Raw genomic sequence first — 42158 nt, 5'->3', positions numbered from 1 at the left:
CTAACTTCTTTGCTTCCGCTGAATTTTGATGTAGGGGTCTTACTGCCCGTTAATGCGGGATAAAGAAACACGACTACTGATGATAGTCGTGTTTCTTTATAGATGGTAATGAAATTATAAAGCAAGACCCGTGATCAACTTCGCTCGTTACAGCAATATTCCCGCCGTGTAGTTCTACAATTTCTTTTACGATAGATAGTCCTAAACCAGTTCCACCTGTAGCTCGTGATCTTGCTTTATCAACTCGATAAAAGCGGTCGAAGATGTGAGGGAGGTCTTCAGGAGGAATGCCTTCGCCTTCATCTTCAATTGTAATAGAGATATTTTTATGTTCTTCTGTAACAGAAATGTTTATATGAGAATGTTCTTTTGAATGTCTATAAGCGTTATTTAAAATGTTTATTATAACTTGTTCAAATCGCTGGTCATCTAAATTTACTAGCAGTGTAGGAGGACAAGAGAAAGAAACTGTAATGTATCTTTCTTTATACATGGCATTTACTTTTTCGGCTATGCGAGTAAGGCGGGTGTGTAAATGTACTTCCTTTACTCGAATAGAAAAGTTATGTTGTTCCATTCGTGCAAGTGAAAATAAATCTTGAACTAAGTTCGTAATATAATCAGACTCATCTTTTATAATAGATAAATATCGCAAACGTTGCTCAGGAGATGTGGTTTCTTTTAAAGCAATGTCAGCATAGCCTCTTACGTATGTTAACGGTGTTCGTAATTCATGAGCAACACTTGCTAGAAATTCACTTCGCTCTGTTTTCATATAATGTAAATCATTAGCAAGCGTTTGAATAGATGATGCTAGTTCACCAATTTCATCATTTCGAGTAGTCGTTAACGAAACGGACAAATCGCCTTTACTCATTTTTTCAGTTGCATGTTTCATGTGTAACAATGGTTTTGTTAACAAACGTGATAATAGAAAGATGGTGATGGCTGTTAGTAGAAACGTAATGACTCCGGCAATAATGAATTGTCTTGTTAGCCCGTTAACCATTTCCTCGATTGATTCCGTCCCGAGAAACATATATACGTAGCCTTCCGTTTTTCCAGCCACTACAATGGGGCTAACTGTACATATATAATTAGATGTTTTCCAATGATTCTCTATAATTGCTCCGTCATGATCTGTCCGTGTTTGCATCTTTTCAATATGCTTTTTTATAGTAGTATTTATTTCATTGGATTTAGCTAGTACCTCCTTATTTGCATTTGTAATAACAACAGTAGTTTCGGCTTCGGATTCCATTAGTGCAACATGGGAGATTGTTTGCTTATCAAAATACTTTTCAAGGACATCTCTGTGACTATTTCCGCGCTTTAATAAAGCTGTCATTTCTTCATTTACTCTATTGTTGACAAGGCTATAATAAAGCGAGACAAATAGAACACTTTCGATTAAAAGTGTAACAATCAAAAAATAAAATCCGAGCTGAATAGAAATTCGCTTCATTGCTTTGCTCCTTAATCTAGAGTATCAACCCATCGATATCCGACTCCGTAAACAGTTTTTAAATGGTGATCAATAGGGAAATTTGCTTTTCGCAATTTATCACGTAAATTACGAATATGTGAATCGACTGTGCGATCTTCTGTATTTGTGTTTAACCCCCAAATTCGTTCGATGAGCTGATCACGGCTTAATACGTAGTTCACATGGCGTAAAAATAATCCGAGTAAAGAAAATTCAATTGGTGTGAGAAGGAGTTCTTCATTATGGACAGAAACGAAGTGTTTTGTTTCATCCCATACAATACCGTGATATTGGATTTGTTTATGTTCATTTGTACGTCTTAAAACGGCTTCAATTCTTGCGAAAAGTTCTTCTTCATGGAAAGGTTTCGTTACGTAATCATCGGCTCCAAGTTTTAATCCTTGAACGACATCTACTGTTTGATCACGAGCTGTAACCATAATAATAGGAATGTTACTAAAAGATCGGATTTTTTTGCACGTTTCCCATCCGTCCATCTTTGGCATCATAATATCGAGTAAAACAAATTTAAAGTTTCGATTTTCTATATGTAAAATAGCTTCTTCTCCTGAAGTCGCACATACGCAGTTATATCCAATTGGGGTAAGATAAAGCGTTAATAATTCAAGCATTCTCGGTTCATCGTCTACGAGCAGTATATCAATCATAGAGAGCCCTCCATATTTATAATCGTTACTTAAAGTGTAATGCAAAATCATGAAGAAATGGTGCAGATTATGATGTGTCTGCATAATTTCTTCAGAATTGCTTGTTATTGTGGATTTGAAATTACATTTTAGGTAATCATATTGGCTCAAAAATGATTAATACGGAGGCGGTATAATGAAAAAAATGACCCGAATTTTTGGGATAACAATAATTACAGCAGTTGGTCTTGCTGCATGTGGACAAACGAATACAGACCATAAAAACCATGAATCTACAAAAGAGAAGAAAACAGAGCAAAAGGAAATGAAAATGAATCAGGAGGTAACGGCGCCAAAAGAAATGAACGAAGGGGCATCGAATGATTTATTAACGACAAGTTTAAAAAATGTAACAAGGTTAAATACAAATGATCCCCTGCAAATGGCAGTGTTAACTTCGCAAACAATATGGCCAGCAACCCATAAAGAGAACCAGCCGGGTGCTGTTATTTTAGTACCAGCAAGCGAGTGGCAATTAGGTATTGCGAGTGCAGACCTTATTCATCATCCGAATAACGGGCCGATTTTATTTATAGAAAAAGAAAAGATACCGGAAATGACGTTAAAAGAAATAAAACGATTAAATCCAATCGGAACGAAAGATGGAACACAAATTATGGTGATGGGAGATGTAGGTACTAGCGCGCTTGAACAATTGAAAGGTTATAAAGTAAAACAAATAAAAGAAACGGACCCAGCTATATTTGCGAATCATGTTGATAAGGAGTATGCCGATATAACAGGAAGCTACCCAAATAGTGTTATTATCGGTTCGTCTGCAGAAGAAGGACGTTTATATACAACACCCGCTGTAAACTGGATTTCTCATATGCCGGAACCACTACTCTATACAGAAAAGGATAAAGTGCCAGAAGCGACAATAGAGGCATTAAAAATGAGAAAAGATAAAGCAAATATATATGTATTAGGGCCAGAAAAAATTGTTTCAAAAGAAGTAGAAAAAGAGTTAAGCAAATACGGGAAAGTAACGCGTATTAGTGGAGAGACCCCTACAGAAAACTCGATTGCGTTCGCTAAATTTAAAGATGAAAAAACAAAATTTGGCTGGGGATTCACAAAACCTGGTCACGGTTTATCATTTGTTTCAAGCAAAACACCAGATTTAGCAGTTGCTGGGGCACCTTTTTCACATATGGGTAAACACGCACCTGTTGTCTTGTTAGAAGAAGGGAAAGATTCACAACCAGTGTATGACTTCCTTGCTACTATTCAGCCGAAGTTTAAAGATGATCCAACACTTGGACCATATAATCATGGCTTCTTATTAGGAAGTACGAGTGATATTTCATTTGAAACACAAGGAATACTAGATGAGAGGTTAGAAATTGTTCAGGAAAGTGGTCAAGGACACGGTGGACATTAATGAAATGAGAAAAGATGCTACTGATATAGCGTCTTTTTTTATTTTCCTCGACAAAATATGACAAAAAAGTTGTAACTGTTTCTGTTATGATAGTTTCGGAAATCTTACATTTTACATAATCGGAGGAAAAGAAATGTATAAAAAATTGGGTACTATTGCTTTAACAGGTGCACTTGCTTTTAGTTTAGCTGCTTGTGGTGAAACTGAAGTTAAAGAAGTGAGTAAAAACGATGCTCCTAAACAGGCTGAAAAGAAAGATAAAAAGGAAAAAGCTGAAAGCAAGATTTATAAAATTGGAGATACGGTAGAAGTTAATGGCCTACAACTTACTTTCAGTTCAGCTAAATTCGTTGAGCCTAACGAATACGTAAAAGCTGAAAAAGGGAAAGTACTAGAAATCGCTTTTAATGCTAAAAATAATGGGAAAAAAGATATATATTTTGGAACTTCTGAATTAAAAATTGCTGATACTAACGGCAACCAATTCAAAGAGTACTTTGGTGGGGAAAATACGTTTATAAACGAAAATATTGCGCCAGGTAACCAAATTACAAACAAAATGTTATTTGATGTACCAGAAGGCGATAAGTTTGTTGGTACATTTAAACCTACATTTACATTTGACGAGAAATCAGTGAAATTTGAATTTGAAGTTGCTAAATAAGGAGAGATTAAGATGAAAAGAACAGCTGAATTTGTATTAGGTCTTATTGGAGGTATTTTTGGTATTATTTGTGCATTTGTTGCTTTATTAATCGGCGGTATGGGAGCTGCTTTTGAAGCTGATGGAGCAAATACTGTTATTGGCTTAGGTTGGGGAGCTGTGGCTCTATCAATCTTAGGAATTGTTGGATCTGTTATGGTAAGAAGTAAAGCGAAGGTTGGCGGTATTATGATGACTGTGGCTGCTATCGGTGGATTTATTTGTATTTCTATAATTTACTTATTACCAGGCGTATTATTATTAATCGGTGGATTAATGGGCATATTCCGTAAGGATAAAGCAACTGTATCTGCATAAAATGAGCACTCGAAAGAGTGCTTTTACTAATTTCATTAAATTAGCATAAACTCCTCTAATCCTAAACCCTCCAAACTAAACTTCACATATGAAGTGGAAATATCTATAGAAATGTAAATGAATTCCTTTGGTAGCTAATATCTTGATCCTTGGACTACTCAATTAAATGAGCTGAATTACATGTGCATTTTTCATCCATCCAAACAAAGTTCTCTTCATTTGACATACGGTAGAATCCGAAATCGTTGTACGTTAAATCAACAATAGGTGATAGTATATTTAAAGTCTTCCTGATATTCTAGGAAAAGAAGCTACGAAGGTAACATCTTTTTTAGGAAACTTTTACATAGCAAAAAATCTTCTACTCGTTATATAATAGCTTTCGTGCAGTCGGCTAGATTTTCTTATGGAGAAAATCAAATTATAAAGGAGTAGAGGAGTGGTATTTTGTTTCAAACGATAAAAAATGACTGGTTTTCTAATGTGAGAGGGGACGTGTTATCAGGAATTGTCGTTGCTTTAGCATTAATCCCTGAAGCGATAGCCTTCTCTGTTATTGCAGGCGTGGATCCGACAGTTGGACTATACGCAGCCTTTTGTATTGCGGTTACCATTTCATTTGTTGGCGGAAGAACTGGAATGATTTCAGCTGCAACAGGTGCAATGGCATTATTAATGGTAACGCTTGTTAAAGATCATGGTTTGCAATATTTATTTGCTACAACAATATTAACAGGTATCGTCCAAATTATTTTTGGCGTGTTCAAACTGAGCTCATTTATGAAGTTTGTTCCGAAATCTGTTATGAGTGGTTTTTTAAATTCACTTGGAATTTTAGTTTTTACAGCGCAATTACCGCATTTTAAAAATGCAACTTGGCAAATGTATGCACTCGTTGTATTAGGACTTGCAATTATATATTTATTTCCACGTATTACAACGGTTGTACCTTCTACGCTTATTTCAATTATTATTGTGACGAGTATTGCACTTATGAGCGGATTACAGTTGAAAACAGTAGGGGATATGGGAAGCCTGCCGAAAGAATTACCGTTCTTTAGTATTCCTGATGTGCCATTTACATTAGAAACATTAGGGATTATTTTACCTTATGCAGTTATGCTTGCAATCATTGGTTTACTAGAGTCTTTATTAACAGCTTCAGTTTTAGATGATATGACGCATACAGAAAGTAATAAGCATAAAGAGGCACGCGGACAAGGGATCGCAAACATCGTTGCTGGATTTTTCGGAGGAATGGCAGGATGTGCAATGATTGGACAATCTGTTATTAATATTAAATCAGGTGGACGAGGTCGCCTATCAACATTTGTAGCGGGTGGATTTTTAATCGTATTACTATTCGTTTTAGGAGATTATGTCGTTCATATTCCAATGGCAGCTTTAGTTGCGGTTATGATTATGGTTTCAATCGGAACGTTTGATTGGAACTCTGTAACAACGATTCATAAAGTACCAAAAGGAAACGTATTTGTTATGATCGTAACAGTTGTGATTGTCCTAATTACACATAATTTAGCATTAGGTGTAATTATCGGAACAGTAATTAGTGCGGTGTTATTTGCATTCAATATGGCAAAGATTCACGTGAAACATTTATATATTGAAAATAAGAAAATATACGAAATTCACGGTCAACTTTTCTTTGCATCTACAGCCGATTTCATAAATAATTTTTCATTTAATGAAGATGTAAAAGAAATTGAAATGAATTTTACTCATGCACACGTATGGGATGATTCAGCAGTGGCATCAATTGATAAAGTTATCATGAAGTATGAGCAAAGTGGTGTGAAAGTAAGTATAACAGGATTAAATGAACGTAGCTCAAAACTTGTTGCAAATTTGGCTACTTATAATAAAAGAATTGCTAGTTAAAAGCCTCCTTTTTAGGGGGCTTTATTATATAATACGAGTAGGATAACGAAAAGGGGATTCAGCATATGTACAAACAAATTATATTAGCGTGTGACGGTTCTGAACATGCACTTCGAGCAGCGGAACATGCAACATATATTGCGAAATGTAGCGAAGAAACAAATGTTGAAGTTGTGTACGTAGTAGATAATAGAACGGCAAAATCAGATATTATACAAGGTCAAACAGACTTAGAAACAATATCAGCTAGTCGAAAAGATAAATTAAAAGAGATTGAAGGTTTATTAAAGAAAGAGAACATTTCTTATACAATTACGATATTACATGGTGATCCTGGAGATACAATTGTTCAATATGTAAATACAGGAGATATAGATCTTGTTATCGCTGGAAGCAGAGGGCTAAACACACTGCAAGAAATGGTGCTTGGTAGTGTCAGTCATAAAATAGCAAAACGAGTGAAATGTCCGGTGATGATTATAAAATGAAATAGAATGTAACTAAAGACCTTAGTATAACTGAGGTCTTTTTTATGTATAAATGACTCTTATTTGTGGAAATACTAGATATATAAGTTGAAAAGATGTTAACTTACAAATTTGTAAGTTAGTTGTTAGAGAAATCGATGTTATGAAATTTTTCCCATTGGTAAAATAAAAGTATCAAAGGGGAGATAGGGAGGATGGAAGCAATGAAATCATTTCAAAATTTGTCATATAGTCAAGGGGTAAGCTTAATTTGTCTAGGAGGATTTGCTGCATCTGTTACGTTAGCTGTTTTAATAAAGGTATTTCATCAAATCTTTTAATATTAGAGTAGGGAAGGAATTGGTTGTTATAAATAGTAAGAAAAGGATTGTAAATAAAAAATAGCTCTTAGCATGTATATGGATGCTAAGAGCTATTTTTATGATTACTTTTCTACTTCTGGCTTTTCGCTTGTTACAGTAACGTCTTTCCATTTTGAAGTAATTTGATTCACTTCAGTGTTGACATTAAAATCTTTCACGCGCTTATTAACACCTGTTAAATCGAATGTGTAATGAATTGGAATCATCGGTGCTTCGTCATGAATTAATTTTTGCCATTTATCGTATACTTCTTTACGATATTTTTCATCAGTAGCTTTTTCTGATAATCCTGCGTCTAATAACTTCGTATTTTCATCATTTACCCAGCGTTGGTAGTTGAATCCGGCATTTTTGCCCCATAGGCCAGAAAGATCAGGGTCAGAGCCAGTGTTCCAAGCACCAGAGAAAATATCAACCTTCGGATCATCTTTTTTAATCATATCACGCATAGCATTAAATTCGTGTAAGCGTCCATCAACAAGTTCTACTTTTAAGCCGATATCTTTCCAAGATTGAATATAGAATTTTGCGAGTGGTTCACTTGTTTCACTACCGTTACTAGCTAGGAAGTTAATTTTAAGTTCATTACCTTTTGGATCCTCACGGAATCCATCACCATTCTTGTCTTTATAGCCAGCTTCATCTAATAGTTGTTTCGCTTTATCTACATCTAAGTTATATGCGCCAACATTGTTATTATGGTACTTTGGCATAGATGGTGGAATTGGAGAGTTAGCTGGAACACGAAGTCCGTGATATACTTTTTCTCCTAATTTTTCTCTATCAATTGCATATGCCATCGCTTGACGTAAACGAACGTCTTTGAATTTATCGTTATCCATTACAGCTTCATTCTTTGCTTTGTCCATATGTCCGAACTTAAATCCGATATAAGTGTAAGCAAGGTCAGTTTTACCAATTAGTTGTGTGTTTTTTAATTTACTTACGTTCGGATATTGGTCAGCAGTAATTGATGCAATATCAATATCACCTTTTTTCAGAGATGCACTAACAATAGATGGATTTACAACTTTTAATGTTACATTTTTCAGCTTAGGTTTGCCACCCCAGTAATCATCAAAGCGCTCATACTCAACTGATTCACCAGGAACGATTTTCTTCACTTTAAATGGACCGAACCCGATTGGATTTTGACGGATTTTATCAGATTCAGCTAGTTTTTCAATTGGTACATCGCCTAAATATTTTTTAGGTGTAGGATATGTCCAAATACCAGTTTTCAATGAAGGGTTTACTTCTTTATAAGTAATGGAAATTGTTTTTGGATCGACTACTTTAATACCGGAAATTTTGTCAGCTTTTCCAGTGTGATATTCTTCCATACCTTCAATCATTTGCATTTGTGTATCGTAACGGATACCTGTATATTTACTATTACCAATAATTAAGTAAGAATATTCTAAATCCTCAGCGGTTAAAGGGTTACCATCGTGCCATTTTACATTATCTTTAATCTTAATTGTAATTGTTTTTTTATCTTCAGAAATTGTATAAGTTGCAGCACCGTCATTTGTAATTTCCCAGTTTTTATCTGTAGCTAATAATTGTTCATCAAAGAAATCCATAATCTCTGAATCTGGAGCAACTTCATACAATACTCTACTTAAAACACCAGCGAAAGGTGAATTTGAAACGAGTCCATAAGTTAATGATCCGTCTTTAATTTCTTTACTGTCATTTTTTACAGTAGCACTAAATTTATTTGTTTCTACTTTTTTTGTGTTTGCTTTTTTACTACTGCTATCAGCACCCCCACATGCAGATAGTAATAATGTTGAAGCAGCAAGTGTACTTAATACTTTGTAAAGTTTTGGTTTGTTCATAACTTCTCCACCCCTTATCCTTTTCTTTGTCTCGCATCAGCCGCACGCTTTAACGCTTGACCAATAAAATTTATACACAGCATCAGCACTAAAATCATGATTGATGCGGGTAACCAAATCCACCATTTTTCTTGCAATACATCTGGATTTGTTGCGTAACTTACAAGTGTACCAAGACTCGGTGTGCTTTCTGGTAGACCGAAGCCTAAGTAAGTTAAACTAGATTCGATCCCGATGTTACCAGCAAGATTTAATGTAATATTTACGATGATAATAGAACTTAAATTAGGTAATATTTGCTGGAAGATTATTTTCCAATTTGGTGTTCCTAACGTTTTTGATGCAGATACGTAATCAAGTTCTTTCTCAGTCAATACTTTAGAGCGTATAAGCCTTGCTTTTCCGACCCATAAGAAAGCCGTCATTATGAGAATAAAAGTTGTAATATTGAAAGTTGGAACGAGTGAGATAAACACGATAACAATCATTAAGAATGGTAAAATCATCATGAAGTCGATAAAACGCATAATGATGTTATCGACAACTCCGCCAAAATAGCCAGCAATTAGTCCCGTCGTAAGACCGATAAGGGTTGCTAAAAGAGTGATGGCTAAACCAACTGTAAAGGAGTTACGTGTACCAATAATTAATTGTCCGAAAATATCACGGCCTCCATAATCAGTTCCTAACCAATGTTCAGCAGAAGGAGGGTCATAAATAGCGAACAAATCGACTCGGACGATATCTTCTTGCTTCATAATAAATGAAGTTGCGTAAACGGCTATTAATATTAAAGCTAAAAAGAATAGAGAAAACATTGCTAGTTTATCTTTACGAAATTCTCGCCACATAATGGAGAAACCAGAGGGACTCTTTTCGTAATGAATGACTTCAGTTTGTTTTTCAGGATTTGCTAACATAACGTTTCTTCACCTCCATTAATCAATACGAATACGTGGATCAACGATGCTTAGAATAATATCGGAAAGAAGAGTCCCGAGTAGCGTTGCGAATCCAGTAAATAATACAAGAGCAGTTACGACACTGAAATCACGTTGAGTGATAGATTGGAAAAATAGTTGTCCAATTCCTGGATAGCCGAAAATATTTTCTAGAATAATAGATCCTCCAACTAAACCTGTAATTTCATATCCTAAAAATGCTGCAATTGGTAAAAATGAATTTCTTAAAATATGTCTGGAATATACTTTAGATTCTGGTACACCTTTTGCTTTTACTGTGCGTACAAAATCTTTATGTTTCGTATCGATAATTTCACTTCGTAAATATTGTACAGTTCCTACAGTTCCAATTAATGCCCCAGATAAAGCTGGTAAAATCATATGATTGAATTTACTTAAATAGTAATCAAATGATCCTGTTACAACTTGTGGATCAACGCTACCACTCGTAGGGAAAATTGGATATAAAAAGCCGAATAAGAATAACATTACTAATCCGAAAATAAATAGTGGTGTACCGAATCCTAAAAAGTTATAGAGCGTAATGATTCGATCAGCCCACGTATCATTCCAACGTCCACTTATAACTCCAAGTGGAATAGCAATTAAGTAAGTAAGAATAAGAATAAGAAGAGCTAACAGTATTGTATTGCCAAGACGTTCCCCGATAATATCTGTTACTTTTATTTTATGTGCGTAAGAAATACCGAAATCCCCTTGTACAGCATTTGAAATCCACCTTACATATTGAGTGGGAATAGGATCGTTTAAACCTAGTTTTTCACGTTGTTCTTCGAGCACTTTTGGATCGGCTTTTGGGTTTGCTAGTTCAGCGCCACTTAATGCATCACCTGGCATTGCCTTAGCCAGTGTAAAGACGAGTACGCTTAATATGAATAATTGCGGTATCATAACTAAAACCCGGCGTAATATAAATTTCCACATGTTTTATCACTCCCTTAAGGTAATGCCACCCGGTGTGTTGGCGAGATTGGTTTTAAATCGTAAGCACGACCATTTTCATTGAAATAATTTTCGTATGATTTCTCATACTCAACGCTTACCTCACGACGCAATTTACGTTGTTGCTCGCGGTTTTCTGGACGAATATCAGGAATAGCTGATATTAGGCGCTTCGTATAGATGTGCTGTGGATTATTATAAATTTCAGCACTAGTTGCTTCTTCCACAATGCGTCCGCGATACATAACACCGATACGGTCACACATATGGCGAATTACACCTAAATCATGACTAATAAATAGGTATGTTAGTCCGAGTTCAGATTGTAAATCTTGTAAGAAGTTTAAAACTTGAGCTTGTACCGACACGTCAAGTGCAGATACAGGTTCGTCCGCGATAATAAGCTTCGGTTTTAATGTAAGTGCGCGTGCAATACCAATCCGCTGTCTTTGTCCACCGGAAAATTCATGTGGGTATTTATACATAGACTCAGGATTTAAGCCAACTTTATCAAGATAATCTTGAACAGCTCTACGCTCTTCATCAGGTGAGAGTTTCTCAAAATTTCGAAGTGGTTCAGCGATAATATCCATAACACGTTTCTTCGGGTTTAAGGATGAATAAGGATCTTGAAAAATCATCTGAATATCTTTTCGTTGTTCTCTTAGTTCTGAGCGACTTAATTTTGTTAAATCTCTATTATTAAAATGAATACTACCGCCTGTCGCTTTTGTTAAGTGCATAATTGCTTTTCCAGTTGTTGATTTGCCGCTCCCAGATTCCCCAACGATTCCGTATGTTTCGCCAGGTTGTAGTTCGAAGCTTACGCCATCAACAGCGCGAACGTAATCTAATGTACGACCGAAAACACCACCTTTAATTGGAAAATGTACTTTTAAATCTTCTACTTTAAGCAGTGCCATGAGTTACGTCATCTCCTTTCTTATGTTGGAAGTTGAAGTGTTTGTAGCAAGTGCAACGTACCCAATGGTCTTGTTTTACTTCATGTAAAACGGGATTTTCTTCATGTTGATCAGGTCTAATCCATGGAATCCGTGCTTGGAATCGACAACCTGTGCGAGGTAACTTAGCTAATGTCGGTACAACGCCTTGAATAACATGTAATTTTTCTTTTTCAGCAGATGTAGACGGGATTGAATTTAATAAGGAACGAGTATATGGATGAAGAGGGTTATTAAAAATCTCTTCGACTGTTCCTGTTTCTACAACTTGTCCTGCATACATAACGACGATACGATCAGCGGTTTCGGCCACGACGCTTAAATCGTGTGTAATTAAGATGATGCCCATTTTCGTTTGTTCTTGAATGGAACGTAATAAATCTAAAATTTGCGCTTGAATGGTTACGTCAAGTGCAGTTGTTGGCTCATCTGCAATAATGAGCCCTGGCTTACAAGCAATTGCAATTGCGATAACAATTCTTTGTCTCATTCCGCCAGATAATTCGTGTGGGTATTGTTTATATGTAAGTTCTGGTTTTGGAATACCAACTTGATGGAGTAGTTCTAAAGTGCGTTCTTTCTTTTCTGCTTTCGAAAGACTTGTATGGTAGTCTAAGTTTTCTTCAATTTGTTTTCCAACTGTCATAAGAGGATCGAGTGCTGTAAGAGGTTCTTGGAAAATCATTCCGATATTTGAACCGCGTACTTTGTTTATTTCGGCGGTTGACATGCTTAGTAAGTCCTTATCTCTATAGTAAAGCTGCCCTTGTAATTTTGTATTTGCTTCATTATGCAGTCGCATAATAGAAAGGGCAAGTGCACTTTTTCCGCAACCTGATTCACCAACTATCGCGACAATCTCATTTTCATGGACAGTTAACGAAACGTTATCAACTGCTGCATGATATTGATCTTGTATGCGAAAGGAAGTTTGCAAGTTTTCAATACGAAGAAGTGGATTCTTCATGGCTATCCCTCCATCTTTTCTGAAAAGACTAAATATTTTGTATGTTGTTATTTTAATATAAATTGACAATGTTTGACAAGGATAAGTTGAAAAAATATTCAAAAATCTTTTTATATAAAAGTGGAATGCAGTTGTATTAGGTATTGAAGTGATTTGGAAGCGCTAACATATATATGAGAGGAAAATAAATCTTTTGTAAGAAAAAAGATTTATATGTAGAAAAAAGAGAGGCATTCTGGAAAGAATGGTCTCTCTTTTTTTGATAAGTATAATATTTGTACTTAAGCTTGCTTTTGTTTTGTTGACCCTGTATTTAAAGTAAGGGCAAGGAAGAACATTGCAAGTATGCAAGATGCAAGTAATAAGATGAATCCGCCATCCCATCCGAATGCATCTACGATAAAGCCCATAGCGGCACTAGCGAAAGCAGCTCCGCCTAAGTAACCGAAGAATCCAGTTAAGCCTGCTGCTGTTCCAGCAGCTTTCTTTGGTGCTAAGTCAAGAGCGTGTAGACCAATTAGCATAACCGGTCCGTAAATTAAAAATCCAATTGCGACAAGTGCGATACTATCAACCATTGGATTACCAGGAGGGTTTAACCAGTAAACAAGAACTGCGATAAATACACCAACCATAAATAAAATACCAGCAGGTGCACGACGTCCTTTAAATAGTTTATCACTCATCCATCCGCAAAGAAGTGTACCTGGAATACCAGCCCATTCATATAGAGCGTAAGCAGTACGTGAGCTACTATGAGTAAAGCTTTTTTCTTCTACTAAATAAGTAGGAGCCCAGTCTACAACGCCGTAACGTACGAAATATACGAAAACGTTCGCAATAGCGATGTACCATAAAAACTTATTGTTTAGTACGTATTTAAATAAAATTTCTTTTGCCGAAAGTTCGCGTTCGCGATCTTTTATTTTCTCATCTGGTGGATATTCTCCAGTATGCTCTTCAATAGAAGGTAGTCCACAAGATTGAGGCGTATCTTTCATTGTAATTAATACATAAATACCAACTAAAATTGAAAGAATACCTGGGAAGTAAAAAATACTTTTCCAGTCATCTGCGAAGAAGTATAAGCCTAATGTTACAAGAGAAGGCATAAGCGCGCCGCCGACATTATGAGCGACGTTCCAAATAGACATTTTTGTACCACGTTCGCTAATAGAGAACCAGTGAACCATCGTACGGCCACAAGGAGGCCAGCCCATACCTTGTACCCATCCATTTAAAAACTGAAGTACAAACATAAGTATAATGCTCGTTGTAATGAAAGAAAATGAGCCGAAAATAATATTAATGATACCTGATAAAAATAGCCCAGCTGCTAAAAAGTAGCGAGGATTACAACGATCGGATACGATACCCATCAAGAATTTACTTAATCCGTAAGCGATAGATACTGCTGAAAGGATAACCCCAAGTTCCCCTTTACTAAAGCCTTGCTCGATTAAGTATGGCATTGCTAGTGAAAAGTTTTTTCGAACAAAGTAGTAGCCTGCATAACCGATGAAGATACCTAAGAATACTTGTAAACGTAATTTACGGTATTCGCTATCAACGCGATCAGCTGGTAAGCGTTCTGCGTGGGGCGCAGGTTTAAATAATTGTGTGAAAAACATAAAATGAAAATCCTCCCCTAATTAATTCGAAGCGTTTTAAGACAGAGAATATAAAAAGGCCATGAAATATAAAAAAGTTTCCTTTTTTATGATTCATAGCCGTGTACTCCGTTTCTCCGTGACTGTCAATATTAACTTCGTCGAAAATTATACAACTTTGTGACAAAAATGTAAACGTTTTTATGAATAAAAGTATTGACGGATTTTGTTCGCGGGATTAATATTTAAATACGTTAAATATTTTATTGTTTAAATAAGAGGTGGATAACATGCCAAATGATATGACGCATATCGATAAAATTCAAGCTCTTGCCTTTTCGATTGGAAAGAAAATGCAGACGGAGTTATTAGAACAAATGCAAGCAACAGGACTTACACCACCGCAGTTTTATATTTTAAAGATTTTAGATCATTATGGGGCTTCAAGAGCGACAACATTAGCAAAAAAGATGTATGTGAAGCCTAGCGCGATTACAGTGATGATTGATCGTCTAATCGATCAAGAACTTGTAGAACGCTATCACGACAAAGATGACCGTCGTGTTGTCATCATCGAGTTAACGAAAAAGGGGAAAGCTAGAGTAGAAGAGGCAATGACAGCTCGCAACGAGCATATTGCAAAATACTTTTCACATTTAGAGTTGCAAGAAAGAGAAGATTTATTACGTCTCTTTGAGAAGTTAGAAACCATTATTTGCGGGACACAAGAGAAAAAAGAGAATAACTAAGAGGAATTGAGGAGATTACATGGAGCAACAAGAAAATCAAAATAGAAAGTTGTTGTTAATCGGTTTAGTAATCGCGATGCTATTTGCTGCATTAGATGGAACAATTGTTGGTACAGCAATGCCACGTATCGTCGGTGACCTAGGCGGATTAAGTTTAATGACATGGTTAACAACGGCATATATGTTAACATCAACGACAGTTGTACCAATTGCAGGTAAATTAGCGGATTTACTTGGTCGTCGTAACGTATATATAACAGGGCTAGTTATTTTCATGATTGGTTCGGCGTTATGTGGTATGGCGAATGGTATGACAGAATTAATTATTTTCCGTGGTATTCAAGGTCTTGGTGGCGGTATTATGATGCCAATGGCTATGATTATTATTGGAGATATGTTCACGGGAAAAGAACGTGCGAAATGGCAAGGTATTTTTGGTGCGTTATACGGTCTTGCTTCTGTAATTGGACCACAAGTTGGTGGTTGGATTGTAGATGCAGTGAACTGGAGATGGGTATTCTACATTAACTTACCGGTTGGTATTTTAGCAACAATCTTTATTGCAATGGGATTAAAATCACATAAACAAACAGGACCAATTAAAATTGATATCGCTGGAATCTTTACGATGATTCTAGGTGTTGTAAGTTTATTACTTGCGCTAACGTTTGGCGGAAAAGATTATGCATGGGATTCTTGGCAAATTATCGGTTTATTTGCACTAGCTGTAATTGGTATCGTTAGCTTTGTTATTGTTGAAACGAAAGCTGAAGAGCCGATTTTACCAATGCATTTCTTTAAAAATCGCACATTTACAATACTGAATGCGATTGGATTCTTTATGAGTATTGGAATGTTCGGCGCGATTATGTTTGTACCATTCTTCATGCAAGGTATTGTAGGAGTAAGTGCTGCTGAATCAGGAACAATTATGACTCCAATGATGATTACAATGATTGTAATGAGTATTATCGGTGGGCAACTTGTACTAAAAGTTGGTGTAAAACCACAAATTATCGCAGGTATGCTTATTATGGCCGGTGGTTTCTGGTTATTAACAACGATGGATATGCACACAACGAAGCTTACAGCTACTTCTTATATGATGGTTATCGGTTTAGGAATGGGTCTTGTAATGCCGACATTAACATTAGCGTTACAAGAAAGCTTCCCGAAAAAAGACCTTGGTGTCGTAACGTCATCAAGTCAGTTCTTCCGTCAAATTGGTGGAACATTTGGTATTACAATTTTAGGGTCAATTATGAATAACACTTCAGGTACAACGTTAACAAATAAATTAGTACCTGTATTAGATACATTCCCGAAAGAAGCGGGACAAATGGTAACGAAATTTAAAGATATGATTCACACAGATCCACAAGGTTTATATTCGATGCTATTTAGCCCAGAGGCATTAAAACAAATGCCAGAAGCGTTTGCTAACAGCATTGTACCTATTTTGAAAAACTCTTTAGTAGACTCGCTTCATACTGTATTCTTAACAGGATTAGTATTTATCGTAGTAGGTGCCATCTTTACGATTTTCTTACAAAAAATTAAACTATCAGATCGTAAAAAAGATGCTGAAGAGCCTGCTGTAGAAGAAAAAGAAAAAACTGTATCATACTCGTAATGAAGAAGCATCGCCTTATGGCGGTGCTTTTTTGAGTATAACCTTAAAAGCTTTTTAGTGAGAAATGATTGACGTATTTTTAGAAATACGTTATATTATTTTCTGTAAACGGTTACATGAAATGAGGAGAAAAGAGAATGAGTACGATTAAAGACGTTGCGAAATTAGCGGGAGTATCTGTTGCGACCGTTTCCAGAGTTTTAAATAAAAATGGATATGTTCACGAAGATACATTAAAAAAGGTAGAGCGTGCAATTGAGATGTTAGATTATAAGCCTAGTACAGTAGCGCGTTCACTGTATAATAAAAAGTCTCGTTTAATTGGCTTAGTTGTTCCAAATATCGTGAATCCGTTCTTTCCAGAAGTTGCACGTGCCGTAGAAGATGTAGCACATAAACAAGGTTACACAGTTGTCCTTTGTAACTCTGATGAAAGTTTAGAAAAAGAGAAACAATACATTGATGTACTTAGACAAAATAATGTAGATGGATTTATTGTAGCAACGAATCCACAAAATAGTGTTAATTACATGAATTTATCTGTCCCGGTTGTTGCGATTGACCGTATGTTTAATGAGCGTATTCCTACTGTATATGCAGATAACTATGCAGGAAGTCAGGCTGCGACAAAGTTGTTACTAGATAAAGGATGTAAACATATTGCACATATTCGCGGTCCACGTGATGTGAGTACTGCAAATGAACGTTTTGAAGGTTTTGTAGACGTTATTACGCAAAATAATCTTTCGTATATGATTGCAGAGAGTACGTTTGATCCAGCAAATAGTGAGCGTGTAGCGATGGAATTATTAGAAGAATACCCGCATATTGATGGTATTGTTGCTGGGAATGATTTAATTGCGATTGGTATTGTAAAGGCCGCACTTCAAAAGGGGATTGCCATTCCAGATGATTTACAAATTATCGGATTTGATGGAATTTCTTTAACAGAAATGATGTATCCATCTATTACAACAGTTGCACAACCGATATATGAAATGGGAAAAATTGCAACAGAGTTGTTGTTAGAGCAAATGGAAGGAAATACATTAGAAGAGAAACACTATCGTTTGCCGATTGAAATTATAGAACGAAATACAACGAAGTAAGGAGATGAAACAGATGCCAAATATTGCAGTAGTAGGAAGCATTTCAATGGACTTAGTGGCTGTTTCAAAAAAACGGCCGAAAGCAGGAGAAACAGTAATTGGTGAAGCGTTTCATACAATCCCAGGAGGGAAAGGGGCAAACCAAGCAGTTGCTGCAGCTAGGTTAGGAGCAAATGTAGCAATGGTTGGAGCTGTAGGAAATGATGATTATGGAACAGTAGTTAGAAAAAATTTAGAGAACGAACGCATTTTTATCGATTATGTGGTACCGGTTACAGATAGAACGACAGGAATTGCTCATATCGTTTTAGCAGAAGAAGATAACAGTATTGTTGTCGTACAAGGTGCAAATGCTCTTGTAAATAAGTCAGTTGTAGATTGCTCCAAAGACCTTCTTGTAAAAGCGGATATGGTTGTTCTTCAACTAGAAATTCCACTTGAAACAGTAAAATATGTATTGGCTATTTGTGAGGAGCATAATATTCCTGTTATGTTGAATCCAGCGCCAGCACAAGTTTTATCAGAAGAAATTTTAGAAAAAGCAACTTATATTACGCCAAATGAACATGAGTGCCGCATCGTATTAAATGATTTTACATCACCAATTGAAGATTTACTGGCTAAATATCCAAATAAACTATTGATGACAGAAGGTTCTAACGGTGTTCGTTTCTATAATGGCAAGGAGATTGTACATGTTCCTAGCATTGCTGTTGATGTAGTGGATACAACTGGAGCTGGTGATACATTTAATGGTGCGTTAGCAGTTGCACTTTCTGAAGGAGAGACACTTCAAAAAGCAATTCGCTTCGCGAATATTGCCGGTGGTCTTTCTGTAACGAAACTTGGAGCACAGGGCGGTATGCCAACGAGAGATCGAGTACGTGAAGTGCAGGTGATTGTTGGATGAAAAAGCATGGTGTATTAAACAGTGAAATCGCGGCAGTCCTTGCTTCACTTGGGCATACAGATACGGTTGTAATTGCTGATTGCGGATTACCGATTCCGGATGGAGTAAAACGAATTGATTTAGCTGTTGAGATTGGAAAACCGAGTTTTTTAGAGGTGTTACAAGTTGTAGCTGATGATATGGCAATCGAAAAAGTGACGTTAGCAGAAGAAGTCATTATAAATAATGCGGAAGTAAATAAAGAAATAGAGCAGAAATTAATAGAGCCAGCATTTGAGTATGTATCTCACGAACAATTTAAAGAGCATACAAAGAAAGCGAAGGCGATTATTCGTACAGGCGAGGCTACGCCTTATGCAAATGTAATTTTACATGCAGGCGTGATTTTTTAATAAAGGGAAGTGATGGGAATGCATATTGAAATGAAAAACATTTCAAAGGCGTTCAATGGTAATCCTGTTTTGAAGAATGCACAGTTTATGATTGAAACAGGAGAAGTCCATGCATTGATGGGGGAAAATGGAGCGGGTAAATCAACGCTCATGAAGATTTTAACAGGTGTATACAAAAAAGATGGTGGGACAATCACGATTGATGGGCAGGAGCGTACCTTTAAAAATGCGAAAGAAGCTGAAGAGTACGGCATAGCATTTATACATCAAGAACTAAACATATTGCCGAATTTAACAGTAGCTGAAAATATGTTTCTCGGTAAAGAGTTAATGTATGGGAAAACAGGTATTTTACGCACTCGACAAATGAACGCGATTGCGCAGCAGCAACTAGCAGAGCTAGGATTGCATGTAAGAGGCGCTATGTTAGCAGAGGAACTATCGGTTGGACAACAGCAAATTATCGAAATTGCGAAAGCGTTAATGACAAACGCGAGCGTTATTATTATGGATGAACCTACTGCGGCACTGACGGATCGTGAAATCGAAACGCTCTTTACAGTAATCAATAAGTTACGTAAAGAAGGTGTTTCATTCGTGTACATTTCGCATCGTATGGAAGAGATTTTCTCAATATGTGATGCCATTACGATTTTGCGTGATGGAGAATACGTCGGAAAGAGATTAATTCCAGAAACGTCATTTGATGAAGTAGTGAGTATGATGGTGGGGCGCAGCATTGGTGAACGTTACCCAGAGCGAAATAGTCAAATTGGTGATGTCATTTTTGAAATGCGTAACGGAACGAAAAAAGGAAAATTTGAAAATGTTTCGTTTCAAGTAAGAAAAGGTGAAATCCTTGGTGTAGCTGGTTTGATGGGGGCTGGACGCACTGATATTATGAAAGCGATATTTGGTTATGAACCTTTAGATTCTGGACAAATTTTTATAAATGGACAAGAGGTAAAAATTGATAGTCCAATAGATGCAATTAGACAAAGAATTGCTTTCATTACAGAAGATAGAAAGTCTGAAGGGTTAGTGTTAGATTTTTCAATTCGAGAAAATTTAGCTTTACCGAATTTAGAAAGTCTTTCAAAGGGAAGTGTTCTAAGTAACGAGCTAGAACAGCAGTTTACAGAAGATATGATGAAGCTTCTTAATGTGAAAGCATCTAGCGGGGAGCAGACAGTGAAATCTCTTTCTGGTGGAAATCAGCAAAAGATTGTAATCGCAAAATGGCTAGGCATTCATCCGCAATTACTTATTTTAGATGAGCCAACAAGAGGTGTAGATGTTGGAGCGAAAAAAGAAATTTACTCTATCATGAATAAGCTTACAGAGCAAGGCGATGCCGTTATTATGGTATCATCTGAGCTTCCGGAAGTTTTAGGGATGAGTGATCGAGTTCTTGTCATTCATGAAGGAAAAATCGGCGGCATTTTAGGGAAAGATGAGGCATCACAAGAGTCTATTATGGCACTAGCTACAGGGGGAGAGTAAGGATGGCTAAGAAGGGGAATGTATTACAACAACTCGGTTCTTTAATCGGTTTAGTATTAATTATCGTCGTAATTACAGCTTTAAATCCAGCGTTCATTGAAATTCCAAATTTATTTAATATACTGCGTCAAGTATCGATTAATGCGCTTATTGCATTCGGAATGACCTTCGTAATTTTAACAGGGGGTATTGACTTATCGGTAGGTTCTATTTTAGCATTATCAAGTGCACTTGTTGCTGGAATGATGGCAAGTGGCATGGATCCGTTCCTTGCAATGGCAGTTGGACTATTAGCAGGTCTTGTAATGGGAATTGTAAACGGTATCATCATTGCGAAAGGAAAAGTAGCTCCATTTATTGCAACTTTAGCAACAATGACTATTTTTCGTGGGTTGACGCTTGTTTATATGGACGGACGTCCGATCACTGGTCTTGGTGATCATTTAATGTTCCAAATGTTTGGCCGCGGTTATTTTCTTGGTATTCCGGTACCAGCTGTTACAATGATGATCGCTTTCGCAGTACTGTACTTCATTTTGAAGAAAACGACATTTGGCCGTCGTACATTTGCAATTGGTGGAAATGAAGAAGCAGCAGCACTGTCAGGTATTAATGTTACGAGAATTAAAGTAATGATTTACGGTCTTTCCGGAATTTTGGCAGCGCTTGCAGGTATTGTCTTAACATCACGACTAGATTCTGCACAGCCGACTGCAGGTACTTCTTACGAATTAGATGCAATTGCAGCAGTTGTATTAGGTGGAACAAGTCTTTCTGGGGGAAGAGGATGGATTGTTGGTACATTCATCGGTGTACTAATTATCGGTGTACTAAATAACGGTTTAAATTTATTAGGTGTATCTTCTTTCTTCCAACAAGTTGTAAAAGGACTTGTAATCTTACTAGCTGTATTAATTGATCGCCGAAAAGAAGCATAATGGAGGGACAGTTCATGAAGAAATGGTTACTTATACTCGTTGCATGTATTATGGTCATTACTGCTGGTTGTTCAATGGAACCACCAGAATGGGCAAAGGATTCTAGCGATAAAGGTCGAAATAAAACTATTAAAGTTGGATTCTCTGTTTCAACTTTAAATAATCCCTTCTTTGTAACTTTGAAAAAGGGTGCAGAAAAGAAAGCGAAAGATAGCGGCATCGAATTGATTGCTGTTGATGCGCAAAATGATGCAGCGAAGCAAACGAACGATGTTGAAGATTTAATTCAAAAGGGTGTCGATGTAGTTGTTATTAATCCGACCGATTCAGATGCTGTTGCTTCAGCGGTAAGTGCGGCAAATGCAGCAAATGTTCCTGTTATTACAGTAGACCGCGTTGCGAATTCAGGTAAGGTTGTTTCTCACATTGCTTCTAACAATATCGAAGGTGGTCAAATGGCTAGTGATTACATTCGTGAATTAGTCGGCGAAGGAGCAAACGTTGCTGAGTTAGAAGGAATCCCTGGATCGTCTGCTGCTCGTGAACGTGGGAAAGGATTCCATAACGTAGCCGATAAGTCTTTAAAAGTAGTTGCCAAACAAGCGGCTGATTTTGATAGAGCGAAAGGATTATCTGTTATGGAAAACATTTTGCAAGCAAATAGCGATATTAAAGCCGTGTTTGCGCATAACGACGAGATGGCATTAGGTGCACTTGAAGCATTGAAGTCTGCTGGAAAAACAGATGTAGTAGTTGTTGGATTTGATGCAACTGAAGATGCTGTGAAAGCGGTTAACGATGGGCGTATGGCTGCAACAGTCGCTCAAAAACCGGAATTAATCGGAGAGAAGGCGATGCAAACAGCAAAAGAGATAACACAAGGTAAAAAAGTGGACAAATCTATTCCGATTGAATTAGAGCTTATTAAGAAAAATAAATAAATATAAAATGAAAATTAGGAAGGAAGAATAACAAATGAAATTCTTTATTGATACAGCAAACATTAACGAAATTAAAGAGGCAAATGCATTAGGCGTAGTAGCTGGAGTAACGACAAACCCATCACTTGTAGCAAAAGAAGGCGTAGATTTCCATGAGCGTATTCGTGAAATTTGCAGCTTTATAGAAGGACCTGTAAGTGCAGAAGTAATTAGCTTAGAAGCTGATAAAATGATTGAAGAAGGAAAAGAATTAGCGAAGATTGCTCCAAACGTTGTTGTAAAAGTTCCAATGACAACAGAAGGTTTAAAAGCAGTAAAAGCGTTCTCTGATTTAGGAATTCGTACAAACGTTACATTAGTATTCTCAGCAGTTCAAGCATTACTTGCAGCTCGCGCTGGTGCAACATATGTTTCACCATTCTTAGGTCGTTTAGATGATATCGGTCATAACGGTATGGATTTAATTCGTCAAATCGCAGAAATCTTTGCAATTCATGGCATCGAAACAGAAATCATTGCAGCATCTGTACGTCACAGCGTTCACGTAACTGATGCAGCATTAAACGGTGCACATATTGCAACAATCCCAGCAAACGTAATTGCTTCATTAGTGAAGCACCCATTAACAGATCAAGGAATTGAGAAATTCTTAGCTGATTGGGAAAAAACACAAGAGAAATAATAGAAAATCAAGAATCCTAGTTTAATTGACTAGGATTCTTTTTATTTAAAAGAATTTTCATGCAATTTTGCATATTGTCTTTTAAATTTGTTATATAAGATATTTAATATATATCACATAACTCTTTATTTTTCATATTTCGATATAAAGTGAAACTTTAATCAGTGGAGGCTTTGTTCATCAGCACACTGAGTATTAGTTTTACCAAGGGATAAACAGATAGAGGGTCTGACCAGAAAACTGGAGGGCATGATTCTATAACAGAAAGTTCAATGTTTATAGAATTATGTCTTTTTATATAGGGAGGGTAGTAAACAGAGATTTCGACAAAAACGCACCGATTTATCTGAATTTTAAGTTTTATAAAAGGAGAGAAATGGAATGAGAAGAAAAGCCCCATTTAAAGTGTTGTCATCATTAGCAATTGCAGCAATTATCGGATGCACATCTGTAATGAGTGCGCCGTTAGCATATGCAGAAACGCCAGCAAAAGAGAAAGAGAATGTGTCTACAACGCCAATTGATTACAATTTAATTCAAGAAGATCGTTTAGCGGAAGCTTTGAAAGAAAGAGGAACAATTAATCCAGCATCTTCTAAAGAAGAGACGAAAAAGGCTGTCGAGCAATATATTGAAAAGAAACAAGGAGATCAGGCGAACAAAGAAATTCTTCCAGATGCTCACTCACAAGAAACGTCTGATTTCACAAAAAAATTAAAAGAGAAAAAGATGGAAGAAAAGGAAAATGTAAAAAAGACTGAAAAAAATATTAATCTTGAGCAAAAGCCAGAACCAAATAAAAAGCAATTGAATGGGCAAGTTCCAACTTCAAAAGCAAAGCAAGCTCCATATAAAGGATCTGTTCGATCAGATAAAGTATTAGTGCTACTCGTTGAATTTAGTGATTATAAACATAATAATATTGATCAAACACCAGGTTATATGTATTCGAAAGACTTTAGTAGAGAACATTATCAAAAGATGTTGTTCGGTAAGGAGCCTTATACATTATTTGATGGTTCAAAAGTAAAAACGTTTAAACAATACTATGAAGAGCAGTCTGGTGGTAGTTATACGACAGACGGATATGTAACGGAGTGGCTAACAGTTCCAGGAAAAGCATCTGATTATGGAGCTGATGGTAGCAGTGGTCACGATAATAAAGGTCCGAAAGGTGCACGTGATTTAGTGAAAGAAGCTTTGCATGCAGCTGCTGAGAAAGGACTAGATTTATCTCAATTTGATCAATTTGATAGATATGATACAAACGGGGATGGGAATCAAAATGAACCTGACGGTGTAATTGATCATTTAATGGTAATCCATGCTGGTGTTGGTCAAGAAGCAGGTGGTGGTAAATTAGGTGATGATGCGATCTGGTCACATCGTTCAAAATTAGCAGTAGATCCAGTAGCGATTGAAGGTACAAAATCAAAGGTAGATTACTTTGGTGGAAAAGTAGCAGCACATGATTACACAATTGAACCAGAAGATGGAGCTGTAGGTGTGTTTGCGCATGAATTTGGACATGATCTTGGATTACCAGATGAATATGACACGAAATATACTGGAAATGGTTCACCTGTCGAAGCTTGGTCATTAATGAGTGGAGGTAGTTGGACAGGAAAAGTCGCAGGAACGGAGCCGACAAGTTTTTCACCACAAAATAAAGACTTCTTACAAAAGAATATGGGTGGCAACTGGGCAAGAATATTAGAAGTAGATTACGATAAAATTAAGAGTGGTGTGGGAGTTCCTACCTATATTGATCAAAGTGTTACGAAATCAAATCGTCCAGGCGTTGTACGTGTTAACTTACCAGGTAAAAGTGTTGAAACGATTAAACCGGAGTTTGGAAAGCATGCATATTATAGTACAAGAGGCGATGATATGCATACAACGTTAGAGACACCATTCTTTGATTTAACAAAAGGAACAAATGCAACATTCAATTATAAAGCAAATTATGAGTTAGAAGCAGAGTGCGATTTCGTCGAAGTACATGCAGTAACAGAAGATGGAACGAAAACATTAATTGATAGGCTTGGAGAAAAAGTAGTCCAAGGAGATAAAGATACAACAGATGGGAAATGGATTGATAAATCATATGATTTAAGTCAATTTAAAGGGAAAAAAGTGAAACTACAATTCGACTATATTACAGATCCGGCTGTAACATATAAAGGTTTTGCGATGGATAATGTGAATGCAACTGTTGATGGACAAGTTGTATTTTCTGATGATGCAGAAGGACAGTCTAAAATGAATTTAAATGGTTTTGTTGTTTCTGATGGGACAGAGAAGAAAGCTCATTATTACTACTTAGAATGGAGAAACTATGCGGGATCAGATAATGGATTAAAAGCAGGAAAAGGTCCAGTGTATAATACAGGTCTTGTCGTTTGGTATGCAGATGATAGCTTTAAAGATAACTGGGTTGGGGTGCATCCAGGTGAAGGATTCCTTGGGGTTGTAGATTCTCATCCAGAAGCACTTGTTGGTAATTTGAACGGGAAACCAGCGTACGGTAATACGGGCATGCAAATTGCAGACGCTGCATTTTCATTTGATCAAACACCAGCATGGAGTGTAAATTCGTTAACACGTGGACAATTTAATTATAATGGATTACAAGGTGTTACAACATTTGATGATTCAAAAGTATATAGTAATAAACAAATTGCTGATGCAGGACGCAAAGTTCCAAACCTTGGACTTAAATTCCAAGTTGTTGGACAAGCAGAAGATAAGTCGGCAGGTGCTGTTTGGATTAGACGTTAATAAAATAAAAGCACATTCTTCAAATGAAGGATGTGCTTTTTAATTTGTACAGTAAGTTATTATTTTAGTTCATGTAATACAAATGTTTATTCATGTGTAGTGTATCAAATTATGTGGGGAAAGGAAATATTTCCGAGGAAATTGTCGAAGTATCGTCGGTATTTATAAACTTTCTTTTTAAAAGAAGAGAAGTATTATTGCCTTTACGGCCCAATTTATTTACATTGTTATTTGGTTATACACAAAAGTAATATATTGGGCAAAAAAGAGTTCTATTCGATAGGGCTCTTTTTATAGATAGAAAGGAGTAAGCGATAAATGAAAGAAGTTATTGGATGTCCACAGTGTGAAGGGGATATTACTGTACAACATATTATTGATCTCCCGCATCCTTTTTCATTAAGGTGTCCACATTGTAAGGTGAAGTTGAAAGAAATAAGGATAACGCCATGTTTAATATTAGCGATGATTTGTATAATTCCACTGTTTATTATTATTGGAGAGAGTATTAAGGAATTACTAGTAAAATATTTTTCTATTGTAGACAATGTACCAACTGTACTTATTTTCTTTTTATTTTGTTATCCATTGTATTATTTCTATGAAAAATATAATGCTATATTATTTATTAAATATGGTTTGTTGAAAGTTAAAAGTTGAATTGAATAGGAGATTGTCATTATGCTTTGGAAAATATATTTAGTTATTGTAGCAATGTTAGCTATTATTTCGTTAGTAAGGGGTATGTTTCAAACACCAATTCAAAAGTTTGACTTTGTAGTATCTATTATTATGTGGATAGGGCTCTTTGGTTTTGTATTTGATATACAAATATTAACCCCAATCGTTTGGAAATGTATCTTCGTGTTTAGTATTATTTGGACTTTAACTGCAGTTTTTGTTTTTCGTTTATATGAAGAGCGAGATGAGCCGTTACCTTTTATATTTAAAGTAATTGGAATTATTCCAACGCTTCCATTATATTATGGATTATATCAATATGCATTTTAAAAAAGACAACGATGGATTATCCCATCATTGTCTTTTTTACTTTGCTTCTTACATAAATCATCCCAGCAAATGTTAATAAAAATGCTGTCCCGATAATGAAGCTAGCGCTAGGTGATGCTCCGATTGCGCCGACTGTAAAGGAGCCAGCAACAACTCCTAATGAGAAGAAGGCATAAAATAATCCGAATGCCTTTCCGCGATTATCGTCTGTAGTATTTTCAACGAGTAAAGCGTTAATAGACGGGAAGAGGATCGCGAATCCAATTCCATAAATCATCATTACGATAAAGAGCATACCTTTTGTAGCAAATAATCCGAGTAAAGATAATGCGAATGCCATAACTGCAATTCCGATTAGCATTAGTTTCGAACGATTAAATCGATCGTAAATACGATTTGTTGGAAGCAAGAAGAAGAGGATAGCAGTTATACCGAATACACTTAACATCATGCCTGTTGTAGATGCTTTAAGCGCTAATGCCTCAACTTTTACTGGTAACATATAAGTGACAATTCCTTGTGAAAACATTAATGTGAAAGCACCAATATATGCTTGTAATAACGGTTCTGATTTTAAAAGTTCAACCATATCTTCTTTGTTCATCATTTGCGTTCTTGATGTATCTTTTCTTGATACGTTATTTGGTAAGAAGAATAGAGATACGATTGTACCAAGAGCCATTAAAATAGAAATAGTAATGAAGACCCATTCTACGCCAGCTGTTGCTTTCATAATACCGCTGAAAGCAGGTCCGACGATTGCCGCTGTTCCAACAGCAGCACCAGATAGAGCCATTGCTTTTCCTTGTTTTTTTGCATTTGTTTGTTTTGATAAAAATGTAAAGGCAGCAGGAATTAAAAAGCCATCACTAAATCCATGCATAAAGCGAACAACTAATAGTTGTTCACCACTTTGAACAACGGTGTATAACAAGACTATGAAACTCGTAATTCCCATGCTTATATAAAGGATTTTTTTTGCACCAAATTTATCGACAGCGGCTCCAGCAATAATATTACCGATCATATTAGCGAATGAGTACATACCGACAACTAGCCCGATAATAAGAGGAGTTCCTCCAAGGCTTTGAGCGAAAGTACTCATAATAGGTAATTGTGAAAATGTATCTAAAAATGCCACGATAACGATAAAGTAAATAAAATATTTCAAGCGATATTCACCTCTCCTATGCTATTATGGCACAATGCTAATTTCACCTGCAATGAAATTGAATTAACAGATGTGGAAAAAAGTACAAAGTGACAAAATATTGAACGTTATTTGTAAAAAATTAGTGAAAATGCGATTGTTTTTTTGAAATATATGGATAGAAGTATTATAATAGAATCGTAAACTTCACCAGGTTAAGTATATACATAGAGAGGGATGTATAAAATGAAAGCACTACTTTGGCATAATCAACGTGATGTACGAGTAGAAGAAGTACCAGAACCAACAGTAAAACCAGGAACAGTGAAAATCAAAGTTAAATGGTGTGGTATTTGTGGGACAGACTTGCATGAATATTTAGCAGGGCCTATTTTTATTCCAACAGAAGAACATCCATTAACACATGTGAAAGCACCTGTTATTTTAGGTCATGAGTTTAGTGGTGAGGTAATAGAGATTGGTGAAGGAGTTACATCTCATAAAGTGGGAGACCGCGTTGTTGTAGAACCAATTTATTCTTGTGGTAAATGTGAAGCTTGTAAACATGGACATTACAATGTTTGTGAACAACTTGTTTTCCACGGTCTTGGCGGAGAAGGCGGCGGTTTCTCTGAATATACAGTAGTACCAGAAGATATGGTTCATCACATTCCTGATGAAATGACGTATGAACAAGGTGCGCTTGTAGAACCAGCAGCAGTAGCAGTTCATGCAGTACGTCAAAGTAAATTAAAAGAAGGGGAAGCTGTAGCGGTATTTGGTTGCGGGCCAATTGGACTTCTTGTTATCCAAGCAGCTAAAGCAGCAGGAGCAACTCCTGTTATTGCAGTTGAACTTTCTAAAGAACGTCAAGAGTTAGCGAAATTAGCAGGTGCGGATTATGTATTAAATCCAGCAACTCAAGATGTGTTAGCTGAGATTCGTAACTTAACAAATGGTTTAGGTGTAAATGTTAGCTTTGAAGTAACAGGTGTTGAAGTTGTACTACGTCAAGCGATTGAAAGTACAAGCTTCGAAGGACAAACTGTAATTGTTAGTGTATGGGAAAAAGACGCAACAATTACTCCAAATAACTTAGTATTAAAAGAAAAAGAAGTTATTGGTATTTTAGGATACCGTCACATCTTCCCAGCTGTTATTAAATTGATTAGCTCCGGTCAAATTCAAGCAGAGAAATTAATTACGAAAAAAATTACAGTGGATCAAGTTGTTGAAGAAGGATTTGAAGCACTTGTAAAAGATAAAACACAAGTGAAAATTCTTGTTTCACCTAAATAAGATAGAATCGAAAAGAGTAGCCCTTTTCTAGAAATAGAAGAGGGCTACTTTTTTTCTATACTGAAAGGTGATAGACTTTCCTTTGACTAAATGTATTTTTGTTTGGAAGGGAGAATCTAATGCTTTCATTTTTGTTAACTTTAAAGCGAATGTTAAGAGCTTGTTTACGAGCGTGGAAAGATAAAGAATTTCAAGTATTATTCATATTAACAATTTTGACTTTACTATCGGGTACGATTTTTTATAGTACAGTTGAAGGGTTACGTCCTATTGACGCTTTATATTTTAGTGTGGTCACGTTGACGACTGTCGGTGATGGGAATTTTAGTCCGCAAACTGATTTCGGAAAGATATTTACAATCTTATACATATTTATTGGGATTGGATTAGTGTTTGGATTTATTCATAAGTTAGCAGTTAATGTACAATTGCCAAGTATATTATCGAATAGAAAAAAAGAGTAAAGCATGTGGGTGCTTTACTCTTTTTTTACATTAGTTTAGACAAGCCTTAATAATAGTTTATTAAAATGAAAGTGTATTCATTCATTATATTCACTGTGTATAAAGTTATAATGATATGAACATTTGCATATTTTAATTTAGTGATAGAAATTTCGTGAAAGGTGGGATATTCTAGTCATAGGTTAACCGGACGACATCATAGGATCCTAACAAAATGTTTACAATAATTCAATTATAAAATGGAGGATTTTATATGAAAAAGAAAGTACTTGCTTTAGCGGCAGCTATTACATTAGTTGCTCCATTACAAAGTGTTGCATTTGCTCATGAAAATGATGGGGGACAGAGATTTGGAGTTATTCCGCGCTGGTCTGCTGAAGATAAACATAAAGAAGGCGTGAATTCTCATTTATGGATTGTAAACCGTGCAGTTGATATTATGTCTCGTAATACAACACTTGTAAAACAAGAGCGAGTTGCACTATTAAATGAATGGCGTACTGAGTTAGAGAACGGTATTTATGCTGCTGACTATGAAAATCCTTATTATGATAATAGCACATTTGCTTCACATTTCTATGATCCTGACAATGGGAAAACTTATATTCCGTATGCAAAGCAGGCAAAGGAAACTGGAGCTAAATATTTTAAATTAGCTGGTGAGTCTTACAAAAATAAAGATATGAAACAAGCATTCTTCTATTTAGGATTATCTCTTCATTATTTAGGGGATGTAAACCAACCGATGCATGCGGCAAACTTTACGAACCTTTCGTATCCACAAGGATTCCATTCTAAATATGAAAACTTTGTAGATACGATAAAAGATAATTATAAAGTAACGGATGGAAATGGATATTGGAACTGGAAAGGTACGAATCCAGAAGATTGGATTCATGGAGCGGCAGTAGTTGCGAAACAAGATTACGCTGGCATTGTAAATGATAATACGAAAGATTGGTTCGTGAGAGCTGCTGTATCACAAGAATATGCAGATAAATGGCGCGCTGAAGTTACACCAATGACAGGTAAGCGTTTAATGGATGCACAACGTGTTACTGCTGGATACATTCAGCTTTGGTTTGATACGTACGGAAATCGTTAAGTATTTGAAAAAGGTCAAATCTCAGAATAGAGTATTTGGCCTTTTTATCACTATACAATACATGGAGGTATGAAACGTGAAAGGTAAATTGCTAAAAGGTGTACTTAGCTTAGGGGTTGGTTTAGGAGCTTTATATAGCGGAACGTCAGCTCAAGCAGAAGCATCTACAAATCAAAATGATACATTAAAAGTGATGACGCATAATGTATATATGCTATCAACAAACTTATATCCGAACTGGGGACAAAATGAGCGTGCTGATTTAATCGGGGCGGCAGATTATATAAAGAATCAAGATGTTGTTATATTAAATGAAGTGTTTGATAATAGTGCTTCAGATCGTTTATTAGGGAATTTGAAGAAAGAATATCCAAATCAAACAGCAGTATTAGGTCGTAGTAGTGGAAGCGAATGGGATAAAACGTTAGGAAACTATTCATCTTCAACTCCTGAAGATGGTGGCGTTGCGATTGTGAGCAAATGGCCAATCGCTGAAAAGATTCAATATGTATTTGCAAAAGGATGCGGGCCAGATAATTTATCGAATAAAGGATTTGTATACACGAAAATTAAGAAAAATGATCGTTTCGTTCACGTGATTGGGACGCATTTGCAGGCTGAAGATAGTATGTGCGGAAAAACTTCACCAGCATCTGTACGTACGAACCAATTAAAAGAAATTCAAGATTTTATTAAAAATAAAAATATACCAAATAATGAGTATGTGTTAATTGGTGGTGATATGAACGTAAATAAAATAAATGCAGAGAACAATAATGATTCAGAGTATGCATCTATGTTTAAAACATTGAACGCTTCTGTACCATCTTATACTGGACATACAGCGACTTGGGATGCAACGACAAACAGTATTGCAAAATATAATTTCCCTGATAGCCCTGCCGAATATTTAGATTATATTATTGCAAGCAAAGACCATGCGAACCCATCGTATATAGCGAATAAGGTGTTACAGCCGAAATCTCCACAATGGACTGTTACATCGTGGTTCCAAAAATATACGTATAATGATTACTCTGATCATTATCCAGTAGAGGCGACTATTTCTATGAAGTAGTTTCAAAAAGTTTCTTCGTAAAGAAGAAACTTTTTTTATTTGCAAACAGGAAAATCATACTTTCTTTCCAATATGTATAAGACATATTGAGAAGAGGAGAGAAAAATGTGGATCGAGGAATTTTTAAAGAAGTTCCATTACCGTGTGCATTTTTGGATGAAGTGGCTTTAGATAGAAACATTCAATCGATTATAGAGTTAAGTGGAAATAAGAAGATTCGTATAGCGAGTAAATCGTTACGTTCTGTTCCAATTATGCAAAAGATTTTAGCTGCAAATGATCGATTTCAAGGTATTATGTGCTTTTCACCTAGAGAGATTTTATTTTTAATAGAACAAGGATTTAATGATTTATTGCTCGGATATCCTGCTTATGATGAAAGAGCTTTGTATGAAATTAGTTTGCTAACAAAGAAAGGTTTCATTATAACTTGTATGGTGGATTGTGAAGAGCATATTGTGTATTTAGAAAAAATTGCTGAGAAATCTAAAGGATGTTTTCGTGTTTGTTTGGATATTGATATGAGTAGTCGTTTTTTTCAATTTCATTTTGGTGTACAAAGATCCCCGGTAAAAAATGTGCAGGATGCGTTGAAAGTAGTAGAAAAGGTGAGAAGGTCATCATATTTAATGTTAGATGGTGTGATGGGTTATGAAGCTCAAATTGCTGGGGTGGGCGATCATATACCGAATCAATGGCTGAAAAGTAAAGTGATTTCGTATTTAAAGAAGAAATCAGTGTTAGAAGTTAAAGAAAGAAGAGAACATATTGTAAAAGCAATACAAAACCTTGGTATTGAGCTAAGGTTTGTAAATGGAGGGGGAACAGGAAGCATAAAAACAACCGAGAAAGATAATTCAGTTTCAGAGATTACAGTAGGTTCTGCTTTTTATTCTCCGAAGCTGTTTGATTATTATAAAGAGGTGAAATTTCATCCAGCGGTCGGATTTGCCTTACCAGTTGTGCGTAAACCAGCCCCGTTTATTTACACTTGCCTAGGTGGTGGATATATTGCTTCAGGAGCAGTTGGAAAAGATAAAGAGCCTGAAGTTTGGAGACCGAAGGGTGCAAAACTATTAGCTTTAGAAGGTGCTGGCGAGGTACAAACGCCAATTTTTTATAACGGCGAGGAACGAGTGGATATAGGAGAGTCCATTTTGTTTCGTCATAGTAAGGCTGGCGAGTTATGTGAACGCTTTCCTTTTTTGTATCGTGTTAAAAAAGGAGAGATTGTTGGGGAGTATTCAACATATCGGGGGGATGGCCAATGCTTTCTATAAAGGGGAAAAAGTGGAGGAATTGGACAGGGAATGTAGAAGGAACGCCGCATTATACGATGTATCCAGAAAGTATACAAGATGTAGTAGAAGTTGTGGATCTTGCACGAAAAAAGGGGAAGAAAATTCGTGTTGTCGGTTCAGGACACTCGTTTACCCCCCTTGTGCAAACGGAAGAAGTTTTAGTTTCTTTAGATGAATTGAAGGGCATTGTGAATATTGATGCAGAGAAGATGGTTGCTGAAGTATGGGCAGGAACAAAGTTACATGATTTAGGGAAGTTACTTGAGGAAAAAGGTTATGCGCAAGAAAATTTAGGGGATATTGATTCACAATCTATTGCAGGAGCGATTAGTACGGGGACTCATGGAACGGGTATTACCTTTGGGAGTTTATCAACACAAGTTATAGAGATTACGGCAGTTTTGTCTAATGGTGAGAGTATAGTTTGTTCGGAAGCTGAGAACGTAGAATATTGGAGAGCGTTTCAGTTGTCACTTGGAATGTTAGGTATCATTGTAAAGATAAAATTGAAGGTTATTCCAGCGTATGCACTCGTTTATGAAAGTGAAAAACAGTCATTATCTACTGTAATGAACAAACTAGAAGAATATAAGAAGAATCGTCATTTTGAATTTTTCGTTTTTCCTTATTCTGATGAAGTACAAGTGAAATTTACGAACGAAACAACGAATACAGGCAGTGATTTGAAATGGCATAAACTAAAGGTTGAGTTACTTGAAAATAGGATGTTCTCTTTGCTATCTCAAGGGTGTAAATGGTTTCCTTCTATAAGTAAAGGAGTGAGTCGATTATCAGCTAAGGCTGTACCAAACACAAAAATAATTGGCCCGAGCTATGAAGTATTTGCTACATCACGTACGGTACCATTTTATGAAATGGAGTATAGTATTCCCTCAAAGTATATGAGGGCGGTTGTAGAAGAAATCTCAAATCTTATTGAAAAGAAAAAGTATAAGGTGCACTTCCCAATCGAATGCCGCTATGTGAAAGGTGATGATATATGGCTTAGTCCAGCCTATGGAAGAGATTCAGCGTATATCGCTGTTCATATGTATAAAGGTATGAAATATGCTGCTTACTTTGGCGAAGTGGAAAAAATTTTTCTGAAGTATGAAGGGCGTCCGCATTGGGGGAAAATGCATACATTATCATATGAGCAATTACAAGATATATATCCAGAGTTTCATTCGTTTTTACAGGTGAGGAAATCTCTAGATGAACTTGGAATGTTTTTTAATCCTTATGCAGAAAATTTATTTATCCCGCTATTTGCCGGGCAGTAAGACCCCCACTGATTAAAGTTTCACATTATGTATATGAAAAAGCTGACAAATAATTATTTGTCAGCTTTTTTTAGTGTAATTGCATTTCTTGTATGACTAATATGTTCATAAAATAGTAGTTTATCACGGCTAAATACATGTAGTAAAACATGAATAATGAATAGGCCGTTAATGATAAATAGGAATAACAATGTAACGAGTAATACTAAAGGTTCTGTATGATTTAACATAGAGCTACTAGAAAGAATGTAATTGATTCCGCCTAACGCAAAATAAAATATACCGTAGCGAATAAATAGTTCTTTTAATGTAATACGATCTGATTTTCCTTTCAGGTGAATGCGAAGCAATGCTTTCCCAATTGTTTTTCCATTCGTAAAGTATGGAATAATAATAAAGTAAATAAGGATTGAACACGTAATGAAAATGAGTTCATACATATTGGTGTAAGATTGCATATTAGAAACGAAGAAAGAATTTCCTTTGTTTTTAATGACAGGTACAACGATAGATAAGAAAATCCAATCAATTTGCATTGCGATAAGGCGACGAATGAATCCGACTGGTTTCGTTTCCAAATCAATATAACTATCTAACTCATTTGTCTTCGGAAGGAAGTACGTAAATATTGGTGCAATGATAAAACCAATTACGCCACCTAATGTATTTAAAAACAAATCATCGATATCAAATAATCGGTATGCACAATTGTATATACCGTATAATCCAGTCACTTGTGTTAGCTCGAAAAATAGTGAAAGGAAAAAGGAAATGCAAATTGTTTGTAAGAAACTACGTCGGAAATAATAACGTAAGTAAATACCGAATGGAACAGTCAATAGAACATTAAATGCAACTTGTAAAAACGCAGACTCTTTTAATAAGTAGAAATAAGTAGCTGGTTTCGTTAAAACTGCCGATGTATGACTACTAATCTCTTGTATGAAATAAAATGGTGAGAGTTGCATGTGTTGTGTATTAGCCGGTTGTAGGCTACAAGTATCAAACGTTTGTGGTAACGGCAAAATAACAAGAAAATAGGCATTTAATAAGTAAAGTAATAATGAGTATAAAATAAATGAGCGCCATTTATTTAAATAACCGTATTTTCGATAATTAAATATTAAAAAAGGGATTAAAAGAAACATTGCTAAAAAGGGAAATAAAATAAATGCTGTTTTTACTGGAAATAAATATGCAGTCAAAGTAAAACTCCTTTCAATGAAAATTCGTTTATCATTATAGCGCTAAAAATATTTAAATACAAAGTTAAAATCTTTCGAAATAGAAATAATTACTAATTTTATAGGAATTAAGTTATAATAAATTTAATATAAGGATATTATGATTATATAAGTTGAGAGAGGGTACAAGAGATGCGATATGAACTTTTTTCTGTAAGTGGGGATCATATTACGACTTTTGAAAGTGCATGGCGTTTTCAGGAGGGAGAACAGATTTTTGTTCATGATGATCAAACAAAAAGAAACTTTATTATTATTCGTCTGACGCATGATGTATTTCAACAAAATAAACATGTTATTCGTTTGTATTGTCAAGAAAAGAAGGTGTATGCATAAGAGAAGCCCTCTTACAGTATGAAAAGTAAGAGGGCTCTTTATCCCGCTATTTGTGGGAAGCACGATTGGTGAGGATTAAAGTTTCGCTTTATCATTTTGCCCTTCGTAAGGAATAAAAAGAGAAGGGTTAATGTACATAGGTAGCATTTGATTTGGAAGAAAGGATATAGCCTTGTATTTTGCGCTTCAAAGTTACATTTCTTTCTCTTTGAGAAAGCCATGTACGGTAATCTTGTTGTGTTTTCCATAACATACGAATCATATATTCTGCCTTATCATTTGTACGATGAACATGTGAAAACTCTATGTTAATACAACCGTTCGTTCCGGGAGAAGGATAATATTGTTTAAGCCCATAAAGTAGCTCACTTTCATATCCGTACTTAATGTGAATGAGTTTAGTAACAATAAACATATAAACACCTCTTTTACGATAATAGTAGGAAAGATAGCTTTACTATAATAGTGAATTTAAATATTATTATACTATTCAGAAAATTCAAAGTAAATGATAGATTTTAACTTAATAAAGGTATAAAAAAGCGAGTCATCTAGTGTAATAGAATGACTCGCTTTCAATTTGTAAGTTTCATTTTATAAGAAAATAAGAGTAAGTACACCTACGATAATACAATAGAAAGAGAAATATTTTAAATTTCCTTTTGCCATAATGTTCATAAACCATTTTAGTGAAATATACGTCATGATAAATGTTGCGATGAATGCAACAACATATGGCACGAATAATGTGTCTAGATTTGGATCATTTGCAATGTCTGTAATGCTTAACAATAAGCCACCTAAGCTAACAGGAATGTATAGTAAGAATGAAAAGCGAAGAGCTGTTTCTTGCTTCATACCAAGTAACATTGCTGCTACGATTGTGGCACCAGATCGGCTTATTCCGGGAATCAGTGCGCAAGCTTGTGCTAATCCGACGATGATTGCATCTTTCATAGAAAGGTCGCCATCATTTTTACGACCGCGTAAATTTCTAATAATCCAAAGGCCGACAGCAGTAATAAGAAGGGAAATCCCAACCATCTTCACACCTTTTAAGTACTGATCAATGTAATCTTTAAATAAAACACCAATAACACCTGCTGGAATGGTTGCAATAACAAGATAAATAATAAAGAAGAAATCTGATTTTGCGTCTTCTGCTCTTGTAAATATATAAGAGAGACCATTCTTCGTTAGACGAATTAAATCATTTCTATAAATAAGTAATACAGCTAATAATGAAGCTGAATTAACAAGTAGTTCGAAGCTAAACCCTTCTATTTTTAGTCCTAGCAAATGTTGTGCTAAAACGAGGTGACCACTTGAAGAAATCGGAATTGGTTCTGTTAGTCCTTGGAACAGACCGAGAATTAAATATTTTAAAACGTAGTAAAATTGTTCCATAATAACCTCCTTGTTTATTAGTTGAAAGAAACAACTTTTCCATTATAACAAAGATATGGATGAATATTGAAAAGAAATAAATATTCGAAATAAAATAAAAATCCCTTATAGCAGTATAAGGGATTTTTATTTTTAATCAAGAATTTACTGTTCCTTGAAGACTTTTAGACAATTGAACATCGACTTTTTCAGCATCATGAATATGATTCATAATAGTAGTATTTAATTTTTGGAACATGTGTTGTGTGTTAGCGAATTCTCGTAATATGTCATCATTACAAGATTTTTGGTTTTCAATAGCCTTAATAACATTTGTAGCACCATTTTGTAACGTTTGAATCATAACTAAAATATTTTCAATTCTAGCGTTTGTATCGGCGCTCATTTCTACACCTTCATCGACTAAATGTAAATTATCTTTTGTGTTATCGTATGCTTTTTCAATTTCTTCTTGAATTTTTTTCGTTAAGTTGCCGATGTTTTTTGTACTTTCTGCTGTACTTTCTGCTAGTTTTCTTACTTCATTGGCAACGACAGCGAATCCTTTACCGTGCTCTCCAGCACGCGCGGCTTCAATACTCGCATTTAAAGCAAGTAAATTTGTTTGTGCTGCAATGTTTTGAATGACTTCTACAATTTGCTCGATTTCCTTTGAGCGTTCGCTTAGATGATTCATACTATTAGACGTGCGTTGGGATTGTTCACCTAATTTATTAATTACAATAAGTAAGCGGTGAACGGATTCTTTTCCTTCATTAGAGCAGTCAATAATTTCTGCAATAGACTGAATTAAGCTTTGTTCCTTTTGTAACATTTCATTATTTAACTCGTTGGAATGTGTCGTACGTGTTGAAACATTCTCGAAACATGAGCTTAATTGTTGAACTAAATTTTGGAGTGTATTGTGTTGGTTATTTACAAGTTGATGCTCTTGGACAACGCTTTGTACACGATCGTGGATAGTAGAAATAGTCTCTTGTTTTTCAATATCTTTTTGTTTTAATTCTGCTTCTAATTCTTGTATACGCTCTTCTAATTGAGCAATTGTATGTTGGAGTGATTTCTTTTGAGTAAACATGTATTTATTTCAACCGCCTTCGAAAGTTATATTTTCTCTATATTTGGATTTTAGCATCTTTTGTATTTTTTAAATATAGGAATTGTTAAATATTTAAGAATCTATTACATTTTATTCATAATTCTCTTTTTTTCGTCACGAAAAATAAACTGTATTTAATCGTTTTGTAAACAAACTGTAAAATAAATCATGTATAACTGTATAAGAAGGGAGTCGGATTATGAACTATTTTAAGCGAATCAGTAGTCTAGTATTAGCAGGAATTATCGGTCTTTCTAGTACAGTCGCTGTAAAAGCAGAGTCAAACGACGAGAAACTTAACAACATGCAACAGCAATTGCAACAAAACGATGCAGAAATGCAAAAGAAAGAGCAAGAGAAGCAAGCTGTTAGTAAAGAAATTAAAGGTATCGAAAACGAACTACATAATTTAAATAATACAATTGCAAAAAATAAAGAGGATCAAGCTGCTATTCAACGTAAAATTGATGAAACACATAAGCAGATTGAACAAAAAAAGGAAGAAATTATCGTTTTAGAGGATAAAGTCCTTGCTCGTAAAGATATTATGAGAAAACGTATGGTTTCTGTTCAAAACAGTTCAAATACAAGTTTAGTAGTAGAAGTTGTAGTAGAGTCAAAAAACTTTGCAGACTTCTTACAACGTATGAACGCAGTTTCTACTATTCTAGAAGCTGATAAAGAAATTTTACGTCTACAAGAACAAGATCTTCGTCAAATTGAAGAGGACAAGAAAACAATTGACGAAAAAGAAGCATCTTTAGTAGTAGACAAACAAAAATTAGCAAAAGCGCAAGCTGAACTGCAAGATAACTTGAAGAAACGTCAAGATAACTTACAAACAGTTCAAGCTAAATATAATGAGGTTGCAAGTCAACTTAATTTAGCAGCGGAAGAGAAAGCTAAAATTGAATCAAATATGAAGGCAGTACAAGAAACGATTGCTCGTGAGCAAGAAGCAGCAAGAATCGCAGCGGAAGAGCGTGCAAAAGCAGAAGCGGCTGCAAAAGCAGAGCAAGAAGCCTTAGCGAAAGCACAAGCAGAAATTGCTGAAAAGCAAAAGCAAGAAAAAGCTAGTAAACCGGCAGAACCAGTTGCTAATAATAATTCGAAGGTAGAACCTGCACAACCTTCTAAGCCAACTGCTGGTGGGAAAGAAATTTATGTAGAAGCTACAGCTTATACAGCTGATCCAGCGGAAAATGGTTATGCGTCAGGTCAACAAGTATTTTCTGCATGGGGACCAGGTGGTAAAGGTTATAATCTAACTGCAAACCCAGGAATGAAATTAATTGCTGTAGATCCAAGTGTTATTCCATTAGGCAAAACTGTAAATGTTGAAGGTTATGGAGTCGCAATTGCAGCAGATACTGGTGGAGCGATTAAAGGTAACAGAATTGATGTGTTAATGCCTGATAAAGGGTCTTCTAGTCAATGGGGAAGAAAAATCGTTAAAGTTACAATTTTAAACTAAAACGTAATCCAACTTTACAATACGTAGAGTTGGATTTTTTTATAATAATAATGTTAAGTTGAGTTTACATTTTGTTAAGGATAGCATACAATAATGGTGAGAGGTGGTAAATTTGACCATTTTAAACAGGGTAAAAGAATTAAGAGCTCGTTTTAATTTTTCACAAAGTGTATTAGCAGAAAAGGTTGGAGTGACGAGACAAACAATTGCTGCAATTGAAAAAGGGGATTACGTTCCTTCATTGTTACTAGCATTGACGATTTGTGATGTATTCCAGTTAAAGATGGAAGACGTGTTTGTTTTAAATAAGGAGGGGGAAGAGGATGAATAGAATTGGTTTTTCTTATATTATAAATGTACTCTATACTGCACTAGCATGCTGGACATTTGTTGAATTTTATAGTGTTATTACAGAGTTAGCAGATATATTTAAAAACGAGAATTTCCCGTTTGAAGTAGCGGTTAATGGAGTACCATTTATTTTATTATTTATTGGAGCTATTATAGTTACAATTTTTTATAGAATTCAAAAGAAAAAATATAAGAATTTATCTTTTTGGATGTATCCATTATTATTTCCACTAGAAGATGAACGTGAAAAAGCGATTACGGATAAAGCTTGTCGAACAACATTTGTATCGTTATGGTTTGTGTTACCTTGTGCAGTTGGATTTTTAACTTTTTCGCCTATTATTAATGAATATCTTCCTGGATACCCATTATATATTCTATTTTCTATTTTCTTTATTCAAATGACAGTATTTCACGTATCACTATACAGAAATAAATTAGCTTAAAAAGAAACCTTCTTGCACCGGCAAAAAGGTTTCTTTTCAGCTAATACTTGTACATATAGCGATATTATTTTATCATTTTATATAGAGTAAGATTTTGTAAGGGAAAGGAATTGTATATGAATAAGCAAAGAATTTATAGTATAGTAGCAATCCTTCTATTTGTTGTAGGTGGCGTGTTAATTGGAAAGCCATTTTATGATGGATATCAGGCTGAAAAGAAACAGACTGAAAATGTGCAGGCTGTTCAAAAGATGGATTATGAAAAGCATGAGACGGAATTTGTAGATGCTTCCAAAATTAATCAACCAGACTTGGCGGAAGTAGCGAATGCATCATTAGATAAGAAACAAGTAATCGGTCGTATTTCGATTCCAAGTGTTTCAGTAGAACTGCCTGTTTTAAAAGCTTCTACTGAAAAAAACTTATTATCAGGTGCAGCGACAGTAAAAGAGAATCAAGTTATGGGAAAAGGAAATTACGCACTAGCAGGACATAACATGTCTAAAAAAGGTGTTTTATTTAGTGATATAGCTTCTTTGAAAAAAGGCGATAAAATTTATTTGTATGACAATGAAAATGAATATGAGTATGCGGTTACTGGTGTATCTGAAGTAACTCCTGATAAGTGGGAAGTTGTAGAGGATCATGGGAAAGATGAGATAACGCTTATTACATGTGTATCTGTAAAGGATAATTCTAAGCGTTATGTTGTTGCTGGTGATTTAGTAGGAACGAAGGCGAAGAAGTAAAAAAGAAGGTGAACTCTTTAAAGAGTTCACCTTCTTTTTTACTCAGAGTGTTGGGAAACCCTTTAGGG

At 35.5% G+C, this 42158-nt stretch carries 42 protein-coding genes; 29 read left to right on the top strand and 13 right to left on the bottom strand.

Translation table 11 applies throughout. From position 1 onward, the window contains the following. Nucleotides 1-73: 73 nt before the first annotated feature. A complete protein-coding gene (locus tag RT27_RS01795) occupies nt 74-1465 on the bottom strand; it encodes an ATP-binding protein (RefSeq protein WP_043935152.1) in 1392 nt (463 codons plus the stop codon). 11 nt (nt 1466-1476) lie between these two features. After that, nucleotides 1477-2154 carry a response regulator transcription factor gene (locus RT27_RS01790; protein WP_043935151.1) on the bottom strand — a complete coding sequence of 226 codons (678 nt, stop codon included), beginning with the start codon at nt 2152-2154 and terminating at the stop codon, nt 1477-1479. Between the two features lie 175 nt (nt 2155-2329). On the opposite strand from RT27_RS01790, the gene RT27_RS01785 reads away from it, so the two are divergent. The 6 genes from RT27_RS01785 to RT27_RS32275 all read left to right on the top strand — a co-directional run bounded on the left by RT27_RS01785 (nt 2330) and on the right by RT27_RS32275 (nt 7305). After that, on the top strand, nt 2330-3577 hold the full coding sequence (locus RT27_RS01785; protein WP_029441566.1) for a hypothetical protein: 1248 nt from the start codon (nt 2330-2332) through the stop codon (nt 3575-3577). 133 nt (nt 3578-3710) lie between these two features. Beyond that, nucleotides 3711-4241, top strand: coding sequence for a DUF4352 domain-containing protein (locus tag RT27_RS01780; RefSeq protein WP_000277056.1), 531 nt, complete (start codon nt 3711-3713; stop codon nt 4239-4241). Between the two features lie 12 nt (nt 4242-4253). Continuing rightward, a complete protein-coding gene (locus RT27_RS01775) occupies nt 4254-4598 on the top strand; it encodes a DUF4064 domain-containing protein (protein WP_000831286.1) in 345 nt (114 codons plus the stop codon). 447 nt (nt 4599-5045) lie between these two features. After that, nucleotides 5046-6497, top strand: coding sequence for a SulP family inorganic anion transporter (locus RT27_RS01770; RefSeq protein ID WP_029441567.1), 1452 nt, complete (start codon nt 5046-5048; stop codon nt 6495-6497). A gap of 65 nt (nt 6498-6562) precedes the next feature. Next, nucleotides 6563-6985 carry a universal stress protein gene (locus tag RT27_RS01765; protein ID WP_000277998.1) on the top strand — a complete coding sequence of 141 codons (423 nt, stop codon included), beginning with the start codon at nt 6563-6565 and terminating at the stop codon, nt 6983-6985. A 203-nt stretch (nt 6986-7188) separates the two neighbouring features. Further along, nucleotides 7189-7305 (top strand): DUF4027 family protein, encoded by a 117-nt coding sequence (locus RT27_RS32275; protein ID WP_000834733.1) that lies wholly within the window; start codon nt 7189-7191, stop codon nt 7303-7305. A gap of 104 nt (nt 7306-7409) precedes the next feature. Here RT27_RS32275 and opp4A read toward each other — a convergent pair whose 3' ends face one another. The 6 genes from opp4A to glpT form a co-directional block, all read right to left on the bottom strand. Next, the gene (gene opp4A, locus RT27_RS01760) at nt 7410-9191 is read right to left on the bottom strand and encodes an oligopeptide ABC transporter substrate-binding protein (protein ID WP_043935150.1); all 1782 of its coding nucleotides are present in this window, start codon (nt 9189-9191) and stop codon (nt 7410-7412) included. A 14-nt stretch (nt 9192-9205) separates the two neighbouring features. Further along, nucleotides 9206-10111 carry an ABC transporter permease gene (locus RT27_RS01755; protein WP_000880730.1) on the bottom strand — a complete coding sequence of 302 codons (906 nt, stop codon included), beginning with the start codon at nt 10109-10111 and terminating at the stop codon, nt 9206-9208. An 18-nt stretch (nt 10112-10129) separates the two neighbouring features. Continuing rightward, nucleotides 10130-11098, bottom strand: a complete 969-nt coding sequence (gene opp4B / locus RT27_RS01750; protein ID WP_029441569.1) for an oligopeptide ABC transporter permease — start codon at nt 11096-11098, stop codon at nt 10130-10132. A gap of 14 nt (nt 11099-11112) precedes the next feature. After that, the gene (locus RT27_RS01745) at nt 11113-12039 is read right to left on the bottom strand and encodes an ATP-binding cassette domain-containing protein (RefSeq protein ID WP_043935149.1); all 927 of its coding nucleotides are present in this window, start codon (nt 12037-12039) and stop codon (nt 11113-11115) included. Beyond that, a complete protein-coding gene (locus RT27_RS01740; protein WP_029441571.1) occupies nt 12026-13045 on the bottom strand; it encodes an ABC transporter ATP-binding protein in 1020 nt (339 codons plus the stop codon). The genes RT27_RS01745 and RT27_RS01740 overlap by 14 nt, the downstream gene beginning before the upstream one ends. A gap of 281 nt (nt 13046-13326) precedes the next feature. Continuing rightward, nucleotides 13327-14676, bottom strand: coding sequence for a glycerol-3-phosphate transporter (gene glpT, locus RT27_RS01735; RefSeq protein WP_000466382.1), 1350 nt, complete (start codon nt 14674-14676; stop codon nt 13327-13329). A 269-nt stretch (nt 14677-14945) separates the two neighbouring features. On the opposite strand from glpT, the gene RT27_RS01730 reads away from it, so the two are divergent. From RT27_RS01730 to RT27_RS01675, 12 genes are all read left to right on the top strand, one after another. Beyond that, nucleotides 14946-15404: a MarR family transcriptional regulator gene (locus tag RT27_RS01730; RefSeq protein ID WP_001132365.1), complete on the top strand. Its 459-nt coding sequence runs from the start codon at nt 14946-14948 to the stop codon at nt 15402-15404. A gap of 19 nt (nt 15405-15423) precedes the next feature. Then, on the top strand, nt 15424-17037 hold the full coding sequence (locus RT27_RS01725; RefSeq protein ID WP_000437647.1) for an MDR family MFS transporter: 1614 nt from the start codon (nt 15424-15426) through the stop codon (nt 17035-17037). 137 nt (nt 17038-17174) lie between these two features. Beyond that, nucleotides 17175-18146 (top strand): ribose operon transcriptional repressor RbsR, encoded by a 972-nt coding sequence (rbsR, locus tag RT27_RS01720; protein WP_000104047.1) that lies wholly within the window; start codon nt 17175-17177, stop codon nt 18144-18146. 13 nt (nt 18147-18159) lie between these two features. After that, nucleotides 18160-19056 carry a ribokinase gene (gene rbsK, locus RT27_RS01715; protein WP_043935148.1) on the top strand — a complete coding sequence of 299 codons (897 nt, stop codon included), beginning with the start codon at nt 18160-18162 and terminating at the stop codon, nt 19054-19056. Further along, complete coding sequence (rbsD, locus tag RT27_RS01710) at nt 19053-19448, top strand: D-ribose pyranase (protein ID WP_000716151.1); 396 nt, start codon at nt 19053-19055, stop codon at nt 19446-19448. The genes rbsK and rbsD overlap by 4 nt, the downstream gene beginning before the upstream one ends. 18 nt (nt 19449-19466) lie before the next feature. After that, nucleotides 19467-20951, top strand: coding sequence for a ribose ABC transporter ATP-binding protein RbsA (gene rbsA, locus RT27_RS01705; protein WP_029441573.1), 1485 nt, complete (start codon nt 19467-19469; stop codon nt 20949-20951). 2 nt (nt 20952-20953) lie between these two features. Then, on the top strand, nt 20954-21889 hold the full coding sequence (gene rbsC / locus RT27_RS01700; RefSeq protein WP_001074641.1) for a ribose ABC transporter permease: 936 nt from the start codon (nt 20954-20956) through the stop codon (nt 21887-21889). A gap of 14 nt (nt 21890-21903) precedes the next feature. Further along, a complete protein-coding gene (gene rbsB / locus RT27_RS01695; protein WP_000758976.1) occupies nt 21904-22830 on the top strand; it encodes a ribose ABC transporter substrate-binding protein RbsB in 927 nt (308 codons plus the stop codon). Between the two features lie 34 nt (nt 22831-22864). Next, nucleotides 22865-23512 carry a fructose-6-phosphate aldolase gene (gene fsa / locus RT27_RS01690; protein ID WP_000667666.1) on the top strand — a complete coding sequence of 216 codons (648 nt, stop codon included), beginning with the start codon at nt 22865-22867 and terminating at the stop codon, nt 23510-23512. Nucleotides 23513-23893: 381 nt separating this feature from the next. Further along, nucleotides 23894-26293, top strand: coding sequence for a M6 family metalloprotease immune inhibitor InhA2 (gene inhA2, locus RT27_RS01685; protein ID WP_043935147.1), 2400 nt, complete (start codon nt 23894-23896; stop codon nt 26291-26293). A gap of 318 nt (nt 26294-26611) precedes the next feature. Next, nucleotides 26612-26953, top strand: coding sequence for a hypothetical protein (locus RT27_RS01680; protein WP_016083518.1), 342 nt, complete (start codon nt 26612-26614; stop codon nt 26951-26953). A 21-nt stretch (nt 26954-26974) separates the two neighbouring features. Continuing rightward, the gene (locus RT27_RS01675; RefSeq protein ID WP_043935146.1) at nt 26975-27304 is read left to right on the top strand and encodes a hypothetical protein; all 330 of its coding nucleotides are present in this window, start codon (nt 26975-26977) and stop codon (nt 27302-27304) included. Between the two features lie 16 nt (nt 27305-27320). Here the strand turns inward: RT27_RS01675 and RT27_RS01670 are convergent, their stop codons facing one another. Further along, nucleotides 27321-28475, bottom strand: coding sequence for an MFS transporter (locus RT27_RS01670; protein ID WP_043935145.1), 1155 nt, complete (start codon nt 28473-28475; stop codon nt 27321-27323). 225 nt (nt 28476-28700) lie between these two features. Here RT27_RS01670 and bdhA point away from each other — a divergent pair, with 225 nt between their 5' ends. From bdhA to RT27_RS01640, 6 genes are all read left to right on the top strand, one after another. Continuing rightward, nucleotides 28701-29753 (top strand): (R,R)-butanediol dehydrogenase, encoded by a 1053-nt coding sequence (gene bdhA, locus RT27_RS01665; RefSeq protein WP_000645827.1) that lies wholly within the window; start codon nt 28701-28703, stop codon nt 29751-29753. A gap of 119 nt (nt 29754-29872) precedes the next feature. Further along, a complete protein-coding gene (locus RT27_RS01660; RefSeq protein WP_043935144.1) occupies nt 29873-30217 on the top strand; it encodes a potassium channel family protein in 345 nt (114 codons plus the stop codon). A gap of 253 nt (nt 30218-30470) precedes the next feature. After that, nucleotides 30471-31322 (top strand): phospholipase CerA, encoded by an 852-nt coding sequence (cerA, locus tag RT27_RS01655; RefSeq protein ID WP_043935143.1) that lies wholly within the window; start codon nt 30471-30473, stop codon nt 31320-31322. Nucleotides 31323-31398: 76 nt separating this feature from the next. Beyond that, nucleotides 31399-32400 (top strand): sphingomyelinase C, encoded by a 1002-nt coding sequence (sph, locus tag RT27_RS01650; protein WP_043935142.1) that lies wholly within the window; start codon nt 31399-31401, stop codon nt 32398-32400. Nucleotides 32401-32507: 107 nt separating this feature from the next. After that, complete coding sequence (locus RT27_RS01645) at nt 32508-33680, top strand: amino acid deaminase/aldolase (protein ID WP_043935141.1); 1173 nt, start codon at nt 32508-32510, stop codon at nt 33678-33680. Beyond that, nucleotides 33668-34984 carry a D-arabinono-1,4-lactone oxidase gene (locus RT27_RS01640; protein ID WP_043935140.1) on the top strand — a complete coding sequence of 439 codons (1317 nt, stop codon included), beginning with the start codon at nt 33668-33670 and terminating at the stop codon, nt 34982-34984. The genes RT27_RS01645 and RT27_RS01640 overlap by 13 nt, the downstream gene beginning before the upstream one ends. Nucleotides 34985-35037: 53 nt before the next feature. Here RT27_RS01640 and RT27_RS01635 read toward each other — a convergent pair whose 3' ends face one another. Then, on the bottom strand, nt 35038-36189 hold the full coding sequence (locus RT27_RS01635; protein WP_043935139.1) for a VanZ family protein: 1152 nt from the start codon (nt 36187-36189) through the stop codon (nt 35038-35040). Between the two features lie 171 nt (nt 36190-36360). Here RT27_RS01635 and RT27_RS01630 point away from each other — a divergent pair, with 171 nt between their 5' ends. After that, a complete protein-coding gene (locus tag RT27_RS01630; protein ID WP_001268332.1) occupies nt 36361-36564 on the top strand; it encodes a hypothetical protein in 204 nt (67 codons plus the stop codon). 127 nt (nt 36565-36691) lie between these two features. Here the strand turns inward: RT27_RS01630 and RT27_RS01625 are convergent, their stop codons facing one another. From RT27_RS01625 to RT27_RS01615, 3 genes are all read right to left on the bottom strand, one after another. Beyond that, nucleotides 36692-36979 carry an antibiotic biosynthesis monooxygenase gene (locus RT27_RS01625; protein WP_016083512.1) on the bottom strand — a complete coding sequence of 96 codons (288 nt, stop codon included), beginning with the start codon at nt 36977-36979 and terminating at the stop codon, nt 36692-36694. 179 nt (nt 36980-37158) lie between these two features. Further along, nucleotides 37159-37971 (bottom strand): undecaprenyl-diphosphate phosphatase, encoded by an 813-nt coding sequence (locus RT27_RS01620; RefSeq protein ID WP_000434794.1) that lies wholly within the window; start codon nt 37969-37971, stop codon nt 37159-37161. A gap of 136 nt (nt 37972-38107) precedes the next feature. Continuing rightward, entirely contained in the window at nt 38108-39049 is a 942-nt protein-coding gene (locus RT27_RS01615) for a methyl-accepting chemotaxis protein (RefSeq protein WP_016083511.1), read from the bottom strand. Between the two features lie 220 nt (nt 39050-39269). Between RT27_RS01615 and RT27_RS01610 the strand changes: the two genes are divergently transcribed. The 4 genes from RT27_RS01610 (at nt 39270) to RT27_RS01595 (ending at nt 42090) form a co-directional block, all read left to right on the top strand. Next, the gene (locus RT27_RS01610; protein WP_029441638.1) at nt 39270-40544 is read left to right on the top strand and encodes a 3D domain-containing protein; all 1275 of its coding nucleotides are present in this window, start codon (nt 39270-39272) and stop codon (nt 40542-40544) included. 112 nt (nt 40545-40656) lie between these two features. After that, nucleotides 40657-40875, top strand: a complete 219-nt coding sequence (locus RT27_RS01605; RefSeq protein WP_000154011.1) for a helix-turn-helix transcriptional regulator — start codon at nt 40657-40659, stop codon at nt 40873-40875. Continuing rightward, nucleotides 40868-41341 (top strand): hypothetical protein, encoded by a 474-nt coding sequence (locus RT27_RS01600; protein WP_029441639.1) that lies wholly within the window; start codon nt 40868-40870, stop codon nt 41339-41341. The genes RT27_RS01605 and RT27_RS01600 overlap by 8 nt, the downstream gene beginning before the upstream one ends. Before the next feature lie 116 nt (nt 41342-41457). Then, nucleotides 41458-42090 carry a class A sortase gene (locus RT27_RS01595; protein ID WP_001041724.1) on the top strand — a complete coding sequence of 211 codons (633 nt, stop codon included), beginning with the start codon at nt 41458-41460 and terminating at the stop codon, nt 42088-42090. Nucleotides 42091-42158 lie beyond the last annotated feature (68 nt).

The sequence above is a fragment of the Bacillus sp. L_1B0_5 genome, from assembly GCF_000836715.1.
GTDB classification, from domain to species: Bacteria; Bacillota; Bacilli; order Bacillales; family Bacillaceae_G; genus Bacillus_A; species Bacillus_A thuringiensis_S.
Note: the sequence above shows the minus strand (reverse complement) of the source record. Positions and strands in the feature narration are given on the sequence as shown.

Coding starts and splice junctions, on each gene's coding strand:
- bdhA (WP_000645827.1), top strand. CDS start 28,701: ATGAAAGCACTACTTTGGCATAATCAACGTGATGTACGAGTAGAAGAA.
- opp4A (WP_043935150.1), bottom strand. CDS start 9,191: ATGAACAAACCAAAACTTTACAAAGTATTAAGTACACTTGCTGCTTCA.
- rbsD (WP_000716151.1), top strand. CDS start 19,053: ATGAAAAAGCATGGTGTATTAAACAGTGAAATCGCGGCAGTCCTTGCT.
- RT27_RS01630 (WP_001268332.1), top strand. CDS start 36,361: ATGCGATATGAACTTTTTTCTGTAAGTGGGGATCATATTACGACTTTT.
- RT27_RS32275 (WP_000834733.1), top strand. CDS start 7,189: ATGAAATCATTTCAAAATTTGTCATATAGTCAAGGGGTAAGCTTAATT.
- RT27_RS01780 (WP_000277056.1), top strand. CDS start 3,711: ATGTATAAAAAATTGGGTACTATTGCTTTAACAGGTGCACTTGCTTTT.
- RT27_RS01790 (WP_043935151.1), bottom strand. CDS start 2,154: ATGATTGATATACTGCTCGTAGACGATGAACCGAGAATGCTTGAATTA.
- RT27_RS01725 (WP_000437647.1), top strand. CDS start 15,424: ATGGAGCAACAAGAAAATCAAAATAGAAAGTTGTTGTTAATCGGTTTA.
- rbsR (WP_000104047.1), top strand. CDS start 17,175: ATGAGTACGATTAAAGACGTTGCGAAATTAGCGGGAGTATCTGTTGCG.
- RT27_RS01745 (WP_043935149.1), bottom strand. CDS start 12,039: ATGGCACTGCTTAAAGTAGAAGATTTAAAAGTACATTTTCCAATTAAA.
- rbsK (WP_043935148.1), top strand. CDS start 18,160: ATGCCAAATATTGCAGTAGTAGGAAGCATTTCAATGGACTTAGTGGCT.
- rbsA (WP_029441573.1), top strand. CDS start 19,467: ATGCATATTGAAATGAAAAACATTTCAAAGGCGTTCAATGGTAATCCT.
- cerA (WP_043935143.1), top strand. CDS start 30,471: ATGAAAAAGAAAGTACTTGCTTTAGCGGCAGCTATTACATTAGTTGCT.
- RT27_RS01795 (WP_043935152.1), bottom strand. CDS start 1,465: ATGAAGCGAATTTCTATTCAGCTCGGATTTTATTTTTTGATTGTTACA.
- fsa (WP_000667666.1), top strand. CDS start 22,865: ATGAAATTCTTTATTGATACAGCAAACATTAACGAAATTAAAGAGGCA.
- RT27_RS01755 (WP_000880730.1), bottom strand. CDS start 10,111: ATGTTAGCAAATCCTGAAAAACAAACTGAAGTCATTCATTACGAAAAG.
- RT27_RS01610 (WP_029441638.1), top strand. CDS start 39,270: ATGAACTATTTTAAGCGAATCAGTAGTCTAGTATTAGCAGGAATTATC.
- rbsC (WP_001074641.1), top strand. CDS start 20,954: ATGGCTAAGAAGGGGAATGTATTACAACAACTCGGTTCTTTAATCGGT.
- RT27_RS01640 (WP_043935140.1), top strand. CDS start 33,668: ATGCTTTCTATAAAGGGGAAAAAGTGGAGGAATTGGACAGGGAATGTA.
- RT27_RS01765 (WP_000277998.1), top strand. CDS start 6,563: ATGTACAAACAAATTATATTAGCGTGTGACGGTTCTGAACATGCACTT.
- RT27_RS01775 (WP_000831286.1), top strand. CDS start 4,254: ATGAAAAGAACAGCTGAATTTGTATTAGGTCTTATTGGAGGTATTTTT.
- RT27_RS01625 (WP_016083512.1), bottom strand. CDS start 36,979: ATGTTTATTGTTACTAAACTCATTCACATTAAGTACGGATATGAAAGT.
- RT27_RS01600 (WP_029441639.1), top strand. CDS start 40,868: ATGAATAGAATTGGTTTTTCTTATATTATAAATGTACTCTATACTGCA.
- glpT (WP_000466382.1), bottom strand. CDS start 14,676: ATGTTTTTCACACAATTATTTAAACCTGCGCCCCACGCAGAACGCTTA.
- RT27_RS01595 (WP_001041724.1), top strand. CDS start 41,458: ATGAATAAGCAAAGAATTTATAGTATAGTAGCAATCCTTCTATTTGTT.
- RT27_RS01785 (WP_029441566.1), top strand. CDS start 2,330: ATGAAAAAAATGACCCGAATTTTTGGGATAACAATAATTACAGCAGTT.
- RT27_RS01660 (WP_043935144.1), top strand. CDS start 29,873: ATGCTTTCATTTTTGTTAACTTTAAAGCGAATGTTAAGAGCTTGTTTA.
- inhA2 (WP_043935147.1), top strand. CDS start 23,894: ATGAGAAGAAAAGCCCCATTTAAAGTGTTGTCATCATTAGCAATTGCA.
- opp4B (WP_029441569.1), bottom strand. CDS start 11,098: ATGTGGAAATTTATATTACGCCGGGTTTTAGTTATGATACCGCAATTA.
- RT27_RS01740 (WP_029441571.1), bottom strand. CDS start 13,045: ATGAAGAATCCACTTCTTCGTATTGAAAACTTGCAAACTTCCTTTCGC.
- rbsB (WP_000758976.1), top strand. CDS start 21,904: ATGAAGAAATGGTTACTTATACTCGTTGCATGTATTATGGTCATTACT.
- RT27_RS01675 (WP_043935146.1), top strand. CDS start 26,975: ATGCTTTGGAAAATATATTTAGTTATTGTAGCAATGTTAGCTATTATT.
- RT27_RS01680 (WP_016083518.1), top strand. CDS start 26,612: ATGAAAGAAGTTATTGGATGTCCACAGTGTGAAGGGGATATTACTGTA.
- RT27_RS01730 (WP_001132365.1), top strand. CDS start 14,946: ATGCCAAATGATATGACGCATATCGATAAAATTCAAGCTCTTGCCTTT.
- RT27_RS01620 (WP_000434794.1), bottom strand. CDS start 37,971: ATGGAACAATTTTACTACGTTTTAAAATATTTAATTCTCGGTCTGTTC.
- RT27_RS01615 (WP_016083511.1), bottom strand. CDS start 39,049: ATGTTTACTCAAAAGAAATCACTCCAACATACAATTGCTCAATTAGAA.